Genomic DNA, 57,671 nt, shown 5'->3' with positions numbered 1-57,671 from the left:
CACCGGAAGTTTTATCGTCCTTTTTGAATCTGTTCCTCGCTTTTTTGACCCTCAGCCCGTCAAAGCGACGGGGATGTTAGGACTCGCTATTTTCGCCATTGTAGCGAATGGTTTTGGAGCTTGGTTATTAGCCAGAGGCTCCTCACGCAACGAAAGCATCCTTAATCTTCATGCGTTAGAGGATGTACTAGGTTGGTTAGGCGTTTTGATTGTCTCTATTGCCCTCCATTTTGTTGACTGGTATTGGCTTGATCCGTTGCTCTCAATTGCAATTGCACTTTTCATTTTGACGAAGGCCATCCCTAAATTTTGGGGGACGCTGCGTATTTTACTAGAATCTGTTCCTGAAGATATTGATTACAGTCGTTTGTTGATTGAACTGGAACAATTACCAGAAGTTCGCGCAGTAACACAACTTATCATTTGGTCAATCGATGGCGAACAAAATGCTGCGATGATCCATATTCTCATCCCTGATGACGTCGAATTTACTGCCGCAAAAATCGCAGTACGCCAAGTTCTGGAAAGCAATAAAGTCTGTCAGTCAGCTATTGAGCTTGACGAAACAACATCTGAACATTTGACCCACCTCAAATATGAAAAAGGCTCAGTTCTTTAAGCTACAAAGTTACTGACAGCTCTGTCAGTAAAAAAAACTCACTTTCTAGCCGAAGTGAGTTTTTATTTTAAGAAAATTAACGAACTTGTCCCGTTCCATCGATGTAAAATTTTGTTGAAGTCAGGGCCTCAAGTCCCATCGGACCTCGTGCATGCAATTTCTGAGTGGAAATTCCGATTTCTGCACCAAGTCCAAAAACAAAACCATCCGTAAAACGTGTTGAGGCATTCACATAAACTGCTGCTGCATCAATTTCATCCTGAAACTTTTGGGCATTAAAGTAATCTCGAGTGACGATTGCTTCTGAGTGTCGACTTGAATATCGATTAATATGTTCAATAGCTTCTTCTAAAGTATCGACCGTTTTGACAGATAAAATATAATCAAGAAATTCTGTACCATAATCTTCGTCAGTAGCTGGCACAATATTCTGAGGATTTTTCACTGCTGACAGGGCGGTCAGTGCCCGCTCATCAGCCCGAAACTCTGTGGGATGAACTTGCCTGATCGCTTCGTATAATTTGGGTAGAAATTCATTCAAAACTTGACGATGGATCACCAGACTTTCTGCCGCATTGCAGACGCTCGGACGTTGTGTTTTTGCATTAATAACAATATTAACAGCCATCTCCAGATCAGCAGATTCATCCACATAGATGCTACAATTTCCAACTCCAGTCTCAATTACAGGGACTGTGGCTTTCGCCTTGACCGTATTAATTAAGCGGGCTGAGCCTCGCGGGATGAGCACATCAAGAAATTGGTCCGCTTGCATCATTTTTTCAGCTTCTGCATGACTTGTATCAGCTAAAAGTTCTACTGACGAAGCTGTCAGTCCACTTTTAATAAGATTTTCCTTAATAATCTCAACCAAAACAAGATTCGTGTGTAGTGCATCAGAACCACCTCGCAAAAGAACTGCATTCCCTGTTTTAAAACAAAGCGAAAAAGCATCAATGGTGACGTTCGGACGACTCTCAAAAATCATGCCGACTGCTCCCAGAGGCACGCGCTTCTGTATGATTTTTAAACCTTCTAAATTTGTGAAACCTTGCATCACTTGCCCGATTGGATCTGGCAAATCAGCTACTTGACGTAAACCTATCGCCATAGCCTCAATTCGTTTGTGATCTAAACGTAAGCGATCTACCATAATCTCGGAGATGCCATGCTCTTTTGCGCGCGCTAAATCTTTTTGATTTTCACCTAAAATCCGTACTTCATTAGCAAGCAAAGCTTCTGCTAATTGGCGCAAAAAATTATTTTTATCAGCAGTAGGTAACTTCGCAAGGCACTTGCTTGCTTCTTTTACTTTTGCCCCAAGTTCTTCTATCATCTTCGTACCTTTTATACCTTTTGTGAAAAATAAGTCCCAATCTCTTTGCCAGCTACGATCTCACGAATTTCTCGGATACGTGCCCCATTAGTCAAAACCATTTCTTGGCCATTGTCAAATAAGATTTGCGCAGCAGCAAGCTTTGATGTCATTCCCCCTGTGCCAAAGCGACTACCAGCTCCACCTGCCATCTGACGTAATTCATCAGTAATGTCATGAATTTCCTTAAAAATTGTCGCATCATCATAGATGTTGGGATTTTTATTGAACAAACCATCAATGTCCGAAAGCATAATTAACAAATCAGCACCCACCAATTTAGAAACAATGGCGCCCAACTTATCATTATCACCAAACTTTGTCTGATGATCCATCTCATCCACTGCAATGGCATCATTTTCATTAATAATAGGAATAATATCCAGTTCTAATAAAGCATTTAAAGCATTTTGAGCATTCTCACGGCTCGTCGGGAAGTCAGTAACATCACGTGTCAGAAGTAACTGTGATACTTTTTGAGAATAACGATGAAACATCTGTGTGTATAAACTCATCAGTTCTACTTGCCCAATGCTGGCTAAAGCTTGCTGTTGTGCAATCACTGTTGGCCGCTTCTCCATCCCCAAGACATTCAAGCCAACACCGACAGCACCAGAAGTCACTAGAATCACTTCATATCCTTGATTATTCAAGTCGGCTAGGACAAATGCAAGTTCATCAATATTCGATAAATTAATTTTTCCATTCGGCAAAATGAGCGAACTCGTCCCAATTTTAACCACGATACGCCGAGCTTTCAAAATATTTCTTCTTGTCATAATGACCTAGTATACCACACTCTACCACTAATGTTCAATATGGATTTTAGAGAAACATTTTCACTCTCTTTGTCCTCCTCTAAAAAAATAGAATCAGCAACATTAGCTACTAGTGAAAAGCAACCATTCATGAGCAAACCTATTGCTATGTCCTGAGTTTATACCAATAAATCTGTTTTCTCTTATTTTTTTGAATAAAAACCCACACTAGCTTTAACATGCGTTGTAGAATTTGATTTTTGATTTCTCCCCTGTGGATTATTATGATTAAGTACGATTTTCAAATCCTGTTTTAACTCATTACTTGCCTGGGCAACATCTTTTGCTGTATACGAATTTTTATCTTTTAAAGCTGTTGCAGTTACCGCAGTTGATTTATGCTCAAGAAATGTTTCCAATTGTTGCGCGTTTGCCTTGTCTTCTAATACTTGTTCGCTGTAAGCGTGCTTGTTATAGATAGCTAAAGATATACTGATAACGAGAAATCCCACTACCGTCAAACTGATAAAATATTTTTTATTGTGTGTCCCTAAATTCATTGCATCCTCTTGTATTTCAAAGTGGTTAGCTTTTTACAGAAATAACTGCTTCTATCCAAGCTTCCCTCTACGTTATATTGTTATTCTACATCAAAAAAAAGTGTCCCGCAACACGTTATCGTTTTCACAAGCAAAATACTTGCAAGCTTTTGTTTTTTATGAAAACTGTAAAATATCATGTTAACTACAACCTTAGGCTAAAAATTAATTCTTAAACTGAATAAAAAAGAACTCTAATAGAGTTCTTTTTTATTTCCCCTTAAGATGGCACATCATTAATCGACCATTCAATGGTTGCTTCATATGCTTTATTTACAGAAAGTGAAGCACCGTTTGTTGCTAACGAAACATTAGAGAAATCGAGGTTCCAAGTCCCCTGCCCTGTTTCTTTCGGGGCATAAAAAATTGACACTGGTCCTGCTCCTTCATCCAAAGTGAAATTTTTACTTGTACTAGGTGCACTCGCGCTGTTCCCCTCCTCAGGCGTAATGCTTCCAGTGGTGAAGTTAAGAATGGCCCCTGATAAAGTTGAAGCATCTTCAGCGGTAAATTGTTGTGTCATTTGAGCTGTGACAGACCACCCCTCATTCGTGTAAGTGTCATCTGTGACCTGTAAGACATCATTTGGAATCATCTCGTAAATCCCATCAGCTTGTAATTCCTGAAAACCAAAATCAAGGATAGGAACCTGATTAACCAGAACAGAAGCGGGAGGAGCCTCTACATTAAAAATAAAATTAAGCGTTGAAACTTGATAATATTTGTTAGCTTCTTGTGCGAGCGTTGCAGTAAGACTACTGTATGACTTCCCGTCGGGACCCGTCACACTCTGTACCGTCGTCCCCTTTGGAACTTCTGGCAAACTTTTGCTCACATCATTAATAACACCACCTGTGACGCCTTCTTCGCTAAAAGCAGAAGGCAAATTTGGTACATTTGATTTTGTTTCATCTATATAGTGATAAGAAAAGGTTACTTTAGCTTTTTTAGCCTTAAAGTACAGACTAAAGTAATTCGCCCAGCTATTTTCAGTAAGATCGGTATAGTCAGGATTTGCTGCTAATGCGGAAGCCAAATCAGAGTAAGTTTTTCCCGCTGCCCCGTCTGGTCCAACAACATGATCAAGTTCGTAACCATCAGGCACTTTTATGTCAGGTACCTCATTAATAGTTGAATCATAATAACCTTGTACCGTTTGTGTTTCAGAAAGTTCAGGAGCGATACCATTCATCACGGATTGAGAAGCACTTGGTAACCCTCCAAGCAAGCCAGTCACCTCATCCTTCACTTGACCAGTTCCGGGAGTTTCACTCAAATAGTAACTTTTAAAGGTTGCCGTTTCTTGGTCCGGTGTATAATAAACATTAATAACGTTATCCACCTCAGTAGTGGAATCATCATTTAGGACCTTCAAAGACTCTCCTCTAGAAAAAGTATAGTGGCTAATTTGAGGAGCACCATAGGTGTAATCGTCAGTGCTGTTAGCATCACCATTAGTGACACCTATAGTGTCACCCGTATTTGCTATAACCGTTGACTCACTAATATTCTTGATCGGCTGATTCGTCGTTTCATCTATATATTTTATGGTAACATTTTCGGTCCCACGAGTAGCACTAAAGGATGCTGCGGATGTCGCATTCCCTTCTTGAATGACCCCTGTATTAGTTCCAGTAATTGCCAATGTTCCAAACGTCATATTGCGGGATAAGGTAGCACTCCGTGATATTCCTGCATTATTATAAGTACCATTATTATTATAGTCTGCATCAGGTATTGATTGTAAGTTTAAATCTCCCGTATAAGTTCCATCACCGTTATCGATCACATTGTTCCAGGTCAAACGAAGAGTCTCAGCCCCTTTATAAGCAGTGGAGGTCAATACCCCACCAAGAATACCATTACCTTTTAAAGCAAGTGGAGCCGAAAATTGTTCCCATGAAACACTTGAAGTCGTTGAATATTCTAATTTACCTTCCTCATCCGTCTTACGTATTTCTGCGGTATTTTGACCAACATTTGTACTCGTAGTTCCATCAAATCCCCCATTATAATAAAGATCACGCCCTAGGAAGTAGGAATCTTTTAATCCCTGTATACCAAGATATTGACCTGTAGCACTCGGCGCGTTACTTTTTATCTGTTCAGTACTCGCAGGCGTAAGAAAGAAACCGGCCGCATCACCATATAGCCACTGCAATGCGTTATCATAATAGAAAGGGGTGCTGATGCTTACCGGTTTAGAAAAATCAATGGTTGCATCTAAGACATGATAAACCCAAGAATTTTTTTTGGTATTAGCTAGCCAGAAATAGTTATTCCCCGAAGGATCCCACTTATACCAGCTTCCATCTCCAGCGAGCGCAATCCAGCTATCTACATTTTGTTGAAAACTACTATCAAGTTCATGATTACCTGTATCCAAACTTTGTCCAGGAGATAAATTTCCTGAAATAGCAGTTGCTGCCTCTACTTCACTTGACTTAAACTGGCTTGCTAGAAAACCAGATATGACTACACTCGCAGCTATCAAACTAAATTTAAATCTTTTATTCATTCTTTGCCTCTACTGCTCTCTTTAGTTGGCTTTCCTTTTTTGAAAAAGGGAGGATCCATCCCCTTTTTCAAAAAAGGAAATAATTGGTTATATCCAAATTATTTCACTTCAAAATTATTTTTTATTACACCTTATGCTTCAGGAACAACACTAAGAGAATATTCTAAAGTTGTTGTATAAGTTCCCGCCTTAGCAGATCCTGCAGGAACACTCAATGAAATAGGACCGCCTGTTTCATTACCTGTATAATCATCTGCTGTACCGTATTTTGTAGCATATGTTCCATAACTACCTTGGCTATTTGAAGTCATAACCGTTTCAGGAGTTCCGACTGCTAAATTTAAAATATTATTAGATGTAGGCATATAAGCACTTGTTCCTGATGTTTCTGCAGTATAAACTGGTGTTGCAGAATTAAAGCTTAATTGCGCACCGCTTAACTCATTTGTACCATTTGTGAATTGTCCGAGTTGTGTTACAGTAACTGCCCATGTTCCTTCACCACGAAGGTCATGCATTGCTACGAAATCAGCATTGCCTGTATTTTCATCTTTTGAGGCATAATATGTCGAACTAGAAGTTGAAATTTCATGAGAACCAAAATCTAAATTTGAAGCATAATCCAAAGCAATAGTTCCTTCAACACCAGGGATATTTGGGTCTACTTCTCCACCAGGATTTTCTGGGTCAATAACTCCTGGGTTAGAAGTTTCTGGCGCTTGAGTAAAGCTTACAGTTCCCTCAGAATCATAAGTGTTTTGATCAATACTATCTGCTGATACAGAAGCAGCTCCAAGTAATGCAAAGGCAGACAATGTCATTGTTGAATAAGTAATAAGTTTTTTCATGATATTAAGTTCCTTTCTTAAGAACAATTGTTTTTATTTTTAAGTATTTTTGGGTTCAAATCCAAATACTCTGCAATACGATGGGCGAATTACCCTGACGATTTTATAAATTTAAATTGTCGGTACTTTCTCCATTCTGTTTAAAATTTATATTCTCAATTTATTTAAAATTGTGATTATCCTTTTTAGTTTCTTCCTTATCTTCCTTTTTTCTTTTTTTGAAAAGAAGAAAAATTAAAATAATAAGTAAGATGATAATGATGATACCAATGACAATAAGCCAATTGAAGTTTTGTTTTTCAACTGTTGGATCAGTCTTATTCAATTTTTCGGCTTCTGAACTTGTCACCTCAAAGTCCTTATCAAATTCCCACTTGTACTTATATTTCACCTTATTGCCATCAACAGTTGTTTCATATTTTCCATCTGTTGATTTTTCACCATAGGCAATGAGATGTAAATGATACTTACCAGGTTTTAAGGCTGCTGATGAGCCACCATTTAAATCACCTTGTTTAGAAACAGGGATAGCTAGATCAAAGTTTGAGTTTGGTGCCATCTGCATCGCAGAGTTATTGTAAGTATAGCTTAGTTGAGAATCTGTCTTCGAAGTTACTGTTGAGCTGACGTTAAGTTGGCTTAAATACGCAGGAGCCGAATTACTAAGATTGGCTTGGATCACATTTCTGCTATTGACTTGAGAGGCTTTTACTGTATTGAGGGCCAAAGATGGCGCTACACTTTCTTCACTTTGTCGCATGACCAATGCAATAACATAACGATATTCATTCTTCACTGTAACCGAAGTCTTTTTTGACGAATTAGCTTGATCTGTTTCACTTTCCACTTGTTTGAAAGTGAATCCACCCGCCATCACACCTTTGAAGCTTTCTTCGGGCATCTTCACTTTAGCTTTAACTTCCACCGTTGAATCTGCAGGTATTTTAACTTGTTTATCTATTGTGACGTAATCTGAGATATCACGGACCAGTGATTTATCTTTAGGTTTTGTACTAGGAACATATACCGCAAGTCCTGAATCGGCAGTAGTGGCATTAGAAAACGTTGTATCAACAGTAATTGCTTTTGAAGTCGTATTGGATAATTTGATTGTCAGTTCTTGACTCTCTCCTGGCTTCATAAGGAGATCAAAGTACCCAGAATTCTTTGAAATTTGATTTTCTGGTAAATTAGGAACGACATTAAAGTTGGCCCCATCAGCAAGAGCAACTCTTGTTCCAAAAGCGACTATCAACAGTGTCATTAGAAATAAATATATTTTATATTTGTTGTATGGTTTACTCATTTTTTCCTTCTTTATCAACTAATTTGGCACGACATTGAGTGAATACTCTAACGTACTTTGATAATCCCCAACCTGTGCAGCACCTGCTGGAACACTTAATGAAATTGGACCGCCCTCTTCATTACCTAAATAATCACTTTTTGTACCATATTTTGTAGCATATGTCCCATAGCTCCCTGCTTCATTAGAGGACATAACCAGAGAAGGTGACCCAATCATAAGATTTGTAATATTAACGGCACTCGGCATATCTGCACCAACACCTGTCTCAATTCCCGTATTCACTGCAATAGCTTTTTCAAAGCTGATTTGTGCACCACTAAGCTCTACTGCTCTTTGATTAGTAAATTGGTTGCTTTGCGTTACTGTGATCGACCATTCGCCTGCTCCTCTAAGGTCATGCATCGCTACAAAATCAGCTCCTCCAGTCGTCTTATCTGTTGAGGCATAATAAGTCGAATCTGTGGTAGAAATCTTATGTGTTCCAAAATCCAAATCAGAAGCATAGTCTAAAGCGATAGAGCCAGCGACACCTGGGATTTCAGGTTCCACACCCCCACCAGGATTTTCAGGATCTACAACTCCGGGATTAGTTGTCTCATCACCAGGAATAAAGGTAATCATACCCGTTGAATCAACACGGTTCCCTCCTTCAGTTCCGGAGACAGCGACAATTTCTGAGAGTGAGGTCTTATCCTCTTTTCCTTCTTGATGTCCTATTACTTTGGCTTGCACCTCATCGCCTTTTGCCAGTTGAAGCGCTTTGGTAGTAAAAGTACCATTTTCTAGCAAGGTTGCTTGGCCTTTCGAATTACCGTTGACGAAAATTTCCACCTCATAATTTCGATCGAAATCTTTATTCTGATTACCGATATTCCCACTAATTGTAACTTTTCCAGCTGTAAGCTCATGGATAGTTGCTTGTTCTACCTTCCAGTCCTCGTAGGCTACTTTATGCACAACAACCATTTCATCAGAAGTTTCAGACTTGTCTTCTTTCCCTGTTTGATGTCCAGTTACCTTAGCGGTTACCGTATCACCTTCGGATAAGGTTAAGTTATCCGAGGTAAATGTACCATCGTCTTCCACTTTAGCTTGGCCTTTAGAACTTCCATTCACAAAAACTTCAACGGTATAATTACGGTCATAGTCCTTATTTTGGTTACCAATATTCCCCGTAATTACAGTATCCGTGGTATCCAAATCATCAACGATTGGTTTCTCAACTTTCCAACCCTTATAATTTGTAGCATCTCCGACTGTAGCTTGCGTTTCTTCACTAACCTTATCTTCGCGTTTGTCTTGATGACCAATCACTTTTGCAGTGATAACTTGTCCTTCTTGCAAGTGCACATCATCTAACTTGAATGTCCCATCTTCCGCTGGTGTCACATAAATAGGATCTTCATCATCAACAGATAAAGCCACTTCATAGGTTCGACCGGCATCTGTATTTTGCTTTCCGATATTTCCAGTAATCACTGTATCGGTATCTTTCATAGGGTCTAAGGTAGGACGTGCTACTGACCAGTCTTCATAACCAGTAGTTTCAGCAACTGTGAGGGTAGAAGTAGCTTGCTTATCAGGGTATTTGGCCGTGACGTTGCCTTTTTCATCTGTATCATCAGGTTGGTGGCCAATCACTACTGCCTTAATCTTATCCCCATAAGCCAAAGCACGCTCTTGATCAGTATCTAATTCTGACAGGGCGTAGCTAAAGTAATAAGTCTTCAAAGCTACGTCTATATTCTTTTGATCAATGATCAGTTCATCACCAAGATAAACTTCTAAGTCATAGTTACGTCCAACTGCACGGTTTTGAATAGGAACATATCCCGAAATCGCCGTTCCTCCCTCATATAAGGGACCATTAATTACAGCATCTTGAACTTGCCAGTTATCATAAGTTTCATCGGCTTGGGTAATAACCGTGGTGCTAATTGAACTGCTTTCTTTATCTTCTTCTCCGTCCTGTGAGCCTACAATCTTGGCTTTGACCACATCACCTTTTACCAAACCACTAAGATACGGAACATTGACATCCATATCATCTTTCACTGGTTTGTTATAAACTTCTTCATCATTTACGGTGACAATTAATTTATAAGTTCGACCAAGTTGTTGATTTTGTACAGGAGTATGAAGCGCTATAATCAAGTCATCCTCATAAAGGATAGGCATTGTAGGTTCTTCTACTTTCCAATCTTTCCAAGAGATGATGTTAGTTGCATCAGTCGGATAAGCAATTGTAGAGTATTTGGTTGGTTTAACTCCACTACTATTTTCTTCGCTCTCACGTCCCCGTACTCGTGCTGTTACCACATCACCTTCATTCAGATAACTCCCGAAATCAAAGTCCCAGTCGCCTTTTTTAATGGTTTCACCTCGCGCATTGGTTCCACCGTCTGCAGTTGCCATTTGAACGTATTTATAAGGAATACCATTTACAGAAAGTTCAATATCATAATCTGTAGGGTGCTCATTACTTTCATCTTGGAGACCATTCCCATAAAAGTAAGAATTTTTCTCGGTCAAGTAATAGAGTGTGGTCGGCTCAACAGGATTTTCAATCCACGAATCTTCAATCCCATCACTTGCCACCGATCCAACAACTTTACTAGTGAATCCTAGCGCTGCTGAGTTCGCATCTGTTTTAGTTTGGATACTATAGTTGTCTTTTCTTTCAATCAGTTTTCCTGTATCTTTCGACCATTGACCTAAGTCGATGTACATATCCACTTCCATATCTACACCGGAAGCAAGTTGTACTGTATATTGAGAGGTTTTAAAGTAAATACAGCCTGCCTTACTGTCGTAATTCATTGTATCACCAGTATAAATCCAACTGCCTTTACCCCAGAGTTCCGTAGCAATATCATACTCTTTCGTCCCATCAAAAGGCCAAACTGCATCTTTAGTCCGATAAGCTGTACCGTGAATATATTGTTTATAATTATCAGTACTAAAGAATTCCTTTGCAATCTCAGGATCAATCGTTATTTCTTGACGATATGCTTGTAGTACTCCGGTACCATTACCATGAGCTTTCGTATGAATATGAAGTACATCACTATCTGCTTCTAATTCACTGTAACTATCTTTAAATGTTGAGACTGCAATAGCTGGACTAATTCCTGAAAAGTCATTCTGACTAGTTGACGTTTCACTACTACTTAAACTAGAGACTTCTGAGGTAGCAATAGCATCAGACGACTTAGCCTCGAAAGTAGGAAAGCCCCCTATAGGAACAACAACAGGTTGTAAAGTTTTTTGTGTCGTTTTAGTACCTGCTTCGTCTTCACTCGCCGCTTTAACAACGGTATATCCAACCGCGCCTAATAGGCCTGGGATAAGCAACACACCAGCAAGTTGTTGTTTTATAACTTTTCTCATTTCTCTAGCCCCTCCTCATTTCAAAAAGATGTCAAATTTATTTACCTTATTTACCATTTAGCTTTATTAGTAAGCAAATTTTATTTTTTAAAAATGGTTAATTCGAATTTCCATTGGCTGAACGCCTTAACAGTAACTTATTCTAAAGGATAATTTTATGCTATTCAAAAAAGTTGTTTGGTTTTAAAATTCAGAAATATATCTTAAATAAAGTTATTAAGATACCATAAAGTAATCCCGGTAATTTTTCTGCCAATTTAAACTTCCAAAACCCTTATTTATCAAGCTTTTCTTAAAACCGTTACAGCTTCACATTAAAAAATGTAATATATTACGTATATGTTTTTTTTGCATATTCTCAATAGAGCTGGAATTTGTACTTGGGTAGGCGCATATTCAATCTTTTAACCTGAGCTAAATTAGCAAAAATGAGAATTTTTTAGAGGGCTATATGCGATGTAAAGAAGTATTTTTAGTACAAAATTGAAAGGGGAAGGTCTGATTTGTACGATTTCTAAAATTTTATGCTTCTGAATTAATCATATCTCGGAGCTTTTAAAAATCGGTACACTAAAACGCCTTATTCTTTTTGAGAGTAAGGCGTTTTATTTGATTTTATATGTAAGTTTTATTTTAGAACGAAAAGACTAAAACTTCTAAAAATCGGAGAGTAAGTCTTTATTCAAATTCTTCATACTCATTTGGGTCTTGATTGTCGATGCGCCCATCTAATTTTTCTAAAGAATTGATTTGTTCGATTTCTTCTTGGGTCAGCTCAAAGTCAAAGATATTAAGATTCTCGCGTTGATGGATAAAATCCCTTGACTTAGGAATAGGAAGAATTCCCCGGTCTATATGCCAGCGTAATACAATCTGGCCAGAGGTTTTTTTGTACTTTGTAGCGAGCTCTGTAATAATAGGTTCTTGCAAAGCATCGTTCCCCCGTCCCATGGGGCTCCAAGCTTCAGTGAGAATGCCTCGTTTTTTATTTTCCTCTAACATTCGCTTTTGTACCCAGTAAGGGTGAATTTCGATTTGATTGACAGCAGGAGTAACCCCAGTTTTATCAATAATTTTATCTAAATGTTCTGGTTCGAAATTAGAAACCCCAATGGAACGAATAAGACCCAGCTTTTGGGCTCTGATAAGGGCTTCCCACGCTTCTACATAAAGGCCACGCTTTGGCAAAGGCCAGTGAATGAGGTACAAATCAAAGTACTCTAATCCCATGCGAAACAATGATTCTTGTATCATTGACAGTGCATCTTCATAGTGATGATATTTTCCTGGTAATTTTGTTGTTACGAAAAATTCGGAACGTGGTATACCCGAACGTCTGATTGCTTCTCCCACTACTCCTTCGCTGTCATAGTTTGTGGAGGTATCTAATAGGCGATAACCGCTTTGGATGGCCGTAAGAACTTGATCCAAACCGCTGCCTCCTCGAATCTGATAAGTCCCTAAACCAATAGTTGGTATTTCATGTCCGTCATTCATTGTCAATAATGGTGCTTTCATTGATAAAACCTCCTCGTATTTGAACTTTTCGGTGAGCGCGTTTACGCTTCTATACATTTTTCATTCTAACATAAGATAATGGCTCAATAAAATTTCCTGTTCGTTAACCTATAAACCCCTACTTTTAAAACCCATAGCTTTACTGACAGCTCGGTCAGTAAAGCTACGGGTTTCACTATCCTCATAATTTGATCCTTCCATTCTAAATGAAGACAGCAAAATTCTTAAAAGACGAGCTGAATTAAAGCTAGAGAAAAAATACCAACGAGCACGATAACTAATAAGTTCTTAGTCAAAATGGCTGCCAAAAGCGTGGGAAGTGACGCCCAAAAATTATCCCAATTAATCATCGGAAGATGTCCCAAATCTTGTATAAATAGATTTGAAATCCATAGCGCAGACATAATCACGATAGGAACAAAGCTTAGATATTCCACAAGCAGTTTTGGTAATGTCATTTTCTTTAATAATAAAAAAGGAAGGACACGAGACAACCAAGTGACAAGACCACAACCAGCGATCGTCAACAAAATATATTCAAAAGAAGACACGTTTCACCCCCACACCTAAAGCACATGCCACCAAAGTAACCACCAATACAAGTAGATTTTCTGGAATAAAAATAAGTCCCAGGTAGAACAAAATAAACGTTATTCCAATCATCAATAGCTGCAAAGCTCTTCCTAAAGTTTTATCACTTATCAACTGAAGATACATCAATCCGATAAACATTGCAATAACTGCAAAGCCTAAGCCAAGTTTTCGGGGATCGGTAAGTAGACGTCCTAAAAGTGCTCCCATTACACTTGCTAAAGCCCAGATAGTATATGCAATCAAGTTGGCAGCATTAAACCAAGAGAAACTAAGTTTTCCAGCTGTATAATTTCGCTTATTCATTCCTAAAGCAAAACTTTCATCCGTTAGTAGAGTTCCCAAAACAATATTTTTTAGCAATTTCTCTTCTTTAAAAAAAGAAGCCGTAGTCATGCTCATAAGTATCATTCTTGAATTAACTAAAAAAACGCTCAACATAATAGATAATATCGGACTATGCGTTGCTAACATCGTTATCATAATAAATTGTGCTGATCCCGCGTAGACAATTGCCGACAACAAAAAAATGAGTCCAACGCTAAAACCAGCGCTGTGCCCAATCATCCCAAAAGCTATACCAATCCCAATATAGCCAAATACAGTTGGTAAAGTATCGATTAAACCTTGTTTAAATGTTAATTCTGAATTCATCCTACCCTAATTTTTCTAAAAATATAATATCTTTTTATTATCCCACATTCTATTCCTTCTTGTCAATTGACTACAAAATGAAAATCCGTAGAATTAATACGAGCCTTTTTGATATCCCTCGAATTTTTCTAATGTTATAATAAAGGTATTAGAAAAATATAAAGGAGACTCATATGGCAAAAATCACTATTTTTGGACAAGGTAACATGGGACGTGCAATTGGGGGATTATTCTCTGAAGGTGATAACACCGTAAGCTACCTCGTTTCAGACTCACCACATGATCAACTTGGTGAAATTATTGTTCTTGCTGTTCCTTACACAGCGATAGCGCATATTCTTAGCGATTATAAAGATGAATTTAAAGGAAAAATAATCGTTGACCTTACAAATCCAGTTGATTTCACGACTTTTGACGAACTTGTAGTCCCTGCTGATCGTTCTGCTGCAGCTCTTATTGCTGAACAAGTTCCTGAGGCAGATGTGATAAAAGCTTTTAATACCAACTTTGCTGCCACACTTTCTTCAAAAAAAATGGCTAATAATTTGAAAACAACTGTTCTTATGGCAGGTGACAGCGCTGAGGCTAAACATAAACTCGTTGACACATTAAAAACTAGTGGTATAGAAATGATGGATGCGGGCAATCTAAAACGAGCTCGTGAGCTAGAAGCGATTGGGTTTTTGCAAATTTCCTTAGCGAGTTCGGAAAAAATATCTTGGAATGGTGGATTTGGACTCTTCAAATAAGATATCATAAGCTTAAGTTAAGAAAGTTCTTCTAATCTATTAATAGAAGGCTTTTTGATATTGAGAAGCTTTTATTTAATTATGAGTTACTTTTAAAAACGATAAAGAACAGGAAAAATAAATTGGAAATTAGAGCATTAGAACGTACTGATTTAAAAAATATTCACATTATCAATAATAAAGCAGAAACAATGCGCCTGTGGTTTGAAGAACCTTATGAATCCTTGGATGAATTAACAAGTCTTTATGATAAACACATTCACGATAATGAAGAACGTCGCTTCGTCATTGATATAGAAAGTCAATTTGCTGGCATTGTCGAGCTTATGGCTATTGATTATATTCATCGTACTTGCGAAATTCAAATTGTCATTATGAGCCAATTCTCTGGTCAGGGATATGCTCAAAAGGCCCTCAAAAAAGGAGTTGATTACGCATTTAATACTTTGAATATGCATAAGGTTTATCTCTGGGTCGATGTTGATAACGCTCCAGCAGTTCATATTTACAAAAAATTAGGTTTTGAAATTGAAGGTACAATTAAAGAACAATTTTTTGCAGGGGGAAAATATCACGATAGCTATTTTATGGGAATATTGAAATCAGAATATTTAAAGGCAAAATAAAAAACAGGTAAATCACCTGTTTTTTTATTTATTTTTTCTTTTTGCCTTTTTTCATCTTTTTTTGAGCACGTTTCATAGCTTGCTTCATCGCAAATTCAGTCGCCTTACCTTTGAGACCTCCTCCAAACATGGAACTCATATCAGGTGTACTACCATTATTCGAACCCATCATTCCTTGCAAATCGCCAAGTGAAGACATATCAGGCATGTTTGAATTCATACCTGGCATGTTGGGCATTTTTCCGCCAGCGCCACCCATCATTTTTTGCATCATCGCATTCATATCACCATTCATGATGCCTTGCATCATTTCTTTAGATTGATTAAACTGCTTGATGAATTTGTTAACTTCGATAAAAGTATTTCCAGAACCTGCAGCAATACGACGTCTGCGCGCTGGTGAAAGTTCTACTTCCAGATGTCGTTCTTGGGGTGTCATAGACAAGACCATCGCTCTTTTTCTGGCAATATCTTTTGGATCAACTTTTACTTGATCTAAACCTGGCATCTGAGACATTCCTGGAATCATCTTCATGATATCTTCCATAGGGCCCATATTTGTCACTTGATCTAATTGTTCCACAAAATCTTCGTAGTCAAACCGATTTTCAGCCATTTTTTCAGCTAACTTAGCTGATTGTTCCTCATCATAATTGGCTTGAGCCTTCTCAATCAGAGTAAGCATATCTCCCATACCAAGAATACGTGAGCTCATACGATCTGGATAAAATATTTCTAAATCAGTTAATTTTTCACCAGTCCCGGTAAATTTAATGGGTTTTCCAGTAATTTCACGTATAGAGAGAGCTGCACCACCACGAGTATCCCCATCAAGTTTAGTGATGATAACCCCTGTAATGTCAAGCTTCTCATCAAATGTTTTCGCAACTTGCGCTGCGACTTGACCAGTCATTGCATCTACAACGAGTAATATTTCAGTCGGAGTAGCGAGTGCCTTAATTTCCTGAAGCTCATTCATTAAAGTATCATCAATTTCAAGACGACCCGCTGTATCAATAAGAACGTAATCTTTGCGTTCTTCTCTTGCTTTTGCTAAACCATTTTTTACGATATCAACTGGTTTTTGGCTAGTTCCTTCATCATAGACAGGAATATCAAGTTGCTCCCCTAGGTTTTTTAATTGATCTATCGCTGCAGGACGGTAGACGTCAGCTGCTATCATTAAAGGTCGAGCATCTTGTTCTTCTTTAAGTTTTTTTGCAAGCTTCCCTGCAAAAGTCGTTTTACCAGCCCCTTGTAACCCTACCATCATGATGATAGTGGGTATTTTTGGAGATTTAAGTAATTCAACTTCACCACCACCTAAGATAGCTGTTAATTCTTCATCAACAATCTTGATAATTTGTTGAGCTGGGTTTAAAGCTTCAGAGACTTCTACACCGACAGCACGCTCTCTGATAGCCTTAATAAATTTTTTGACGACGGGAAGAGCAACGTCGGCTTCAAGAAGAGCAACACGAATTTCTTTCGTAATTTCTGTAACATCTGCTTCAGTAATTTTTTTCTTGCCACGCAGATTTTTAAATACATTCTGCAAGCGTTCAGTTAAGTTTTCAAATGCCATTTTTATTATCCAATTCTACTTTTTTACAATTACTTCATTATAACATTTCTTTAGAAAAATTTGAATACAGCAACAGCATTTGAGGTTTATTTTAGTCTGTTTTTCTTTGTAGGGACTGGAAGAAACTTTCCAAAAAGGACGCCAAACAAAAATGTGACTGATAAAAAAACATATTCTAGTTTTTCCAGCTTGTTGTGAGTAGAGGTGCCTGAGGGAATATTTGATTTTACGAAACTCTTAATAATTTTCTCTTGTGGTACTTGAGATGGGGCTTTAAGAATACCGTTTTTAGAGGCGGGAGCTGATACTGGTGCCACAGCAGATAAAAGTAGCTTTTTCTTGTTTGGGTTAGGCTTTATTTGTCCTAAAACTGAGGTGTACGGAACAATCTTTAATTTTGATTTCGCCTTAGACTGAGGCAAAAGACTTGGAATCACCATTGAAAAAGTTGGGTAGGTGAACCGTTTTAAGTTTTTTTGAGCCTTTAATTGGTCAGGCATCCATAAATTCGATGAAACTAACCCTCTCACAGGAATAACCGTTTTTGTTAGTCCAGTTTTCTCTGATGGATTATGAGTTGTTATACTACTTGATATGGAGAGCGATGAAGCTGCTGATACTGAAGGACTTACCGTAGTAAGCTTCGGAGTTTCTATTAGGATAGGGCTAATATTTGTATTTTCTTCATTATTTTCTTTTTGAACTTCTTCTGATGAGCTTTTGGAAGGACCAGAATCTTGTACATTGGTCACAGCAAGATCAGATATCATTCTAGAATCTTCTGTTGTTGGACTATCAAAGTTTGTTGCGTCTGTAGTTGTAGTTTCTAGCGATTTGATTTCATCTTGAGTGGGAGAATTTTCCGTTCCAGATAAACTTGGTGTAGAATTGCTATCATCCTGTTTTTCCACTTCCTCTTCAAGCGGTGCTTGGAGCAGCCAACTTTTCTGACAACTTCCTTCTGGACTTATGCTGACTGATCGTATCCCTGTTTCAGGAAGATCATCTAATTGATTGAATAGAAGACTTGCTTTATTAAGTGCATCGGATGGCCAGTATACCCCTGTTCCAAGTGTTAATGAGAGAACTGGACTTCCTGAAAAGGCAGCTGAACCTACTATTGTTTGAGCCGATGGGTCAAAACTGATTGTCGTGAGCTGATTACTTTGAAACGCTTTGCTCATGATATCCGTTACATTTTTTCCAATAGATAATGTAGTAAGTTGATTATTAGAAAAAGCACGGGTAGCTATTTTTTGAAGAGCATCGGGTAAAATAAGTTGTGATAACGCATTTCCTGCAAAAGCATCTGTTTTGATATTTTGTACTTTAGTGCCTAAAGTCACTTGTATCAATGCTTTTTTATAATAATCGGGAGCGGCTGTTGTAGTTTGAAAAGCGCTTGTATTAATATCCGACACATTATTCCCAATAACAACAGAATGAATCCCACTGTTTAAGAAAGCATAGGTCCCAATGGAAGTCACAGCATAACTCTTACCATTTACACAAAGGTTATCTGGGATGATTATGTCTACTCCAGGCTTTCCGCTATAAGTTGTTACTTCAGCAGTTTTCAGAGTGTCATCTAAAGTATAAGTAATCTGTTGCTCATCGGTATAAGTCATATTAACGGTAGCGGCATGTGCTGACCAAGAGGACAGTGAGACGGGAGAGCTCATCAAATAAGGATAAATCACACCTAAACACACACTCAGTGAGATAGAAACTTTAACTAATTGATTTTTTCGCATAAAAAACCTCCTAATCTTCTATACGAAAATAAGGAGGTTTTATCACTTTTATTTATTATTTTTTCTACCGTAACGTTTGTTAAGCTCTTGAGGTTGACGTGCTTCCATGACAACTGGCAATATAACTGGTTTACGTTTAGTTTGTTCATAAAGGAATTTTCCAAGTGCATCGCGGATACTTCCTTTAATTTCTGCCCAATCAAAATCTTTACCTGACAAATATTTATCAACCGTTACATTGACAAGTTCACCCGCTTCTCGCATCAAATCACGGGAAGTTTTCACGTAGACAAAGCCGCGCGTATGAACACGAGATTTACTTACAATTTTACGTTCAGTCTTAGAAATTGTGATAACCGCAATGAAAATGCCGTCTTCAGACAAAACCTTACGGTCACGTAAGACAACTGATCCAATATCACCTACTCCTGAGCCGTCAATCATCACATTTTCGGCTTGAATCACGCCAGAAGGGACCATCTCACCTTTTTCAAAGCTGACTGATTCACCACGTTTTGCAATAAAGATATGCTCAGGTAATACCCCCATCTCCATAGCTAAATTTGCATGAGCACTGAGTTCGCGATATTCGCCTTGAATAGGAATTAAATTCTTCGGACGCAAAATGTCAATCAAAAATTGTAAGTCACGTGCATTGGCATGGCCCGAAATTTTTAAGTCCGAAGCCAACATCTTCATTACACCGCCGGCTTTGTAAATATCATTTTCAATACGAGCAATCATCGTTTCGTAAGAAACTGATGGACTTGTCACTGCAAGCACCAAGTCTCCTTCTTTGATTTTTACATACTTGTGACGACGGTGCGCCATATCTCCTAATGTTTTAAGAGGTTCACCCATTCGACCGGTTTCCAAAATCACTAATTCATTATCGGGAAATTTTTTAATTTCGCTAGGTTTAATAATGGATTTACGATCAACAATACGCAATTTTTTCAGGCGCGTAGCCGTTTCAATGATTTGATCCATGTCTTCGCCTGTAAAGGCAACACGACGACCCAATTTGATGGCAACATCAATTGTTTGCTGAATACGTCCTAAATTCCCCGCATTACATGCAATGATAACGCGCCCCTCACTATCGTTGATATGATCATAGATTTTATCATAAATTTCATGTTCGCTCGCCGATTGTTGAGTAGAAAGGGCATTGGGTGAGGAAGAAAGCAAAGCAAGAACCCCATTGTTGCCTATTTCAGCTAAACGACGCATATTCGTGCGGTAGCCTTTTTCTACTGCAGGATCAAAACGGAAATCACCCGTATAAACCACATTACCTGATGGCGTCGAAATAACAATTCCGAGACTTTCAGGAATGGTGTGCGTAGTCGAGAAGAAAGAAATAACAGCTTGACCAAAATCGATCTCTGTATCTTCTGTTACCACATGAAAATCGTTAAATTTTCGGCTATCTGCATAATTTTTTACATTAATTTTAGCCAGTTCAATTGTTAATTCTGAACCAAAAACAGGAACTTTTAATTCAGAAACGATATAAGGAAGCGCTCCGATAGAATCTGCATGACCGTGCGTCAAAAAGATTCCTGCTACCCGATCTGCGTTTTCTAACAGGTAGGTAATATCAGGAATAACAAAGTCTACTCCTAATTGATCCATCTCAGCGTATTTCAAACCTGCATCGAGAACAAAAATTTGTTCTCCGACTTCAGCCAGGTACATGTTTTTACCGAACTCGCGGACACCACCTAATGGGGTGATTTTAATATTTGACATAAAAACCTTTCTTATCAGTGTAATAATTTATTTTTTCGTTCAAAAAAGCTGACGTAAGTTACTGACAGACTGGTCAGTAAAATTTACGCTTCTTTTTAGCTGTTCCTTGCCGTATTCACTCTCGAAATCGGTCGAGTGGGACAAGCGATAAAAGATTGATTCTCTCTCGCAGAATCAAAATAAAAGAGGCTGGCTTTCCAGCCTCTACCGAGTATACACTTATAACAAGTTTAACCCAAAGTCGCCAAAAAATCAAGTTTCTTTCGCTGTAAACTTCTTTTGAAGACTTTAATTCAATTCTAAGCAAAATGAGCTATAATAATAAGAGAAGTCTTAACAAAAAGAAAGGAGAACCTATGACAATTACACTTTTAACACAAGTTGATTGGCTCATCCGTCTTATCATTGCTGGAATTTGTGGCTATGCGATCGGTTACGAACGAAACAGCCGTTCAAAAAATGCTGGAATTCGTACGCACCTGATTGTATCCCTTAGCGCGGCCTTGATGATCATTGTTTCTAAATATGGCTTTATGGACATCATTAACTTACAAGGTGTCGGTCTAGATCCCTCTCGTGTTGCTGCGCAAGTTGTGAGTGGGATTGGTTTTCTTGGAGCAGGTATGATTTTTGTCCATAATCAATCTGTCAATGGCTTAACGACCGCAGCCGGCATCTGGGCCACTTCTGGTATCGGAATGGCTATCGGTTCTGGGCTATACTTTATAGGGGTTGCTGCAACTTTATTAATCATTATTTTCCAGATTATTTTGCACCAAAATTTTCGATGGACTAAAGCAGCGGTTAGTGACCATTTGCATTTAAAACTTGCTGATATGGAAGGTTTTTATCGTGTTCAAGATAGTTTGAAAGAAAATAAGATTACCCTTCTTAACCTAAAACTGGTTCGTCATCAAGACGGTACTTTCAGCGCTGATTTAAACTTGAAATTCCCTGCGGATTATGATTCCGTCTTGCTTTTAAAACATTTGGAGGCAAATGATAAGATTCAAAAAATAGAATTTTAGTAAATGCAACAGAAAAACCAGCACATCTGCTGGTTTTTTTATATAAAAATCTTTCAATGCTGTATCCACTAAAAGAGCGGATTAATTTTTTGTAGAATACTTTTGCTTTCATCAGCTGTACAAGCAACCAACGGCAAGCGGAGTCCCCCTACTTCGTAACCTTGGTGGTTTAACACTGTTTTGATTGGTGCTGGACTTGAAACGCTAAAAAGGGCATTGATTTTCGGTAAAATCTGCCGCTGGATATGGGCTGCCTTTTGGATAGAACCATGCTCTATCTCCTCAAACATTAGCGCTATCTCATCTCCCAAGATATGGCTTGCCACAGAGATAACCCCTTGAGCACCTAAAGCTTTCGCATGGAAAGCTAACCCATCTTCTCCGGTATATACCAGAAAATCTTCAGGACATTGGTCAATTAAAAAAGCCAGATTATCAGTGCTAGTACAGTCCTTAACAGCAATAATATTTTCGATTTCGGCCAATCTTAAAAGCGTTTCTGGTGCAATTTCCGTAATCACTCTACCCGGTATATTATAGAGAATAATGGGTAAGTCACTCGCCATTGCTATCGCTTTAAAATGCTGATAAATCCCCTCTTGGGTGGGTTTATTATAATAAGGGGTGACTGCAAGTCCTGCATCAATATAGCCAAGTCTAGCCACTTCTTTGACAAATTCGATGGAATCTCTGGTATCATTTGTTCCAATACCTGCAATTAAGGGAACACGACCGTCCACAATCTGATGCACTGTTTCAAAGATTTCTAGTTCTTCATCATGAGTCAATGTAGGGGATTCTGCAGTTGTACCCGCTAAAATCAACCCTTCTGTATGATGGGCCAGTAAGGCTTCAATTAATCGGGGGAATGCTTTGAAATTAATCGTTCCATCTTCATGAAACGGAGTGACTAAAGCAGTAATAATTCTTGCTTTTTTTAGTTTTTTTATTGTTTCTTTTGCTGGCATTTTCATCTCCTTTTGAGCAATTCGCTCTATTTGAGGGGTAAAAAAAGACCCCTGTTTATTGCAAAAGAGGCCCATAAAAGTTCGTCAAAAATGATTTTGATTAGCTCCCCTTTCTGTCAGAGTTGACAGAAAGACAGTTTGCAGGATTTAACCTTACAACCCAAGAAAAAGTCTGTGGAACTTTTCCTTTCGGCAAAAAACGCCGCCCTCAGCTTCCTCGCGTCCACCGCTCCACTGATTTTTTCGTTTTTGCAACCTCTAATATTGTTTGATTCATTATAGCATATTTACAGCTGCATAGCGAATGTTTTTTAGCCGGAGAGCTTTTAATTTTCTTCGTGCAACCATTTGATGAAATCTTCTAGAGGACGCCGATTAGGCAAATGAAGCGACACAGGAAGTTCATCAACATCAAACCAGTGAAGTTGTCTAACTTCAGCATCCTGTTTAAGAAGGCTCCCTGTAAAGTCTGAACACCGATAATAAATACAAGGCATATAAACTTGATCGCCATTAGGATAAGTCATGAAGCGATCCCTACCAGAATAAACCCCAAACAATTGAAGTTCCCCCGCTTTAAGCCCAGTTTCCTCAAACAATTCTCGGCGAGCTGTTTGTTCTAAATCCTCGCCCACTTCAATACCACCCGCATGCAAAGCCCACGCCCCATTGTCTTTACGCTCTTGAAGCAATATGCGATGATCCTGATAAACAATTACCCCTGCACCAAGATAAATTAAAAGCTCATGGCCGACTTTTTTACGTAGCTCACTGATATAACTCATTGTCTTTTTCTTGTCTGATAAAGTCTTTAAGTAAACGAGCATGCATGGAAAAAAGAGGACTAGGGAGTGATTCATGGATATCAAACCATCGTAATTCAGTGACTTCTTCTTTTTGTGCTCTTAACGCTCCCGAAAAATCGCGACAAGTATACACAATGGTCGGAAAATAAACTTCATCACCATTTGGATAAGTCAAAAAACTATCTTCTCCGGAATAAGCTCCAAAGAAGTCCAACGCATTGGCTACAAGTCCACTCTCTTCATAAAGTTCTCTTTTTGCCGCCTCTTCAAAAGTTTCTCCTGGATCAATACCACCCGCATGTATCCCCCATCCTAGACCATCCGTGCGTTTCTGAAGGAGGACTTTTCCCTCTTTAACAATTATCACACCGCTTCCCACACCAATAAGTAAGTCGTGGCCAATTTTTTCGCGTATTTGACTGATGTATCCCATTTACTCAACCTTATTTCAATTCAAATTTTAGTACCTGAGTGGGTTTAACTAAGCCACGCTCATGTAACGTTTCAGCGATTTGAACAGAATTCCAAGCTGCTCCTTTGAGTAGATTGTCAGAAACTACCCAAAGATGAATCCCATTTGTTGCATCCAAATCACGGCGAATACGACCCACAAAAGTTTCACGACGACCAATTGAATTAATGGCTTGTGGATAAATTTGATGAGCAACATCATCTTCTAAAACAGCTCCTGGGAATTCAGAAATCAAACGTTTAACCTCAGCAATATCTGCTACTTTTTTCGTTTCAACATAAACTGACTCAGAATGACCGTAAAGAACTGGAATTCTGACACAAGTTGCCGAAACCGCAATTGAATCATCTTCCATGATTTTCTTGGTTTCATTGGTCATTTTCATTTCTTCATAAGTATAAGCGTTGTCAGTAAATACATCAATTTGTGCAAGCGCATTGTAAGCAATTGGATAATGTTTTTTATCTCCAGCAGATGGTAAAATTTCTGCTGACAACTCTGTCAGTGCTTTTCCATCAAGTGCTTCTTGGAGTTCACGATTTGTTTCATTAATTGCTGATTGACCCGCACCAGAGACCGCTTGATAAGTGCTGACAATTACTCGCTCAAGCCCATAAGCTTGCCGAATCGGCTCTAAAGCAACCATCATTTGAATCGTTGAGCAATTAGGACAGGCAATTATTCCATTGTGTTTTTCCAAAGCATGTGCATTAACTTCTGGAACAACCAAAGGAACATTAGGGTTTTGACGGAAAAATGAGGTATTATCTACAACAACCGCTCCAGCTTTTACAGCATAAGGGGCGTATTTTTCTGATACTGAGCCTCCAGCTGAAAAAAGAGCAATGTCAATGCCTTCAAAACTCTCCTCAGTTAATTCTTCTACAACAAGCTCTTTATCTTTATAGGTGACAATTTTACCAGCGGAACGTTTACTCGCCAAAGCGTGTACCGTCTTAATCGGAAGAGTTGATTGAGCAAGTTGTTCAAGCATTCGTGTGCCTACTGCACCTGTAGCGCCAACAACTGCGATATTATATTGTGTCATAATTGTCTATCCTTTTCAGTAAAATTATCATTATTATAACGCTTTTAAAGGATAAGAGCAAGAAAAAATCTGCCAAGGTTGGCAGATTTTCTTTTTGTTAGTTAAACATCAACTTAAAGACTGTTGCGGCAATTACAGCCCCTACAATTGTAGCGACTACAGGTACCCAAGCGTACCACCATTTTGCGTCTTTATTTTGTCCTACTACTGATTGTGGCATAAAGCTATAAACGAGTCGTGGACCAAGGTCACGAGCTGGGTTGAGTGCTGCACCAGTTGGACCACCAAAGGCAGTAACCAAACCAACGAACATCAAACCAATAGCTAAGGCTCCAACCATTTTTGCTGAAGAAGCCCCTGAAACAGAAGCCCAAATTTGACTCACTGTATCACTTGATGTCACATCAGCCCCTTGTTGTTGGGCATAACTTGTCATCCATTTGATGGATTCTGCACCAAAGAAGTTTGTGGTAAAGCTAAGGATACCAAAGACAAAGACAAACATCCCGATTACTTCATTTACAAATCCGTTGAAAATAGCTTTAGCATGCGTCCCGCCATTTTCTAAAGCATTCGTTGTAGCAAAAGCTCCAAGCGCAATTGCTCCGTCATTTGTTTTGGCAAAGTATTCTTTATAAATTGCTACAACGAGCAATTGACCAATGATTGCACCAATAAGTTGTGCCAAAACATATTGAGCAACGTGTGCCCAAGGGAAATAGCCAGCTGAAGCAAGCCCAATAGTAATCGCAGGGTTGATATGTGCACCAGAGACATTAGCAAAGGCAAGGACTGGGACTAGAATTGCAATTCCATATCCCCAGGCGATCGCAAGCCCCCCCATTCCTTCATTTTTAGAGCCTTTTAAAGTTACTCCTGCAATTGTACCGTTACCGAGCAGAACAAGGAGCATTGTCCCCAATCCTTCGGCAAGGTACTTCACCATCCATGAAACATCCATGATAATTTCCTTCCTTTTTATAAAAATAATAATGATGTCAACACTTTTATTCTATCATATTTTTCTTAACTTATACTAATAATAAGATTTTCAAACAGGTTAAAAAATAAAAAGCCTCCAAGAGAGGAGGGCTTTCTCATAAATATTTATTTAAAAATTGAGCAACAATTTGTTGATAAAGGGCTTGGTCTGTTTCGTAAGCTTTAGCATGCCCCGCTTTTGGAACGATTAAGACTTCTTTTGGAGATGAAGTCGCAGCAAAGTTACGATGGACCATTTCTGTTGGCACAAATTGGTCATCTTCTCCATGAATAAACAAAAAAGGTCGCGTATTTTTAGCTAGTTGGTTGAGGGAAGAAACTTCTTTGAAATGATAGCCCGCCAAAAGTTTAGACCAGAAGGATAAGAGGTAAACAAGTGGGAAAGCTGGTAAATAAAAATCATGTTTGGCTTTAAACACAATTTCATTCCAAAGTGTATCGTAACCACAATCAGCAATGAAACATTTCACTTGAATAGGAAGTTGTTCTCCTGACACCATCATCGCCGAAGCGGCGCCCATTGAAATTCCGAACATCGCAATTTCTGCTGTACTCTCTTTTTCAATAATTTTATTCATCCACCGCTTGTAATCATCCCGATCAAGCCAACCAAAACCAAGGTACTTTCCTTCTGCTTCTGCGCTCGCACGATAAGCAGGAATTAATACATTATAGCCTAATTCATGAAACATCCATCCATAGGCAGCAAAACGATCTCTGATAGAATGATAGCCATTCGCAACAATCACGGTCTTTGATGTCGGCTGATCAGCTGGTAAGTACCACGCATGTAATTTGAGGGCATCTTGTGTTTCAATCGTCCATTCTTGCGGCTGAGCATCAACAAAACGTTTCCCATCTACATAAAGAGGGTGACTACTTGCAACTTGCGCAATCACGCGTTTACTTTTATGAACCACCACATAAAAGATGAGCAAGGAGCTTAAAAGCAACAGGACTAAAATTCCAAAAATAATTCCAAAAACAATCATGCTCTTATTATATCATAAGTCATCTACGGACCCTCAAGTAAATCACACTCACAAAAAAAGATACCATTTTTCAATGGTATCTTTATCAGGCACTCGAAAGTGTGCCAAAAAGGTTCACACAATTTGACAAATACTCACCAATCCTTGGCGGAAAACCCAATTTCCCAGTATTCCTGTGCTTCGAAATTTTGCAAAATGCAAAATCATCGACTCATCGCATGAAGTCATTATAGCATATTTTTTACAAAATGACAGCTCTGTCAGTTCCATCCTGAAAATTTTGCTAGCAAAATTAGACTTGAGCCCAAAACCGCTAATAATATCAGCGCAAAACGGAAAGTGAAAATTCGAGTGCCATCATGCTCATAAGAACTCCTTGATTTTTTTCCACGAAAAGTAAACAAAGCCACCCATGCTAACAAGGTCAGTAGTCCTTGGAGCAAAAGCTGTCCATCTAAAAGGTAGAGATTAAGCAATGAGCCAATCCCTGAAATAAGAGCAAGTAAAACTGCCATGGGTCCTCCTTATATAGTTAATCTTTAGAAAAAACGCTGCAAAAGTTACTGACAGAGCTGTCAGTAACAAAAAAGCTCTGACACGCATGTCAGAGCCCTTTAGAAAAACTAATCTAGAGCCTTATAAGCTTTAATAACATTTTCAGCGGTGAAGCCATACTCAGGTAAGACTATGTTAGCAGGAGCAGATGCCCCCCATTTATCAACGGTCACAGTTGCACCGTCAAGTCCTACATATTTTCCCCAACCAAAACTTGTCCCAGCTTCTACTGCCAAACGACGTCGCACATTTTTAGGTAAGATTTCTTCTTGATAAGCCTTAGATTGTTCATCAAAAATATTCATTGAAGGCATTGAAACCACACGCACACCAGCACCTAAAGTTTTCTTCGCTTCCAAAGCCAAAGCCACTTCTGATCCTGTTGCAATGAGTATTCCTTCTAACTTACCTTCCTCTTTAGAAAGGATATAAGCGCCACGGTTCAGACCTTCTTCAGCCAATTCTGCAGTGCCCGGTAAAACAGGCAAGTTTTGACGGGTTAAAATCAGGGCAGTAGGACGTTTTTTACTTGTCACTGCATGACGCCAAGCTGCAACCACCTCATTCCCATCAGCGGGACGAATCACATCTAAATTAGGCATTGAACGCACTGAAGCCAGTTGTTCCACTGGTTCATGTGTTGGTCCATCTTCCCCCACAGCAATGGAGTCATGTGTCCAAACATAAGTTACAGGCAGATTTTGTAGAGCCGCCATACGGACGGCAGGGAGCATGTAGTTTGAGAAGACAAAGAAAGTTCCGCCATACACACGCGTTCCACCATGGAGTGCAATCCCGTTCATGATTGCTCCCATTGCAAACTCACGAACACCAAACCAGATATTGCGCCCCGCATAGTTGTCTGGCATAAAGTCAGATTCAGCCTTTGCCATCGTATTATTTGAAGCTGAAAGGTCAGCAGAGCCACCCCAGAAATTTGGCATTTGAGCTGACAATTCTTGAATCGCTTCTTGTGACGTTACACGACTGGCTTTGCTTGTACCAAGTTCATGTTTAGTCAATTCCACTTCTGGCGTTTCATTTTCAAAAGCTTTAACATATTGTTCAGCAAGTTCTGGATATTTTTGGGCATAGGCTTTGAACGTCTCACGCCATACCTGCTCCATCGCTTCACCACGCGCAACTGTCGTTTCTAAAAAGCGTTTTGAAACTTCTTCTGGCACAGTAAATTCAGGGTAGTCCCAACCATATGCTTTCTTGGCAAATGCAACACCTTCAGCTCCAAGAGGCGCCCCGTGAACTGCAGAAGTACCTTGTTTTTCAGCTCCAAAACCAATCACTGTTTTCACTTCAATAATTGTAGGCTTATCTGTCTCAGCCTTAGCGACTTCAATGGCAGCAGCAATTTCATCCAGATTATTGCCATCTTTTACTAAAAGGTGTTGCCAACCATATGATTCAAAACGTTTTTGGATATCATCAATGAAGGACATGGATAAATCGCCATCAAGAGAAATATTATTAGAATCATAAAAAAGGATTAATTTGCCTAATTTTAGCTTACCTGCCAATGAAGCTGCTTCTTGTGAGACCCCTTCCATCAGGTCGCCATCACCATTTAAACCATAAGTGTAGTGATCGACAATTTTAAAACCAGGTTTATTATATTGCGCAGCAAGGTGAGCTTCTGCCATTGCCATCCCTACAGCATTAGCGATACCTTGACCTAATGGGCCTGTTGTTGCTTCAACACCATCTGTATGCCCAATCTCAGGGTGACCTGGGGTCTTAGATTGCCACTGACGGAAACCTTTTAAATCATCAGTTGTTACATTATACCCCGCCAAATGCAACAAACTATATAACATTGCCGAACCATGACCTGCAGATAATACAAAACGATCACGGTTAGACCATTGACGGCTAGTTTTAGGATTAACATTCAAAAACTTGCTCCACAGCACATAAGCCATTGGTGCAGAGCCCATTGGAAGTCCTGGATGACCAGAATTTGCTTTTTGAATCGCATCCATAGATAAGGTACGAATCGTATTGACAGCTAATTGATCAGTAGTATCAAACATAAGATTTCTCCATATTTTTTATTTATAGTTCATTATAACACAAATTGAAAGCGGTTTTTACTTTTCAGGATTAAAATTATTTTCTTTTAGGATGTTTTTTTATGAAAATATTTTTAATCGATTTAATTAGCTGATCCTCAAGTTAGACCACTCCTGGCCCGTAAAACCTGAAGATAATAAAAACTGTCAAATTTGACAGTTTAGAAAAATTTTAGTATTTACTTCGTTGTTTTAGGATCCGGAATTAAAAATGAGGTAAAGAAAGCAATAATTACTAGAACCAGACCAGTAACAATGCCTGCAACATAGCCTGTTGTACTTCCACCGACCGTAGTATGCATAGCAGAAGGAACAGCATATAATATAATAAAGCTCAAACCTGCTCCAAGGTTGAACATGCCCGCGTTTAATCCAGGAAGGTAGCCGGGATTATCTTCTGGAGAAAGTACAATACCGAGCCCATTGAGCATAATATTAGTAATACCGGCATAAGTAATCCCAATGAAGATAGAAAGTAAAAGCAATAACCAAATAGAAGGCTTAAGTGCACCAGCTATAGTTAGCCCAAAACCTAATACAGTTGCCAATAATCCAGCTCGTAATACTTTAGCAAAACCAAAGCGAGCAGCCAGTACACCTGAAATAGGTCCAAAAACTAATCCTGCCACGGCATAAGGCGTCAAAGTAACAAATGAGACGAGATCAGCGCCTAACCCTAAGCCGAAGTTTTTATCTTGACCTAGAGCAGGTATGATCCCATTCATAATTGCAAAGACACCCGTCATTGCAAGGAGCGTAGTCAATAAAAGACCCCAAGTACGACGTTGTTTCAAATAATGAATAGGGACCATCGGATCACTTACACGCTTTTCAACTTGCCAAAAGCCAACGAAACAGACAATACCAATAATAAATAAAATAAGAGCGAGCATCCCATTGGATAAACCAATGTTTCCAAAACTTCCTTGCAACGCATTGGCAGCTGTTAGCAAAGCGCCCATTGCAATAACTAAAAGTACTACTCCGCCCCAATCCATACGGGGGGTTTGCTTTGCTGTCGACTCTTCCGTCCCAATGGCTACTAAGATGACAGCCAATACGGCTGTCAGTGCCATCGTTAAAAATACAGAGCGAAAGCCGCCATGACTTACCAGCCAGCCACCAGCTAAAGCGTCAACACCAGCAATCCCACCATTGACAGAAGTTAAGATAGCCATCAATTTTGCATATCTTTTCCCTTCTGTCACTCTCACATGAAGCATGATTAAGCAAAGTGGAACGATAGGACCAGCTGCCCCCTGTAGTATTCGCCCAATCATCAATACCCCCACATTGGTTGCAAGCCCAGAAATAAGGCATCCTATTCCTGTCAAAATCAACATCCCAAGTAAGACCTTTTTACGACCAATCAAGTCTGCTAAGCGAGGTAAAAATAAAGCAAAAAGTGCTGCTGCTGTAAAAAAGATGGTCTGAGTCAAAGCAATCGCTGAAGCGCTTGTGTGCAATTGTTCTTGCATTGTTACCAAAGCAGGTGAAAGCATTGAAGCGTTCAATTGAAAGGCAAAGATGGCAATCATTAAAGCTAACATGAGAACGATGATTGAACCCTGATCATCGCCAGATTTTTTTGAAGTCTGTGTTTCTGTCATTTCTTCTCCTTTTTTTAAGGTGGACTAGCTTAAATTCTTTCATTGAAAGTTTAAAAAGAGCCCCAACATACTATTATATTATAAAATTTGCTTTTTGCGAAGTTTAAAAATATTATGTGATCAATTTTAGGAGTTTACTTGCTACAGTGTCTTCTTTTTTATAAAAAAACTCTGTCTTAGCGACAGAATTTTTATTTTTATCTCACCATTGATGTTCAGCAATATTATCCTTATCCACAGGATAAAATGGCGAATTCATCATAGGGAACTTGCAAAGCCTTTTTAGGGGCTACAGCATCAGCTTAGTCAAAGACACGGTCAAAAATTTCATCGATTCTTGTTAAATGATAATTGTAATCAAAAGCTTTATCAATAGCTTCATCATTCAAATACTGACGAATTTGTTCATTTTCTTCAAGCAAGGGTCTAAACATCACTTGTTCATCCCAAGATTTTGCAGTCAAAGGTTGAACTAAATCGTAAGCTGCTTCACGCGTCATTCCCTTTTCAATCAACATTAACATGACATGTTGACTGTAAATCAAGCCAAAAGTCGCATCCATATTTCGTTTCATATTTTCTGGGAAAACAGTCAAGTTTTTAACGATATTCCCAAAACGATTCAACATGTAATCCAATAATTCTGTTGTATCTGGTGCAATGATGCGTTCAGCAGAACTGTGTGAAATGTCACGTTCATGCCAAAGACTAACATCTTCAAGAGCTGTAATGGCATGTCCACGAATAACGCGGGCTAAACCGGTCATATTTTCAGAACCAATTGGGTTACGTTTGTGTGGCATTGCGGATGAGCCTTTTTGACCTTTAGCAAAGAATTCTTCAACTTCACGTTGTTCAGATTTTTGCAAGCCACGGATTTCTGTGGCCATGCGTTCAATAGAAGTCGCAATGAGCGCCAACGTTTGGAAGTATTCTGCATGTAAATCACGTGGTAAGACTTGTGTTGAAATTTCTTGTGGACGCGTCCCTAATTTTTCACAAACATAGGCTTCAACAAAGGGAGGAATATTAGCAAATGTTCCAACAGCACCAGAAATTTTCCCAGCTTCAACAGCTTTCGCAGCATGTTCAAAACGTTCAATGTTTCGTTTCATTTCGCTGTACCAAGTGGCTAATTTCAAGCCAAAAGTTGTTGGTTCAGCGTGAACGCCGTGAGTTCGACCCATCATGACGGTGTATTTATGCTCTAAAGCTTTATTTTTAACAATTTCTGCGAAGTTTTTTAGGTCCTCGCGCAAAATATCATTGGCTTGTTTATAAAGATAACCATAAGCTGTATCAACGACGTCTGTTGAGGTCAGACCATAATGCACCCATTTGCGTTCTTCACCTAAAGTTTCTGACACGGCACGTGTGAAGGCCACCACGTCGTGGCGTGTTTCTTTTTCAATTTCCAAGATGCGCGCTACATCAAAGCTAGCATTTTGGCGAATCTTTTGAACATCTTCTGTTGGGATTTCCCCAAGCTCTGCCCAAGCTTCATCCGCAAGGATTTCGACTTCAAGCCATGCCTTATATTTATTTTCTTCTGACCAAATATTTGCCATTTCTGGGCGTGAATAACGACTGATAACCACTTTTTACTCCTTTTTTTACTGACAGCTCTGTCAGTAATCTTTTTACTCTTTATTATAGCATTTTCACCCTAAAAGCATTCGGTATTTTCCAAATATCATGTAATAAGCGAAAAAAATATCCGCTATTATCGAACAATTAGGGGGGTGACACTGCTCACTCAGTTAAATCAGACTCTAGTAAATCTAGGATTTGGCGAGTGTGCTGGAGAGAAAGCTGTCCGGGCGCACTTTCCGCTGTCAAACTCGCAAAGGTCCAACATGATCCCGTCAAATAGCCCGAAATACGGGTAAGCCGCCCTAGCTCACCCATGGCCATAGTAATGAACTTTTCACCGTATTCCAATGTCAAATCTCGGGTGATCTGCATTAAATCAAGCACATCGCATTCGTGACCCGGCATCACTGCAACTTTCACATAAGCTGTCTTTTCTTGATGCATTTTTAACAGGCGCTTGGTTAAATCTGTCGGTACTTCCTCAAAATTATGGTAAGACAAGACGATTTTATCAGCGAAAGCCCCCAGCTGATGGAGGGCGCGCCCATGTGTAAAATACTCTATGTCAATGTAGGCAGGATTATAAGTTAGAATTTTTTGAAGTAAAGCTAAATATTTCTTCTCTGAAAGTTGAATATTACCCCCCTCTCGCACTGTTCGTAAAGTAAATAAAACTTTAAAATCCTTAAATTTTTCAAAGAATTGCGGAGCAAGAATTAAAATATCTTCTTCTGATAAAAAATCAGCACGCCACTCAATCAAATCTACATCTTCATAATCATTGATATTAACCCGTTCAAGATCTGACGGCTCTGTCAGCATTACTGGAACAACAATTTTAGTTCTTCTCATAAATTTCTCCTTACTTTCCCATAACTTCTTTCTTTATTCTAGCATATTTTAGAAAAAGAAAAAAAGGGAAAACTGTTCCCTTTTCTCTTTTTATTTTCTCAATTTTCGAAGACTAACTGGGGTAGCTGGATTCGAACCAACGCATGAGGGAGTCAAAGTCCCTTGCCTTACCGCTTGGCTATACCCCACTGTTATTTTGTGACAACGAGAATATTTTATCAAACTTTAACATAAATTTCAAGTTTGAGCTCATAAAAAGTATTTATAATTTTTTTGAAACTTTCTCCTCACAAAATAAGAGATTAAACAGATAAATTATAAGCCTTAATGCCTTCTTCAAGTGCTTCCTCAAAAGTTCGTACGACCGCTACTTCTTTACCTGATACCTTCACGACAAACGTTCCAAATTCTTCTTTAATTTCAGCAATGGTTTTTTTACCGCTTTTAATGACCGCACCGTCAGTAGTGTCAATAATCTCAAGTTCTGTATCTTTCTTCTTTGACATCGTCAACTCCTTTGTTTCGTTGTATTTTTGCTTTAACAATCATATCATTTTCCGCTCTTTTTGTCACGCCCACTTTAGAAGTCATAAACACCTTGAACAAAAAAATACTGACAGGGCTGTCAGCATTTTTTATTATGATAATTCAGCAATAGCAGCTTTAAGTTGTGCTTTTGTTTGAACACCAACAATGCGTTTTACTTCTTCACCATCTTTTTTGAACATCAATGTTGGGATAGACATAATGCCAAATCCTTGAGCTGTTGCTGGGTTTTCATCAACATCCATTTTGCAAATTTTAAGTTCTGATTCGTCAAGTTCTTCGGAAAGTTGTTCCAAAATTGGCGCTTGCATGCGACATGGGCCACACCAAGTTGCCCAAAAATCAATTAAAACAAGCCCTTCTTTTGTTTCTTCATCAAACGTTGCATCAGTAATATTATATTCCATGACTTTCTCCTTCGAAGTGGTTTTTTTACTTAGTAAGACTATTTTAGAGTAAATTCCAAGGAAATTCAAGGAAAGAGATTTTCAGCGCAAAAGCCCACCTACCAAAAGGTAGATGGACTGGATGACATCAACTCAGAGCGGTTGCTCAATACGACTTTGCAACGGAAGAACTTTAAATCCACCTCCCCGTCTTAAACAACCTGTCAATGATTAGCCATCATGAGGTTATTACGGCTACGTTTGCCCACGACGACTCGGAACAAGCGAAAGCGTATTGAGTTTCTCTGAGATGCAACCTCGTTTAACTATCTTTATTGTAGCAAATTATATAGAATTATACAAACAATTTGCTTTTTGGTTATTGCTCCTTCTTATTTAAGGATCGCAATAGTTGCCCCAGAACCCCCAGCATTGATAGGTGCATAGTCGTAAGACTTGATATGACGATGCTTTTGTAGTTTTTTCTGCACCATCTCGCGAATTACTCCGGTACCAATCCCATGAACAATCGTAATCTGGATAAGATTAGCTAAGAGGGCTTGATCGATATAGTTTTCTAACTCTAGCTCGGCTTCTTCATAACGCATCCCTCTTAGATCAAGTTGGGCCTTAACTTTACTCGTTACTTTTTTATTGACATTTTTTGTTTTTGTTTGTTTTTGCGCTTCAGTTTCTATTAGTTCAAACTGATCTTCTGACAGTCGCGTCGTAATAGCGCCCATCTGTACAGTCCAACGCCCATCTTTTTCAAGGCGAATTAATTTACCAGGTTGACCATAAGAGATGACATTGACCTGTGCCCCCTGCTTGAGTCCACGCTGTGCTTTTGCTTTTTTGAGGACTTTATTTTTACTGAAGTCAATGGTTGGTGCTAAGGCCTCAAGCTCAGCTCGAGCAGCAATGATTTCATGGGGCTTCAGTGCAGCCTTCTCATTAAGATTTTTCAAAATCTCTTGCGCTTCAAGACTTGCTTTTTTCACAACTTCTTGTGCTTCTTTATGCGCTTTTTCAAGTTCAGATTCTCTTTGACGATTGACTTGCTGATAAACTTTTGTTAAATCCTTGTGTAGGGTAAGATTCTCGCGCTCAATCTGTTTAATATGGCGCGTACGCTCGATTACCTCATGCGTTTTTTCCTCAAGTTTTTGGATCATCTCATTGACATCATGCTCGCTATCTGAGAGTTGATCACTTGCTTGATGAATAATATCCTCAGAGAGTCCCAAACGCCGAGATATTTCTAAGGCGTTAGAACGTCCAGGTACGCCCAACTGTAAATGGTAAGTAGGTTGCATTTGATCAATATCAAATTCCATGCTGGCATTAATAACCTGATCAGTCTCTACCCCATAGGCCTTCAACTCAGGGTAATGGGTGCTCGCCATCGTTTTCACTTGACCAGCACGCAGTTTTTCAAGGATAGCTATTGCTAACGCTGCTCCCTCTTTAGGATCTGTCCCAGCACCCAACTCATCAAAGAGGACTAAACTCTTTTCATTCGCTTCACTCAAGATTCGGACGATATTGGTCATATGGCTTGAAAAAGTGGAAAGACTTTGCTCAATTGACTGTTCATCCCCAATATCAGCAAAGATTTCATCAAAAAGATGGATGCGACTCCCTTCACTTGCTAAGATAGGAAGTCCTGACTGAGCCAAGGCGGTCAATAATCCAACTGTTTTCAAGGTGATGGTTTTCCCACCCGTGTTAGGCCCCGTAATGACAATGGTATTTAATTGCGCATCAAATTTGATATCGTTAGCGACAACTACCTTTGGATCAATCAACGGATGGCGTGCCTCAAAAAGGATAATATCTTTTTGTGTCACCATTTCAGGCAAAGTAGCCTTATGGGCTACAAGATAAAGATACTTGGCCCGAATAAAATCAATATGCCCAATCAACCAAGCATTCTGACGAAGTTCTGGGGTAAACGGTTTAAGTTGAACCGAAAGTTCGCGATAAATTCGCGTCATTTCATTTTTTTCTTCCATCCGTTTCTGATTGAGTTTGTTATTTAAACTCACTACTGCATTGGGCTCAATATAGAGCGTTTGTCCTGAGGCAGACATATCATGCACCACGCCCGGAATCTTATTTTTATTCTCCGCCTTAACAGGTAAAACCTGTCGCTCATTACGGATGGTGATGACATTTTCCGATAAAGCAGAAAGATTCTTATTTAGCAGCTCTTGCATAATCTTGCGAATCTCTGCCTGGTGCGTTTTGATTGCACCGCGAATATGCATCAACTCTGGGCTAGCATTATCATATAAGCTCCCCGCGTTGTCAAAAATCTCGAGCATTTTCATCAGTGCTGACAGGTCTGTCAGTTTGTCAAGGGTCACATCCAAAGCGGGAGTTTCAACGTTTTCAGCTTCCGCAAAAAAACGGGTGATATTCAAACCCACTTGAATTACTTTTTTAATCTCAACAAATTCTTTTCCATTAAGACTTGCTTCAAGTTCTAAGCGACGTAGAATCTCACTTAAATCAGTAGTTTTTGAGAGATTAAGCAGACCATTTTCTTGCGTTAAGCTTTGAAAATCAGCGACTTCATCAAAAAGAAGTTGAATTTTAGAGGCATCGGTAAGAGGGACTAATTCTGCCAATTCTTTTTTCCCTTGGGCAGTGGTCAAGTTTTCCAAAAATTGGTCTTTGACCTTATCATATTCTAATATTTGGAGTATTTTTTTATTCATAATATTTTTTCAGCTTAAATAATTAAAGCTAACATTTCTATGCTAGCGGATTGATATGGACAATATTTTCGATAAATAAATTTTGTAAAAGATCCGAAGTTATCGGGGTATGTAAAACCATCAAGCGGGCAAGCCCACTCGCGTCGATATGACTTTGTACAGTTGCCAGTGGAACAAGACTCAGGGTAACAAGCAACATCTGTAAACCAAAATAAGTGGTAGTTATGCTTAAGACACCAGCAATAATTTTTCCTTGCTTTCCTAGTGGGCTTAGTGTAATTCTTATAAAAAGGCCTATCAAACGAACGACTACATAAGCTAGTGTAAAGATAATCAAGAAAGAGGCACCAGCATAGAAAGCTTCATCCAATTGGAATAAGAGGTTATCACTAAACAAAAGAAGGTGAGAGCCTTCAGTTGCACTTGAAAAAGGCACCCAAATACTAATCTGCTGTGCTAATTCTTGATAGTAACTTCCTGCGATGAGCGCTGCAATCACAGTCCCAACACAATAAATCAACTGGAGGAGCAAACCTCGAGAATAGCCCACCATAAAGGCCCAGACTAATGCAATAACAATAATTAAATTTAAAATCATCTGAATTTCCTAATATTTATATCTGTGCAATCTCACCTGAGATTAAAGATGAAGCGCGCGGTTATTCGCTTACTTCATTTATCGTCTTCTATTATAACATTATAACATAACTTATAAAAAGCCTCTGGGCTTGTTCGTTTTACTGATCCGTCCATCAGCAGACTTTTAAGGATAAAAAAACGTCTTCTTTAAGTCGACGTTTTATTTTTCTTAAAAAATCGAGGAAGAATGCCCTTTTCTTATGGCATGATCTAAAGTTAAAACTTGGGTCATCGCATTGATAGCTAACACCGCTTCCCCAAAACCAACTGACATCAGAGGGACTTTACCTTCATAATCACTCGCATCACCCGCCACATAGAGCCCTTCGATATTAGAGCGCATTTGGCGATTCGCCGTCACCCGACCATTACGGGTCACTTCTAGCCCCTCAATCAAATCCAGCTGGTTCGTCAAAAAGCCATAATTGACAAGAATTTTATCTACTGACAGCTCTGTCAGTAAATCAGACTTAACTTTTTGAAGCTGGACACCTTTTTCTGTAAATTCTGAAAGGGTATAGGGAGTGTGGAGCTGAATAGAGGAATCTTCTAGACGCCTTACTGTATGCTCGTGCGCCCGAAAAGAGGTCCGACGGTGAATTAAATGAACTTCTGAAGCTACTTTTTCAAGCATCAATGCCCAATCTAAGGCTGAATCTCCCCCGCCAAAAACAGCAACTTTTTCGCCTTTGAAAGCTTGTAAAGAAGTGATAAAGTAAGAAAGTTTACCAGAAACTTCCAGTGCTTCCTCACCCGTCACTCCCAACTTACGCGGTGTTAATAAGCCCGCACCAGTGGTTAGAAGGACCGCTTTTGCTTTTCTGACCGCCTGGTCAGTAGTAATCGTAAACCCAGTGCTCGTTTTTTCTAATTTTTGAACAGCTTCACCTAGAAAAAGACGGTGGGGAATTTGCGCCAGCTGCTCCAAAAGATTACGTGTCAAATCAGCTCCAGTAACTGCTGGTAAGCCCGCAATATCATAAATTAATTTTTCAGGATAAAGATTTTGCGGCTGGCCGCCCGCTACCTCTGCTGATTCGATGATTGCCACAGACAAGCCCCGCATTCCCGCGTAAAAAGCTGCATAAAGGCCAACAGGACCTGCACCAACAATGATTAAATCAATCTCTTGCATTTCAAACTCCTTGAGTAAATTCGGAGAGCACCCCAAACTAATTTTTATCGTCTTTCTATTATCACGACTTTTCCTCAAAATGTCAAATACTTTTGACTTTGGTTCATTATTAAAAAAAAACAACCCATTGCTGGGCTGTAATTTTATTTTGTAGAGTGGCGAGAAATAATCTCGTGATCCAAGACTAATTGATTCTCATCCACTTCTTCTTTAAGCATTAATTTGGTCAGCAAACGCATCGCAACAGCACCTAAGTCATAAAGAGGTTGATTGACTGAAGTCATGCGTGGGTAGGTATATTGTGTGATTGGAGAATTTGCCCCAGCGATAATTTCAAAGTCTTCTGGAACATTGATTCCTTTTTCCATCAAAGCTGACAACAGACCAACTGCTGTAGTATCTTGAGCGACAACTGCTGCCGTTACCCCTTTTTCAAGCAGACGTTCCGCCAAAGCTCTTCCTTGCTCATAGCTATAGTTGCCTTCAAAAACAAGCCCTTCATCAAACTCAATCCCTGCTTCAATCAAAGCTTCTTGATAACCAACCATACGTTCAGTATTTTCAGCATCTTTCAGTGATCCCATGATATAAGCAATTTTTTTATTGCCGCTATTGACCAATTTTGTTGTGGCTTGATAAGCTGATAAATGATAATCAATATTGACAGAAGCCAACTCTTTATCACCATCAATCGTTCCAACTAGGACAACAGGAGTACGTGCATTTTTAAGAGCCAAGCGCACTTTTTCATCCAAGGTTGAACCCATATACACAATCCCATCAACCTGTTTTGATAAGAATGTTTCTAACACTTTTTCTTCTTTTTCAACATCATTATCACTGTTAGCTAATATCATGTTGTATTTGTACATGGAAGCGATATCATCTACTCCGCGTGCAATAGCTGCGAAGTAAGTTGAAGTAATGGTTGGCAAGATAACACCCACTGTTGTTGTGCGTTTGCTTGCCAGTCCGCGAGCGACTGCGTTGGGACGATAATCTAGTTCGGCGATTGCATCCAAAACCTTCTGCCGTGTCTTTTCTTTAACGTTTGCATTACCATTTACTACACGGCTGACTGTTGCCATTGAGACTCCGGCGACACGTGCCACGTCGTAAATTGTTGTTGTTGATTCTACCATATTTTTGGCTAACCTCTTTCTTATTTTTTGATTACAGTATTTATGAAAACCATTTTCATTTTTAAATTATATCATGAACTGTAAACCTTTTCAACCATAAAAGGTAGGATTTAACGTGATTTTTTGAGAAAAATAGCGTAAAATGGAAGTAAGATGCTTTTTAATTATGAAAATGATTGAAAAACTCATTTTTTACACTTTCAGGAGGACACTTTATGACTAAAATTGAACGCATAGCGACTTATCTCAACGAGAAACAAGTTGACATGACCTTCATCACTAACCCTACTACCTTAAACTACTTAACGGGGCTAGAGATTGATCCACACGAACGTATCGCAGGACTCATGATTTTCCCAAATCATGCCCCTATGCTTTTTACACCAGCTTTAGAAGTTGAAAAAGCTAAAACTCATACAACTGGCTTTGACATTTTCGGATACGAAGATGCTCAAAACCCTTGGGAAGTTGTTAAAAATCATGTGAAATCCGAAGTTAAATCAATTGCGGTTGAATTTTCAGATATTCCTTTAGCTAAAACTGAAGGCTTGAAAGCACAATTTGGTGATATTAATTTTGTGAATTTGACTCCTTTGATTGAACAAATGCGTTTGATTAAGTCAGCAGATGAAATTGAAAAAATGAAAGTTGCTGGTGATTTTGCTGACAAGTGTTTTGAAATTGGTTTTGCCACTGCTGCTGAACGTCATGGTGTGACCGAATCTGATATCGTTGCAAAAATTGAATACGAAATGAAACGGATGGGTGTGCCACAGATGTCATTTGACACGCTTGTTTTATCAGGAGCTCGCGCTGCTAATCCACACGGTGCACCTGAAAATGTTGAAATTCAAGAAAATAAACTTTTGCTCTTTGACTTGGGTGTCATGAGTGGCGGATATGCTTCTGATGCGACACGTACCATCGCAATTGGTCAACCTAATGACTTTGATGCTGAAATTCATAAAATCGTTAAGGAAGCTCAACAAGCAGCCATGGACTTCATTAAACCTGGTGTAACTGCACATGAAGTTGATGCTGTTGCCCGTGACTTAATTACTAAAGCAGGTTATGGTGAATATTTCAATCACCGCCTTGGACATGGTATCGGAATGGACGTTCACGAATATCCATCTATTGTTGCCGGTAACGACCTCGTCATTCAAGAAGGAATGTGTTTCTCTAACGAACCTGGGATTTATATTCCTGGTAAAGTAGGTGTACGTATTGAAGACTGTCTTTACGTAACAGAAAATGGTTGTGAAAGTTTCACGCATACCAATCATGACCTCATGATTTTTTAAGCTTTAGCTTTTTCCTCTCCAAAGCTTACTTACGCTTAAAAGAAATACTGACCATCTGGTCAGTAAACAAAAAAGCCTTATCCTGTATGGATAAGCTTTTTTTATCTTCAATAATCTAAATTATCAGAATGACCAGAGCCATTTCCAACAAAATAACCCGTTTTTGCATTAATCGAAACGAGATAAGTTCCATTTGGTGCGTAGAGGTTGTAGTAACCACTGACGATTCCAGCAGGAAAACCTTGTGTGCCATTTGTGGTATGAATAGCACTTGGTACTAGGATATAGTCATTCCCTGTGATATAGCCGCGATCACGCGCAATATTTAGTACTTTTTCTTTAATGCCTGCTCCCCAAGTGAAAGCAGGATCAGATGTATTCACGCCCGCTTGGGGTTGCACACGTGCCTTGGCCGTTTCAAGAGTTACCCCTGCCGAACTTACACCTTCTGAATTTGTTGTTGATGACTGACCACTGTTTTGACTGGCAGAACTTGTATCAGCTGCAGATGAGGACGGAGTAGTCGTACTTCCTGTATCTGTGGCACTTTGAGCGGTTGATGAAGCGACAGCTTTATCTTGTGATGTGGAAGCTGCTGCGCTTGAAGCTTTTGCCGCGGCTTGAGAACTACTTGCTTTAGTTTTTTGTGCTTGAGCCAAATCAATCGCTTGTGCTAACAGTTTGTTGAGGGTAGCGTTAGCTGTCTTAGGAGTTTCAGGGATCTTAACATCCTTTACAATTTGGACTTGCTTATCCAATTTACCATCGGTGATGGCCGGTTTAGTGAATAGAGCATTTACTTTCTCAATAGCTGCGATTTGTGTTTTCAAGTCCTCAGTCTCGGAAACTGCGCTGGCCCAAGCCGTTGCTGTCTTGTGAGTATTTACTAATTTTTCAAGTTTTGGCAATGCGCTAAACTGGCTATTTTTCAAAGCTTCGTGAGATTTATCTGTGAAAAAGGCCTCATATTGGCTTTTAAAATTATCCAAGTCCGAACGACTACTAGAACTTGTCTGCACTGTTTTCGGTTTTTGATGGGCATTATATTGCGCAAAACCAACAGCGCCTGCTGCAATCAAGACAAGGGCGCATAGTCCAATAATAATAGGAACTTTCCGCTTATTACTTACGGGCGCGACTTTTTCTTGGGACGTTTCAACTTCTGGTTCACTTTTTGCTTCATCAGAAGGTGTGACAGTTTGATAAGGCACTCCAGCTGGTTGGGATTCAGCTTGTGGGGGAACCAATGGGGTAACTGTTTCCCTAGTTTCTTGCTCACTGTCGTTAGCTGACATAATAACTGGCGAAACTGGGGAAGACTGATCCTCTACTGCTTTTTTGTCTTCCCTCGCTTCAGTTTCATCTGCAACAGCTGGCTTAGTCTCTTGAGGGGCTTTATCATCAAGGCTTGAATCGCTGATGGCGCCATCAGCCATAATGACGGGATCTAAGATCACTTCTTGCTTTTCATCAGAGGAATCTAACTGATCTTCTGCAGAACTTTTTGAGTCTCCCCTATTTTCTTGTCTCTCTGGCTCAACTTTTGTTTCTTTAAGAGCTTCCTCTGCTTGTTCAGAAGTCGTCTCTGATAGCTCGACAGATTGCTTTTCTTCTTCTGGCGACGAGGACAGCGTACCCTTTAGCTCAGTGGTATTATCAGTTCCTTCTGTGGAATGAACGTCTGGAGTTGCAATTTGCTCCCGCTCATTTTGAATAAAATCATCCAAATTCTTACTTTTGGCTTCTTCTATTTCTCCGCGATGCTGGCGAATGTATTTATCCAAAACAGATTCATTATCTTGATTTTCTTGATCCACACGCTTTGATTGCTCGACAATCTCACCAACTGTAAAATCTTGCAAATCTTGCAGTTTCAGTGTTTTTTCACCAATTTGCTTTGTTCTATTTTTATTTTTGTTCTTGTTTTTATTTTTTTTGTTTGACATTTCTCCTCCGATCAGACCAACTTTTATTCTATAAGAGCTAAAGCATGGTCCAAATCCTTTGAAGTCTTCTTAAAATGAGCTTCTTGGCCACTGACAGACCTGTCAGTAAAATTTTATTTAATCCGCTTGCCAAAGTACATATACAAGTCAGTACGCAAAGTCCCATTATAAAGCTTACGCTTCTTGGTTGCTTTTGCACCAAAATGTTTTTCAAAATCAACATCACTCGTCAAAATATACTTGCTCCAAGTTTCAAGAGGGGCAAAGGTTTTGCCCATCTCACCATAAAGCGTAGCGACCGCTTCTTCATCCTCGAGGCGCACGCCATACGGTGGGTTCGACACAAGCACACCGTCAAGTTTTTCAGTCTGAAAATCTTGCAGTCGCATTTGTTTATATTTTATCACATCTGAAAGGCCCGCCGCAAGCGCATTGCGTTTTGCAATTTCTACCATACGGCCGTCAATATCAAAACCTTGTATATCCAAGTCCAAATCTGTGCGCACTTGTTTTTGGGCCAACTCTTTTTCGTGCTTGAGAATTTCTGCATCAAACCAAGGCCAAGCCTCAAAAGCAAAGTCACGTTTCAGTCCTGGTGCCATATTTAATGCCAACATTGCTGCCTCAATCGTAAAGGTCCCAGAACCACACGTTGGATCGACAAAAGCACGGCGGGGATTAGCCAACCAATTGGTCAACATCACGATACTCGCTGCCATATTTTCTTTCAGTGGCGCTTCCCCTTTTTCCGAACGATAGCCACGTTTAAACAAAGAATCACCTGTTGTATCAATCATCACCGTTGCCACGTCTTTGTGCAGAGCAATTTCAATTGAAAATTTAGGGCCGTTTTCTGGAATAGGTACACCTTCAGGTCGATGGAAAGTCGTTTGCAACTTTTTAACAATCGCTTTTTTCGTGATCCCTTGCACTGAAGGTTCATTATGCAGCGTTGATTTGACCGATTTTGCCTTGCTGACTGGAAATTGGCAGCCAAAAGGAATCAATTCTTCCCACGGCAACGCATAAACCTGCTCAAACAATTCTTCAAAAGTACGTGCTTTAAACTCACCAACTACGATTTTCACCCGATCAGCAGTACGCAGCCAGAGGTTTGCTTTAGCAATAGTAGCTAAATCTCCCTCAAAAAATACCCGTGAGCGATCATCAATCGCCACATCAGTGATATCCAGATTGCGTAACTCACGTGCAACCAAGCTCTCAAGTCCAGCTGAAGCCGTAGCTAATAATTTAAATTTTTTTATCATTTCTTAGTATCCAAATTCTATTTAAAAAAAGCTGAGGCTAAAAGCCCCAGCCTGTGTCATACAGTTTTCTATAAGCCATGTTTTGTTCCGGTCTCTACGACCTTCGATAACCATCTGTCTGCTAAAATACAAGATTTTAGCCTCGACCACGCCTTCATTTCGGCTAGTCAAGTGCCCCGACCATAAGTTTGGGTTGCTCGCTTGAGGGGTTTACCACGTTCCATTCTTAGAGTTTCCTCTAAGTCTCGTCTCTATGGCACTTTTACAGGCTTACTTACGCATATCAAAAGACTTAGCGCTTTGGCCAGCCGTTAGGCATGACGCTCCTACCCAGGTTTATTGTTTCACCTAGCACAAACACTACGGACATCTCAGTCCGTGCGAGCATGGACTTTCCTCACGACTCAAAAAAATCGCGCGATTATCCGAAAACTATTTTTATTACTCTTATTGAGGTCCTGACCTTATGCAGGACACTCAACTTATCCATTTGCAATAGGATAAGTTACAAACTAATCATGCTCACTAGCAATGCCATTTGGCCCAAAGACAGCTTGTTCCAAACGATTAATCCGCTTCAACAAATCAAAGTTACTTGGATTACGTACTTCAACTTTTGGTTTATTAGAACGTGTTTGTTGTAATAACTGACTCGGATCAAAGCGTTGCGTATCATCAAGATTAGCTTGGTTGGGTTTAGAAACTTGCATTTCTAACTCAGCAATTTTTTTCTTTAAAAATTCATTTTCTTCTTGTAAACGTAAAACCTCTGTCTGATAAGCTTCATAGTCAGCAATCACGTCATCAAGGAGTTCGTCGACTTCTTCTTTATCGTAACCACGCATCTTTGTGGAGAAGTCTGCTTCATAAATATCTTTAGGCGTAAATTTAAATGTTGGCATTTTTACCTCTTCATCATCATTATAAAATGTCCGTTATTAATCATACCAAATTTTCAGATTTTTTTCAAGGTCAACCTGATTAAAGTAATATCAAAAAGATAAGCCTTATCTGCCAAACTGGTTTTAATCGCATAGTCCAATTCAATTAATTCAAGCAGGCCTTTTTTCAATTGAGACAGTGGCAACTTCCGGACTAACTGGTTGGCTAATTTTACTGGATAAGGGTGCATTTTCAAGTAGGAAACCTGCTGATTTTCTTGCCAGCTTTTTTCTTGAAAGAGTTTGACCTGCAGATATAAACGGTAAGAATTTGTCAAAATCGCCAAAATTTTGATTAAATCCTCACCCTGTAAAGTCAAGTCATGCACGAGTGCACGTGCCTCAGTAATTTTCCCTTTGAAAATTAAGTCAGTTAAGGCAAAGATATTATCTTGTAGTGATTTGGGAACAACTTTTTCGACATCCTCCACCGTGACCTCGCGTCCAAGTGCATAAGTTTCGACCAAATCAATATTTTGCTTCATGACCGAAAAATTATCGTTTGACTTAGTTGCAATCAAACTTAATACCGCTTTTGATAAGCTACTTCCTTGACTGAAATAGTGAATTAATTCTTGACTCTTTAATTCACGCGCTTCAAGGAGAGTTGCCTTAGCTTTTAATTTTTTTACAACTTTCAGACGACTATCTAACTTCCCATACAGAATTATCACAAGTTGGGTTGTCTCTGCCGGATTGTCCAAAAAACTTTCAAAGCGCTTCATCTGCTTTTCATCAAGAACGCTCTTTTTAACCGTTGTTAAATTGACCAAATTGTCCAAGATTACCAACCGAGAATCTGAGAAAAAGGGTAACGATTCCAAATCTTCAAGTGCTAAATCACTGTTGTTAGGGGTTAAGTCATAATAAGCCTGACTCAAATCCGTTGGTTCAAAGTTCACCTCAGACAAGAGTTGCTTTTTCAATTCGCCCACTATTTCGGCTGACTCGCCAAAGATAACTAAAATCTGCGGCAGGCCTTTTCTTTTGATTTCATTAAATTCATCAAATACTGTCATTTATACCCCCCTCCTAATATTTTTAAAGTAATCACAAATAAAACCATTACAAGAATGAATAGAGCAAGGATTAATGCCCACACTTTCGCCATCTTTACAAAACCCGGCTCCGCATTTTTGATTATTTCATCATTGGGCAGAGCAATTCGTTCTTCCATTGATTTATATTTTTCATCCGAGTCAAAAGTGACATAGCCCCCACCGATAAAGCCATCATCTTCCGTCATTTTATTTCCATACAAAGCATCATTCCATGTAATCGGTCGATAAGCTTCAACTCCTGGAATAAATTTTTGTGAAGAAGTGATATTTTTATCTGCCTTTAATTCTTCATAAAGTGTTCTGACTGGGGCTTTCATGCCACCTTTTAAAATCTCATCATCAGCAGGACGATTCCAAAATTCTAAGCGCATATAAAGCTGGCCTAAGATTTTTAAAACTGGTTCTTTGCGTTCATTTAAAATCAGGGCATCGGCTAGAACGGCTTTCTCCTGCTTGGACAATTTTTTATTTTGCTCATCTTCGCGTAAAATCTCATAAATTTGCAGAAAAAAGTGATGGTAATCTAGTTCTCCACTCATTCCTCTCCTCCAATGAACTCACCATCTGGACTAACAAGGACTTTACGAGGCGTCGTTCCTTTAGCAGGGCCAACAATTCCTTGCGCTTCCAATTCATTCATCAAATCAGAGGCGCGATTGAATCCAACTTTTAAAGCACGTTGCAATTGAGCCGTTGAAGCTTTTTGAGCCATAATAACCATATTTCGTGCTTCTTCAAATAAGGGGTCACCAGAGCCTGTATTTGAAGCGCCCGCACCAACTTGACTCTCATCTACCTCACCGGGGTCAAAGCTTTCGTCATACTGAGCTTCTGATTGGTCTTTAATAAAGGTCACAACAGATTCGACATCATCGTCAGATAAGAAAGCCCCTTGCAAACGAATCGGATGATTTTCATCAATTGGTTTAAAGAGCATATCACCACGACCTAGTAATTTTTCAGCCCCATTAGTATCTAAAATTGTTCGTGAATCTGTTCCAGATGAAACAGCAAAGGCAATTCTTGAAGGAACATTTGCTTTAATTAGTCCAGAAATGACATCAACAGATGGACGTTGCGTCGCAAGAATCATATGAATCCCTGCTGCTCGTGCCTTTTGTCCCAAACGAATAATGGCATCTTCCACTTCTTTACTGGCAACCATCATTAAATCGGCTAATTCATCAACAATGACTACAATCAAAGGAAGTTCAAGCATTTTTTCATCTGATTCTGCATTATATCTTTGGACTTTTTCATTATATCCCGCAATGTTACGAACGCCATAACGACTAAAGAGTTCATAGCGTTCTTCCATTTGGTCAACAACTTTTTGAAGGGCACGTGAAGCTTTACGTGGATTTGTTACGACAGGAATCAATAGATGAGGAATATCATTGTAAACAGAAAGTTCGACCATTTTAGGGTCAACCATCAGAAACTTCACTTGACTCGGCAAAGCCTTCATCAAAATTGAAGTAATAATCCCATTTACCGCTACAGATTTACCTGAACCAGTGGAACCTGCGATGAGTAGATGAGGCATTCTTGTTAAATCAAAAGTTCGAATACCACCGTCAAGCGATTTTCCAAGTGGAATTTCCAAAAGTTTAGCGGGATTCGTTTTTCCACCGTCCCACATTTCCCGAAAACCTACAGTCGCTACTTCAGCGTTCGGAATTTCCACCCCAATCAAAGATTTTCCAGGAATAGGGGCTTCGATTCGGATATCTTTGGCAGCCAATGCTAATGCCAAATCATCTGAGAGATTGACAACGCGTGACACTTTCGTTCCAGTGGCTAATTTGATTTCATATTTTGTAATTGATGGGCCGACAACGGCAGATTCCACATTGGCAGTGATTCCAAAAGAGCGGAAAGTTTCTTCTAAAATTCCAATGTTTTTACGAACATTTTCGCGTTCCCCAGCCTGATTTTTGACAGGTATCTCTGCAAGTAAATCAATTGTTGGGAGCTGATAGTTTCCTTCATAAGTCTGACTACTGTTAGTTTCAAAATGAACTTCATCATTTTCATCTTCTTTAGGATAATTTTGTTCAAAATCCATCATATTTTCTGTAACGGCAGTTGTTGAATCAGGAATGTTAATAGGAACCTCAGCGGGTGCGCTAGCAAATAAAGCATCTCCTTGTTCTTCTCGAGGAGCTAGGAGTGCCTCCTCCTGCGCATTTTTTTCAGCCTCTAAGGCAGCGAGCGCTTTAGCCGCCTTTTTAGCTTCACGTTTTTCTTGGTGTTTTACTTTCCAATGAACCAAACGCTCGTGAAGGCTTTGACGTATCTTCGGAAATAGTCCTGGTAAAAGGAGGTAAAGGGCAGCAAGCCAAAAAACAACCGCTAAAATGTAAACACCTACTACAGAAAACAGAGCCTTCGCTGGTCCAAAAATGGCCGCTCCAATCACTCCTGAACCTACAAAATAAGTCACGCGACCAGCCGTTAAATCTGCTAAGATAAGGTGCAACGTTCGCCCAAAACTAAGCCCTAATTGAATTTGAAAGACGAGCATCAGCCCGATAAAAGCAATGCTAATAGCTGGGATAATACGTTTATTATCTTTTAAAACATTCTTCTTGAAAACCATGAGAAACATCATAAGGACCACTAACAATAAAAACAAAATCGCTAATGAGCCCACAAAGAGTCGGACAAGGTTATAGATTAGAACCCCTACAATCCCGAGACGAGCGAGGGCAAATAATATTAAGATAAGCGCAACAAAAAAAGCAATCATTTTTCGGGTAGCAGCTTTTTTTTGTAATTCTTTTTTTGTATTTCTTCGTGTATTTTTTTTCTTCGTAGCCATTTTTATATTTTACTTTCAGGTTCTTCTAATTTTAAAAAGGTCATCAGGTGCTGGTTCAAAATAGAATACTCTTTGCTTTGCTGACCAGCCTGTCAGAGAAGACTAGCTCTGGCATCTGTGGATAAATCTACTTACAATTATATCATAAATTTGATACAATAAAATTATGGAAAATATCAATGATTATAAGGCTTTAGCCTTCTTTGACCTCGATGGAACTTTGCTCAATGCCCAAAGTCAATTAGATCAAGAAGTAATTGACGGAGTACATCGGATTCGAGAAAACGGGATTTTACCTTTCATCGCAACTGGGCGAGGACATTTTGAGCTTGAGGCAATCATGGAGCAAACTGGCATTACCGGTGCGGTTGCCATGAATGGTCAGTATATTGTTTTAGATGGTAAAACCATTTACAAAGAAGAGATACCGACATCCAGTGTGCAAAAATTACTCCAAGCTTCAGAAGCACAACGTGAGGCCCTCTCTTTTTATGACAGCCACGGTTACTGGGTCAACGCTCTGACTGATTTTGCAAAAAAAGCCTATGCTTACACGCATATGCCAATGCCTGAAGTCGATGCCACGCGCTATCTTTCTCAAGAAGTCAACATGCTCCTTGTCCTCACAAATCAACTCAGCCAGGTTGATTACTACAAAGAAGCCGTGCCCGAACTGAACTTTTTTATGAACTCACCAAGTTCAATTGATGTCACCAATCGTACAACAAATAAAGGAACTGGGCTACTTCATGTTAAAGATGTCCTTGGTTTTGAAGGGGACACCTTTGCTTTTGGAGATGGACGTAATGATTTGGACCTTTTTAAAGCTGCGGATTATCGTACTGCAATGGGAAATTCTGTTTCAGAATTGAAAGAACTTGCTGATTTCATTTCTACAGAAAATACTAATCATGGCATTATCAATGCCTTTAAGCACTGGGATTTAATGTAAAATACTTTATTTTCATTTATAAAAAGCACCTGTTGAACGCGGTGCTTTTTATTTTTCTACTTTTATTTCTTGTTGCTTAAACACATAACTTAAAACCAGGCAAATCGCAATGGGCAAGGTAATCAAAAGACCAGCTCCATTAAATAGCGACGCCAAGCCATAAAATATGCCAACTATCAGTAAATAAAGACGCCATCCCCTAGAATGATGGAAGCGAATAAAGGCTATCCAATTTAATATCACTAGTAAGATGAGAACACCCGCAGCGATGATCAGAGCTGAAACTAACATATTCATCTCTAAACCAGCATCTTGCACATCTTGAATTACCGCAGAAGAATTTCTCATGAGAAAAATAAACCAAAATCCTGCTAAGGCAATCAACACAAAAGCGGTGAAGATAAGATTAGCAATTAAGGCAAAAATTTTAGATTTTTTCATAGCTGCTCATTTCATATTTTGATTTTACCATTATAACATTTTTAAAAGAATTAAAAAATCCTCCAAGAATGAAGGATTTTATTAAAAACGGCGTTCATCATTTACTGACAGCACCGTCAGTAAGTCAGAATTAATCTTTTAAGGCTTGTGCCGCTGTAATGATGGCTAATTTATAGACATCTTCTTCATTACAGCCACGTGAAAGGTCGGATACCGGGGCGTTTAAGCCTTGTAAGATAGGACCGATAGCTTCAAAATTACCGAGACGCTGTGCGATCTTATAACCAATATTTCCAGATTGAATATCAGGGAAGATAAAGACATTGGCTTTCCCAGCTACAGAAGATTCAGGTGCTTTTTGACGAGCTACCGCAGGAACAAAAGCTGCGTCGAATTGGAGTTCGCCATCCAGTTCGATTTCAGGATGATTTTCTTTGACAAGCTTAGTTGCTTCTACCACTTTTTCAACATCTTCAGATTTACCAGAGCCCTTTGTTGAGAAAGAAAGCATCGCTACTTTAGGATCGATGTCAAAGAGGGCTGCTGTTTCAGCTGAAGCCACAGCAATATCTGCAAGCGTTGGCGCATCAGGTTTGATATTAATCGCACAATCACCAAAAATATATTTTTCATTATCGTCACGCCCACGTACCATAATGAAAGCTCCAGAAACAGATTTAACACCTGGCTTTGTTTTAATAATTTGGAGTGCTGGGCGGACTGTATCCGCAGTGGAGTGAATTGCTCCAGACACCATACCATCTGCAATACCCATATAAACCAACATGGTACCAAAGTAATTAGGGTCTTTCAAAATTTCGCGCGCTTGCGCTTCGGTCGCTTTTCCTTTACGACGTTCAATGAAAAGTTCTACCATTTGCTCAAAGCGATCACAATTCATTGGATCATAAATTTGAAAACCTTCAGGATTAATCCCCCGCGAAGTCAAAGTTGCTGTTACTTCCTTGATGTTTCCAATAAATACTGGTGTGACCAATTTGTCCGCATAAAGTCTGTTGGCCGCCCCCAAAATACGAGCATCTGTACCTTCTGGAAAGACGATTCTAAGTCCTTTTCCGCCGATTTTTTGTTTTAACGATTCAAAAAGTTCCATTTTGAAATTATCCCTCACTATGACCCTGTCATAGCACGCCGCTTTTTAAAGCGACTATCCTTTCTGCAAATGTTACGAAACAAGTATAACACACTTTCACAAAAAAAGTAAGCATTACCATTGTTGATTTATCAGGAAATAACTTCACTTCTCTTGAAGATTATTTCACAAAATTGTTCTTAGCAAAGTTAAAAGAAAAAACCTGTCTCAAACAGGCTTAATCATTCAAAATACTGGCAATCTTTGTTGTAATAATATCGACCCCTACCGTATTTGAAACTCCCTCAGGAATAATCACATCCGCATAACGCTTGGTAGGTTCAATAAACTGATGATACATCGGTTTGACAGCATCCAGATATTGAGTAATGACCGAATCCAAAGTCCGTCCACGTTCTTCAATGTCCCGACGAATACGACGAATAATTCGCACATCATCATCTGTGTCCACAAAAATCTTGATATCCATCAAATCACGTAAACGTTCATCTTCAAGGACTAAAATTCCTTCTACAATCAACACATCCACAGGTTCCTGACGATAAGTGTCCTCAGAACGCGTATGGCGAGCATAATCATAAATGGGAATATCAACAGCACGCCCTTCTTGTAGTTCCTTGAGTTGAGCAATCAGGTAATCTGTATCGAAAGCCAACGGATGGTCGTAATTTGTTTTCGTGCGTTCTTCAAAAGTGAGATGGGATTGGTCTTTATAGTAGCTATCATGTTCAATCATAGCGATTCTCTCATTAGAGAATGTCTCTAAAATCGCATGCGAAACACTTGTCTTACCACTAGCCGAACCACCAGTTACACCGATAATTAATGTTTTTTTCAAAATATGTGCCTTCCTGCAGAATAAATTCCACCGATTAATTGCACACTTGGGTCACAATTAATTCAAAAATTTTTCCTATATATTTTACCACATTTTATCAAATTTTGTCATTCACTTACCAAATCGTCAGTACACTGATAGTTCAGCAGAGGTACTTTAGTATAATTTTTGATATAATAGAGGTAGATTTTGACAGAAAATAGAAGTCCTTCTGATGAATTACTTCTGCCCCATAAAAGGAGATTAGGATGTTAAAACTTGGTGTTATCGGAACGAGTTGGATTGCTCGCTCTTTTATTGATGCAGCCCATCTGACTGAAAAATTTAAATTTTCAGCGGTCTATTCTCGCCGACTTGAATCCGCTGCGCGTTTTAGCGCTGATTTTGAAGAGATTGAGCAGTTTGATCAGTTAGAGCAATTTTTTGAGGCCCATTTAGATGTAATTTATATTGCAAGTCCCAATGCCTTGCACTTTGAACAAGCAAAAAGTGCACTTCTTGCAGGGCATCATGTAATTGTTGAAAAACCAGCTTTTTCAAATCCTTCGGAACTTTTGGAAATCACGAAATTGGCTGAAGAAAAGGACTTACTTTTCTTTGAAGGCGCTCGTAACATTCACGAAACAGCTTTTACTACAATCAAAGACTTTCTTGCTGACAAGACTGTCAAGGGTGCGGACTTTACCTACTCCAAGTATTCTTCAAAAATGCCAGCACTTTTGCAAGGAGAGCTCCCCAACAAGTTTAATGCGAAATTCTCAGGAGGGCTTCTTGCCGATCTCGGCGTTTATCTTTTATATGCAGCAATTTTTTGGTTTGGTAAACCTCAGAAAGCGACATATGACGCCGTTATTCTACCTTCCGGCGTTGACTTATCAGGTGTCGGTATACTTGATTATAGTGAGTTCAAAGTCGCTATAAAATGTGCCGGAAATGTCAATAGCTACTTACCAAGCGAAATCTACACAGAAGATGGAACATTGATTTTAGATGGAGTGAATGCAATCACATCAGCAACCTTCGTCAACTTAGCGGGCGAAAAAACAAGGCTAGATATTACAGCTCCTAAACATTCTCTTTATGATGAAGCAAACGAGTTTGCAAAACTCCTTGAATCTCATGATACGACAACCGCTAAACACCTTCAAAGCTATGCCAAAGCTGTTGCAGAAACTTCTTATGAAATGCGGCAGAGTGCTGGTATCGTCTTTACAGCAGATCATCAATAAACATTTTGTTTCACCCGTTACTGATTTAGAGGGCTTACCTTTAGTCCTTTCTCTGACAGCTCTGTCAGTAACTTTTTACGGTCCCTTAGTTAAATTGGATATAACTACCGCCTCCTAAGCAGTGGTTGCCAGTTCGATCCTGGCAGGGGCCATATCAAAAAAGACACACTTGTTGTCTTTTTTTATTTACTCAAATTTAATCCATTAAGGGAGTATGTTTAACTGCATCAATCGTTTTTGTACCTGCAAGTTGCATCGTAATGCTTAGCTCCTTATTAAGGTGTTCAAAAACCGCCTCAACTCCTTGTGCTCCACCAAGATTTAAACCATACAGAACTGGACGTCCAATAGCGACCACATCTGCTCCAAGTGCTAATGCCTTGAATACATGTGAACCACGTCTGATACCACTGTCAAAAATAATCGGAACCCGATGGTTTACTTGCTCGGCAATAAGAGGTAACACCTCTATTGATGCTGGTCCTCCGTCAAGCTGTCTTCCACCATGATTAGAAACCCAAATTCCATCAGCCCCTGCTTCAATGGCTTCAGCAGCATCGATAGGAGATTGGATACCTTTTACAATAACAGGGAGATGAGTGAACGCTTTAATTTTTTGGATATCTTCCATCACTAACCCTTGTTTAGCAGCTGCATAAATCTCACTTATCCCTCTCCCTTTCCCGTCACTTTCAGAAAAAGCTGCAAGATTAGGCATCGGAAGCGGAAATTGAAAATGGTTCACAACATCTTCTTCACGGTACCCTCCCAACGTAGAATCAGCTGTTAAAATGATTGCCTTAACTCCTGCAGCCACCGCCTTCGCTAAGAGAAATTCATTAAAATGATCATCCTTACTCATATACAATTGGAAAAATTGTGGTGCTCCAGGGGCAGCCTGAGCAGCTTCTTCAACCGCAGTACTGCCATAGGTACTAATAGAGAATATTGACCCTATCTTTGCTAAAGCCTTCGCCGTAGCAACTTCTCCCTCTTCATGAGCAAGTCCTTGAGCAGCCACAGGAGCTTGTATGATAGGTGTAGTCAACGGTATTCCAAAAAGAGAAGTTGATAAATCTGCATGATCAATCCCTCTTAAGACACGTGGCATTATTTTCTTTTTATTGAATGCTAGGGTATTTTCTCGCATGGTCCACTCATCCTCAGCACCACCTCGAATATAACCAAAAGCTCCCCCATTTCCTGCAGCTTCCATACTTTTTTTCACTCTAGCTTCAAGTGATTGCAAGTTGATAATTTCAATTTTTTTATTTTCTTGACTTGTTTGATATTTCATTTTTTTCTCCCTGATCCTTAAATTCAAAATCCACCTTGTTCAATTGAATCATGATTATTAAGCCCCTCTTCTTGTAAATACTTAGAGAAAGGTTCCAATAGCTGAGCGTGATAGCGTGCTTTAAACGCTTCAATTTCCTCATTAGAAAATTGTTCAGGTTCAAGTTTGAGTGCTTCTACAGGCAAAGGACTTTCATTAGTTATCTTGGCATCAATCAAGACCGTTTCCCCTGAGTCAGCAAGCTCTACCGCTTGTGCAAAAACTTGATGAAGTTCTTCTAAGTTGGTGACGGTAAAACCATGTGCTCCCATCGCTTGAGCTACCTTAGCAAAATCAATCCCTGTAAAAGCTACACCTAAATATCCTCTATTCGTTGATTCTTGCTCATCCTTAATAAATCCATATTGCTGATTAGAAAAGACCACATTAATAATCCCTAATTTTTCTTGAACTTGTGTAGCCAGGTCTTGCATAACCATCGAAAAAGCACCATCTCCTGAAAGAGACCAAACTTGTCGTTCGGGAAAATCAAGTTTAGCAGCGATAGCTCCCGGTAACCCGATCCCCATAGTAGCAAACAGCCCTGAAGTTCGCCATTGTTGCCCTTCCTTGAGATGCAGATGACGTACCGAAGTCATCGTGACATCCCCTACATCTACTGAAAAGAGGGCTTGCGGTTTTGTCACTTCGTTAAGAGCATGGTAAACCTGATAAAGTGTCAGTGCACTATTATTGAGATCATTTTCTAAATGATCCGTATACGCTTTCCAATTGTTAATATTCTTCAGATTAGCACGATACCAGGCACTTTCTTGTTTTTGTGGCACTTCATCCAACAAGCTAGCCACTACCTTTTGAGCATCTGCCAAAATAGTTAACTCAGTTTGTTGGCGTTTGCCCAAATGAGCGGGATTGATGTCCACTTGGATGACGTGTTTTACATTTTTGAACATATTGGTAACGTCAATAAAGGGTTGATTAGTTCCAAGCATTAAGATCGTATCAGCATTTGCCACTGCGTCATTAGCAGGTTTCCTTGCCACACGAACAGCAGAACCTAAAAAGCCTTCATATTCATGATCAATAACATCAATTGCCAAAGCAGAAACCATGATCGGTGCTTGAACCTTACGAGATAATTCAACAAGAGCTTTTCCTGTCCCACGTGCTCCAATCCCCGCAAAAATTAGCGGACGTTCCGCCTTGCTTAAAATTTCAGCAGCTTTATTAATTTCCGCTGGTTCGGGTGCCGCAAACTTTAGGGGTCTATAAACTTGACTAGCGTCAAACCACCCATCTGCTGGTATTTTTTCCCAACCAAGATTAACGGGGAGCTGAACCACTGCAACACCATGCTTACTATAAGCTTGTCTAATGGCCTCATCAATAATATGAGGAAGAGAAGCTGCTGTCATCACCACGCGGTGATATACCGCCACATCAGCATAAATTGGATCCTCATTCATCTCTTGAAAAGTATCCATATTCATACCCGTTGTCCCAAATTGACCGACAAGGGCTAACACTGGAGCTCCATCCTCACGTGCATCATAGAGCCCATTTAACAAATGAGTCCCTCCAGGTCCTGCAGAACCAAAAGCTACACCAATCTCTCCAGTAAACTTGGCATGCATACTTGCTGCCATAGCACCAACTTCTTCATGCCGTACTTGAACATAACGAATTTTTTCCCTTTCCTTATCTAATGCGTCCATTAGAGAATTAATGGATCCACCAGGAATTCCATAAATATGGCTCACACCCCAATTTTCAAGAACTTTTACAGCTGCAACACCTGCTTCAATTTTATTTTCCATTGATAGCTCCTTTCTTTCGTTTACATTTGTAAACTATAAATATAGTATACTCCTTCTTAAAGAAAAGTGCACATATTTTGTCATCTTCTTTTAGATTTCTTTAATCACACAAAAATAAGGAAGAATTTCTTTGTGTCAAAAAGTCTCCCACTTTTTGACACAGTATTTATTTTCAAGGTTGAATTTTTTTTAATAAAAAATTTATAACTAAAAAACCTCCCTTTTAAGGGAGGTTTTTTAATATCATTGTTAGTTGACCCGGCCTTTTTCAGGTGTCATATCATCAACTTTGTCTTTCACTTTATCTACTTGTTTAGAAGTGAATTTACCAGTGCTTTGTGCAGCACCTACCACACGGTCTTGCACTGTGACTTCATCCTCTTCTTGTTCAGCTTTAGTTTTGATATCCG

The 57,671-nt window shown here is 39.3% G+C and carries 48 protein-coding genes, 2 tRNA genes, 1 other RNA gene and 1 pseudogene (1 of these 52 running past the window's edge); 8 read left to right on the top strand and 44 right to left on the bottom strand.

Going from position 1 to position 57,671, the window contains the following annotated elements; translation table 11 throughout:
• Positions 1 to 619, top strand: the 3' portion of a protein-coding gene (locus JKP71_RS04335; RefSeq protein WP_200407160.1) for a cation diffusion facilitator family transporter. Its footprint begins 311 nt before the window's first position; the window shows 619 of its 930 coding nt (coding positions 312-930); the start codon falls outside the window, past its left edge; it ends in the stop codon at positions 617 to 619.
• A gap of 76 nt (positions 620 to 695) precedes the next feature.
• Here the strand turns inward: JKP71_RS04335 and JKP71_RS04330 are convergent, their stop codons facing one another.
• The 10 genes from JKP71_RS04330 to JKP71_RS04285 form a co-directional block, all read right to left on the bottom strand.
• The gene (locus JKP71_RS04330; RefSeq protein WP_200407159.1) at positions 696 to 1,955 is read right to left on the bottom strand and encodes a glutamate-5-semialdehyde dehydrogenase; all 1,260 of its coding nucleotides are present in this window, start codon (positions 1,953 to 1,955) and stop codon (positions 696 to 698) included.
• A gap of 11 nt (positions 1,956 to 1,966) precedes the next feature.
• Positions 1,967 to 2,773: a glutamate 5-kinase gene (gene proB / locus JKP71_RS04325; protein ID WP_075525414.1), complete on the bottom strand. Its 807-nt coding sequence runs from the start codon at positions 2,771 to 2,773 to the stop codon at positions 1,967 to 1,969.
• Between the two features lie 182 nt (positions 2,774 to 2,955).
• Positions 2,956 to 3,312 (bottom strand): hypothetical protein, encoded by a 357-nt coding sequence (locus JKP71_RS04320; RefSeq protein ID WP_200407158.1) that lies wholly within the window; start codon positions 3,310 to 3,312, stop codon positions 2,956 to 2,958.
• Positions 3,313 to 3,571: 259 nt separating this feature from the next.
• The gene (locus tag JKP71_RS04315; protein WP_200407157.1) at positions 3,572 to 5,869 is read right to left on the bottom strand and encodes a WxL domain-containing protein; all 2,298 of its coding nucleotides are present in this window, start codon (positions 5,867 to 5,869) and stop codon (positions 3,572 to 3,574) included.
• A gap of 131 nt (positions 5,870 to 6,000) precedes the next feature.
• Complete coding sequence (locus JKP71_RS04310) at positions 6,001 to 6,717, bottom strand: WxL domain-containing protein (protein WP_082272308.1); 717 nt, start codon at positions 6,715 to 6,717, stop codon at positions 6,001 to 6,003.
• A gap of 160 nt (positions 6,718 to 6,877) precedes the next feature.
• Complete coding sequence (locus JKP71_RS04305) at positions 6,878 to 7,981, bottom strand: WxLIP family cell surface protein (RefSeq protein WP_200407156.1); 1,104 nt, start codon at positions 7,979 to 7,981, stop codon at positions 6,878 to 6,880.
• Between the two features lie 60 nt (positions 7,982 to 8,041).
• On the bottom strand, positions 8,042 to 11,416 hold the full coding sequence (locus tag JKP71_RS04300) for a WxL domain-containing protein (protein ID WP_200407155.1): 3,375 nt from the start codon (positions 11,414 to 11,416) through the stop codon (positions 8,042 to 8,044).
• A 678-nt stretch (positions 11,417 to 12,094) separates the two neighbouring features.
• Positions 12,095 to 12,934: an aldo/keto reductase gene (locus tag JKP71_RS04295; RefSeq protein WP_200407154.1), complete on the bottom strand. Its 840-nt coding sequence runs from the start codon at positions 12,932 to 12,934 to the stop codon at positions 12,095 to 12,097.
• A 224-nt stretch (positions 12,935 to 13,158) separates the two neighbouring features.
• Positions 13,159 to 13,485 carry an AzlD domain-containing protein gene (locus JKP71_RS04290; protein WP_075525408.1) on the bottom strand — a complete coding sequence of 109 codons (327 nt, stop codon included), beginning with the start codon at positions 13,483 to 13,485 and terminating at the stop codon, positions 13,159 to 13,161.
• Positions 13,472 to 14,179 (bottom strand): AzlC family ABC transporter permease, encoded by a 708-nt coding sequence (locus JKP71_RS04285; RefSeq protein ID WP_200407153.1) that lies wholly within the window; start codon positions 14,177 to 14,179, stop codon positions 13,472 to 13,474. The genes JKP71_RS04290 and JKP71_RS04285 overlap by 14 nt, the downstream gene beginning before the upstream one ends.
• Before the next feature lie 173 nt (positions 14,180 to 14,352).
• On the opposite strand from JKP71_RS04285, the gene JKP71_RS04280 reads away from it, so the two are divergent.
• Together JKP71_RS04280 and JKP71_RS04275 are read left to right on the top strand one after the other, a co-directional pair.
• Positions 14,353 to 14,928: an NADPH-dependent F420 reductase gene (locus JKP71_RS04280; RefSeq protein ID WP_200407152.1), complete on the top strand. Its 576-nt coding sequence runs from the start codon at positions 14,353 to 14,355 to the stop codon at positions 14,926 to 14,928.
• Positions 14,929 to 15,050: 122 nt separating this feature from the next.
• Positions 15,051 to 15,554, top strand: a complete 504-nt coding sequence (locus JKP71_RS04275) for a GNAT family N-acetyltransferase (protein ID WP_200407151.1) — start codon at positions 15,051 to 15,053, stop codon at positions 15,552 to 15,554.
• A 28-nt stretch (positions 15,555 to 15,582) separates the two neighbouring features.
• On the opposite strand, the gene ffh is transcribed toward JKP71_RS04275, so the two are convergent.
• The 3 genes from ffh to JKP71_RS04260 all read right to left on the bottom strand — a co-directional run bounded on the left by ffh (position 15,583) and on the right by JKP71_RS04260 (position 20,648).
• Positions 15,583 to 17,139 (bottom strand): signal recognition particle protein, encoded by a 1,557-nt coding sequence (gene ffh / locus JKP71_RS04270; protein WP_200407150.1) that lies wholly within the window; start codon positions 17,137 to 17,139, stop codon positions 15,583 to 15,585.
• Positions 17,140 to 17,225: 86 nt separating this feature from the next.
• The gene (locus JKP71_RS04265; protein WP_200407149.1) at positions 17,226 to 18,893 is read right to left on the bottom strand and encodes a leucine-rich repeat domain-containing protein; all 1,668 of its coding nucleotides are present in this window, start codon (positions 18,891 to 18,893) and stop codon (positions 17,226 to 17,228) included.
• A 48-nt stretch (positions 18,894 to 18,941) separates the two neighbouring features.
• Positions 18,942 to 20,648, bottom strand: coding sequence for a ribonuclease J (locus tag JKP71_RS04260; protein WP_200407148.1), 1,707 nt, complete (start codon positions 20,646 to 20,648; stop codon positions 18,942 to 18,944).
• A 356-nt stretch (positions 20,649 to 21,004) separates the two neighbouring features.
• Between JKP71_RS04260 and JKP71_RS04255 the strand changes: the two genes are divergently transcribed.
• Positions 21,005 to 21,676, top strand: coding sequence for an MgtC/SapB family protein (locus tag JKP71_RS04255; protein ID WP_200407147.1), 672 nt, complete (start codon positions 21,005 to 21,007; stop codon positions 21,674 to 21,676).
• A gap of 68 nt (positions 21,677 to 21,744) precedes the next feature.
• Here the strand turns inward: JKP71_RS04255 and dapA are convergent, their stop codons facing one another.
• The 18 genes from dapA to ccpA all read right to left on the bottom strand — a co-directional run bounded on the left by dapA (position 21,745) and on the right by ccpA (position 40,229).
• The gene (dapA, locus tag JKP71_RS04250) at positions 21,745 to 22,644 is read right to left on the bottom strand and encodes a 4-hydroxy-tetrahydrodipicolinate synthase (protein WP_200407146.1); all 900 of its coding nucleotides are present in this window, start codon (positions 22,642 to 22,644) and stop codon (positions 21,745 to 21,747) included.
• 326 nt (positions 22,645 to 22,970) lie between these two features.
• On the bottom strand, positions 22,971 to 23,429 hold the full coding sequence (locus JKP71_RS04245) for an NUDIX hydrolase (protein WP_200407145.1): 459 nt from the start codon (positions 23,427 to 23,429) through the stop codon (positions 22,971 to 22,973).
• Complete coding sequence (locus JKP71_RS04240) at positions 23,413 to 23,883, bottom strand: NUDIX hydrolase (RefSeq protein WP_200407144.1); 471 nt, start codon at positions 23,881 to 23,883, stop codon at positions 23,413 to 23,415. The genes JKP71_RS04245 and JKP71_RS04240 overlap by 17 nt, the downstream gene beginning before the upstream one ends.
• 10 nt (positions 23,884 to 23,893) lie before the next feature.
• The gene (locus tag JKP71_RS04235) at positions 23,894 to 24,970 is read right to left on the bottom strand and encodes an aspartate-semialdehyde dehydrogenase (protein WP_200407143.1); all 1,077 of its coding nucleotides are present in this window, start codon (positions 24,968 to 24,970) and stop codon (positions 23,894 to 23,896) included.
• Positions 24,971 to 25,067: 97 nt separating this feature from the next.
• Positions 25,068 to 25,931 carry an MIP/aquaporin family protein gene (locus tag JKP71_RS04230; protein WP_075525396.1) on the bottom strand — a complete coding sequence of 288 codons (864 nt, stop codon included), beginning with the start codon at positions 25,929 to 25,931 and terminating at the stop codon, positions 25,068 to 25,070.
• Positions 25,932 to 26,067: 136 nt separating this feature from the next.
• Positions 26,068 to 26,964: an alpha/beta hydrolase gene (locus JKP71_RS04225; protein ID WP_200407142.1), complete on the bottom strand. Its 897-nt coding sequence runs from the start codon at positions 26,962 to 26,964 to the stop codon at positions 26,068 to 26,070.
• 260 nt (positions 26,965 to 27,224) lie between these two features.
• A complete protein-coding gene (locus JKP71_RS04220) occupies positions 27,225 to 27,479 on the bottom strand; it encodes a hypothetical protein (RefSeq protein WP_075525395.1) in 255 nt (84 codons plus the stop codon).
• Between the two features lie 108 nt (positions 27,480 to 27,587).
• Positions 27,588 to 29,564 (bottom strand): transketolase, encoded by a 1,977-nt coding sequence (gene tkt, locus JKP71_RS04215; protein ID WP_200407141.1) that lies wholly within the window; start codon positions 29,562 to 29,564, stop codon positions 27,588 to 27,590.
• A 218-nt stretch (positions 29,565 to 29,782) separates the two neighbouring features.
• Positions 29,783 to 31,213, bottom strand: coding sequence for a uridine transporter UriT (gene uriT / locus JKP71_RS04210; RefSeq protein WP_200407140.1), 1,431 nt, complete (start codon positions 31,211 to 31,213; stop codon positions 29,783 to 29,785).
• Between the two features lie 302 nt (positions 31,214 to 31,515).
• Complete coding sequence (gene purB, locus JKP71_RS04205) at positions 31,516 to 32,811, bottom strand: adenylosuccinate lyase (RefSeq protein ID WP_200407139.1); 1,296 nt, start codon at positions 32,809 to 32,811, stop codon at positions 31,516 to 31,518.
• 154 nt (positions 32,812 to 32,965) lie between these two features.
• Positions 32,966 to 33,658: a type I 3-dehydroquinate dehydratase gene (gene aroD, locus JKP71_RS04200; protein WP_200407138.1), complete on the bottom strand. Its 693-nt coding sequence runs from the start codon at positions 33,656 to 33,658 to the stop codon at positions 32,966 to 32,968.
• 116 nt (positions 33,659 to 33,774) lie between these two features.
• Positions 33,775 to 33,846, bottom strand: a tRNA-Gln gene (locus JKP71_RS04195).
• A gap of 114 nt (positions 33,847 to 33,960) precedes the next feature.
• The gene (locus JKP71_RS04190; RefSeq protein WP_075525390.1) at positions 33,961 to 34,164 is read right to left on the bottom strand and encodes a DUF2969 family protein; all 204 of its coding nucleotides are present in this window, start codon (positions 34,162 to 34,164) and stop codon (positions 33,961 to 33,963) included.
• Between the two features lie 132 nt (positions 34,165 to 34,296).
• Complete coding sequence (gene trxA / locus JKP71_RS04185) at positions 34,297 to 34,611, bottom strand: thioredoxin (RefSeq protein WP_075525389.1); 315 nt, start codon at positions 34,609 to 34,611, stop codon at positions 34,297 to 34,299.
• Between the two features lie 371 nt (positions 34,612 to 34,982).
• Positions 34,983 to 37,313 (bottom strand): endonuclease MutS2, encoded by a 2,331-nt coding sequence (locus JKP71_RS04180; RefSeq protein ID WP_200407137.1) that lies wholly within the window; start codon positions 37,311 to 37,313, stop codon positions 34,983 to 34,985.
• Positions 37,314 to 37,350: 37 nt separating this feature from the next.
• The gene (locus JKP71_RS04175) at positions 37,351 to 37,911 is read right to left on the bottom strand and encodes a CvpA family protein (RefSeq protein WP_200407136.1); all 561 of its coding nucleotides are present in this window, start codon (positions 37,909 to 37,911) and stop codon (positions 37,351 to 37,353) included.
• Between the two features lie 210 nt (positions 37,912 to 38,121).
• Complete coding sequence (locus JKP71_RS04170; RefSeq protein ID WP_075525386.1) at positions 38,122 to 39,087, bottom strand: NAD(P)/FAD-dependent oxidoreductase; 966 nt, start codon at positions 39,085 to 39,087, stop codon at positions 38,122 to 38,124.
• 143 nt (positions 39,088 to 39,230) lie between these two features.
• The gene (gene ccpA / locus JKP71_RS04165; RefSeq protein WP_075525385.1) at positions 39,231 to 40,229 is read right to left on the bottom strand and encodes a catabolite control protein A; all 999 of its coding nucleotides are present in this window, start codon (positions 40,227 to 40,229) and stop codon (positions 39,231 to 39,233) included.
• 215 nt (positions 40,230 to 40,444) lie between these two features.
• Here ccpA and JKP71_RS04160 point away from each other — a divergent pair, with 215 nt between their 5' ends.
• Entirely contained in the window at positions 40,445 to 41,533 is a 1,089-nt protein-coding gene (locus JKP71_RS04160; RefSeq protein WP_200407135.1) for a M24 family metallopeptidase, read from the top strand.
• 107 nt (positions 41,534 to 41,640) lie between these two features.
• Here JKP71_RS04160 and JKP71_RS04155 read toward each other — a convergent pair whose 3' ends face one another.
• The 7 genes from JKP71_RS04155 to JKP71_RS04125 all read right to left on the bottom strand — a co-directional run bounded on the left by JKP71_RS04155 (position 41,641) and on the right by JKP71_RS04125 (position 49,573).
• A complete protein-coding gene (locus JKP71_RS04155; RefSeq protein ID WP_200407134.1) occupies positions 41,641 to 43,479 on the bottom strand; it encodes a cell division site-positioning protein MapZ family protein in 1,839 nt (612 codons plus the stop codon).
• Positions 43,480 to 43,592: 113 nt separating this feature from the next.
• Positions 43,593 to 44,747 carry a THUMP domain-containing class I SAM-dependent RNA methyltransferase gene (locus tag JKP71_RS04150; RefSeq protein WP_200407133.1) on the bottom strand — a complete coding sequence of 385 codons (1,155 nt, stop codon included), beginning with the start codon at positions 44,745 to 44,747 and terminating at the stop codon, positions 43,593 to 43,595.
• A gap of 66 nt (positions 44,748 to 44,813) precedes the next feature.
• Positions 44,814 to 45,180: RNase P RNA component class B (gene rnpB, locus JKP71_RS04145), an RNA gene on the bottom strand.
• Between the two features lie 79 nt (positions 45,181 to 45,259).
• Complete coding sequence (gpsB, locus tag JKP71_RS04140) at positions 45,260 to 45,649, bottom strand: cell division regulator GpsB (protein ID WP_075525381.1); 390 nt, start codon at positions 45,647 to 45,649, stop codon at positions 45,260 to 45,262.
• Positions 45,650 to 45,702: 53 nt separating this feature from the next.
• Positions 45,703 to 46,707: a DNA polymerase III subunit delta gene (holA, locus tag JKP71_RS04135; RefSeq protein ID WP_200407132.1), complete on the bottom strand. Its 1,005-nt coding sequence runs from the start codon at positions 46,705 to 46,707 to the stop codon at positions 45,703 to 45,705.
• Positions 46,704 to 47,288: a hypothetical protein gene (locus JKP71_RS04130; RefSeq protein ID WP_200407131.1), complete on the bottom strand. Its 585-nt coding sequence runs from the start codon at positions 47,286 to 47,288 to the stop codon at positions 46,704 to 46,706. Before JKP71_RS04130 ends, holA begins: the two co-directional genes overlap by 4 nt.
• On the bottom strand, positions 47,285 to 49,573 hold the full coding sequence (locus tag JKP71_RS04125; RefSeq protein ID WP_200407130.1) for a DNA translocase FtsK: 2,289 nt from the start codon (positions 49,571 to 49,573) through the stop codon (positions 47,285 to 47,287). Before JKP71_RS04125 ends, JKP71_RS04130 begins: the two co-directional genes overlap by 4 nt.
• Positions 49,574 to 49,739: 166 nt before the next feature.
• Here JKP71_RS04125 and JKP71_RS04120 point away from each other — a divergent pair, with 166 nt between their 5' ends.
• Entirely contained in the window at positions 49,740 to 50,525 is a 786-nt protein-coding gene (locus tag JKP71_RS04120) for a Cof-type HAD-IIB family hydrolase (RefSeq protein ID WP_200407129.1), read from the top strand.
• Positions 50,526 to 50,573: 48 nt separating this feature from the next.
• Here the strand turns inward: JKP71_RS04120 and JKP71_RS04115 are convergent, their stop codons facing one another.
• From JKP71_RS04115 to udk, 3 genes are all read right to left on the bottom strand, one after another.
• The gene (locus tag JKP71_RS04115) at positions 50,574 to 50,966 is read right to left on the bottom strand and encodes a hypothetical protein (RefSeq protein ID WP_075525376.1); all 393 of its coding nucleotides are present in this window, start codon (positions 50,964 to 50,966) and stop codon (positions 50,574 to 50,576) included.
• A gap of 130 nt (positions 50,967 to 51,096) precedes the next feature.
• The gene (gene pta, locus JKP71_RS04110; protein ID WP_075525375.1) at positions 51,097 to 52,080 is read right to left on the bottom strand and encodes a phosphate acetyltransferase; all 984 of its coding nucleotides are present in this window, start codon (positions 52,078 to 52,080) and stop codon (positions 51,097 to 51,099) included.
• A 217-nt stretch (positions 52,081 to 52,297) separates the two neighbouring features.
• A complete protein-coding gene (gene udk, locus JKP71_RS04105) occupies positions 52,298 to 52,918 on the bottom strand; it encodes a uridine kinase (RefSeq protein ID WP_075525374.1) in 621 nt (206 codons plus the stop codon).
• Between the two features lie 248 nt (positions 52,919 to 53,166).
• On the opposite strand from udk, the gene JKP71_RS04100 reads away from it, so the two are divergent.
• Positions 53,167 to 54,147, top strand: coding sequence for a Gfo/Idh/MocA family protein (locus JKP71_RS04100; protein ID WP_200407128.1), 981 nt, complete (start codon positions 53,167 to 53,169; stop codon positions 54,145 to 54,147).
• Positions 54,148 to 54,226: 79 nt separating this feature from the next.
• Positions 54,227 to 54,299 (top strand) — tRNA-Arg (locus JKP71_RS04095).
• A gap of 44 nt (positions 54,300 to 54,343) precedes the next feature.
• Here JKP71_RS04095 and JKP71_RS04090 read toward each other — a convergent pair.
• The 3 genes and pseudogenes from JKP71_RS04090 to JKP71_RS04080 form a co-directional block, all read right to left on the bottom strand.
• Complete coding sequence (locus JKP71_RS04090) at positions 54,344 to 55,444, bottom strand: lactate oxidase (RefSeq protein WP_200407127.1); 1,101 nt, start codon at positions 55,442 to 55,444, stop codon at positions 54,344 to 54,346.
• Positions 55,445 to 55,467: 23 nt separating this feature from the next.
• Positions 55,468 to 57,261 (bottom strand): pyruvate oxidase, encoded by a 1,794-nt coding sequence (gene spxB / locus JKP71_RS04085; RefSeq protein ID WP_200407126.1) that lies wholly within the window; start codon positions 57,259 to 57,261, stop codon positions 55,468 to 55,470.
• Between the two features lie 249 nt (positions 57,262 to 57,510).
• A pseudogene (locus JKP71_RS04080) lies at positions 57,511 to 57,671 on the bottom strand (Asp23/Gls24 family envelope stress response protein); the annotation flags it as partial.

Source organism: Lactococcus taiwanensis (assembly GCF_014905395.1).
Taxonomy (GTDB): domain Bacteria; phylum Bacillota; class Bacilli; order Lactobacillales; family Streptococcaceae; genus Lactococcus; species Lactococcus taiwanensis.
This window is presented reverse-complemented; position numbering and strand designations above follow the sequence as displayed.

Excerpts from the sequence above, each read along its gene's own strand:
- tkt (WP_200407141.1), bottom strand. The coding sequence starts at position 29,564 with ATGTTTGATACTACTGATCAATTAGCTGTCAATACGATTCGTACCTTA.
- JKP71_RS04100 (WP_200407128.1), top strand. The coding sequence starts at position 53,167 with ATGTTAAAACTTGGTGTTATCGGAACGAGTTGGATTGCTCGCTCTTTT.
- trxA (WP_075525389.1), bottom strand. The coding sequence starts at position 34,611 with ATGGAATATAATATTACTGATGCAACGTTTGATGAAGAAACAAAAGAA.
- JKP71_RS04225 (WP_200407142.1), bottom strand. The coding sequence starts at position 26,964 with ATGATTGTTTTTGGAATTATTTTTGGAATTTTAGTCCTGTTGCTTTTA.
- pta (WP_075525375.1), bottom strand. The coding sequence starts at position 52,080 with ATGGAACTTTTTGAATCGTTAAAACAAAAAATCGGCGGAAAAGGACTT.
- JKP71_RS04280 (WP_200407152.1), top strand. The coding sequence starts at position 14,353 with ATGGCAAAAATCACTATTTTTGGACAAGGTAACATGGGACGTGCAATT.
- JKP71_RS04305 (WP_200407156.1), bottom strand. The coding sequence starts at position 7,981 with ATGACACTGTTGATAGTCGCTTTTGGAACAAGAGTTGCTCTTGCTGAT.
- ccpA (WP_075525385.1), bottom strand. The coding sequence starts at position 40,229 with ATGGTAGAATCAACAACAACAATTTACGACGTGGCACGTGTCGCCGGA.
- JKP71_RS04320 (WP_200407158.1), bottom strand. The coding sequence starts at position 3,312 with ATGAATTTAGGGACACACAATAAAAAATATTTTATCAGTTTGACGGTA.
- gpsB (WP_075525381.1), bottom strand. The coding sequence starts at position 45,649 with ATGCCAACATTTAAATTTACGCCTAAAGATATTTATGAAGCAGACTTC.
- JKP71_RS04175 (WP_200407136.1), bottom strand. The coding sequence starts at position 37,911 with ATGATTTTAAATTTAATTATTGTTATTGCATTAGTCTGGGCCTTTATG.
- uriT (WP_200407140.1), bottom strand. The coding sequence starts at position 31,213 with ATGACAGAAACACAGACTTCAAAAAAATCTGGCGATGATCAGGGTTCA.
- holA (WP_200407132.1), bottom strand. The coding sequence starts at position 46,707 with ATGACAGTATTTGATGAATTTAATGAAATCAAAAGAAAAGGCCTGCCG.
- JKP71_RS04220 (WP_075525395.1), bottom strand. The coding sequence starts at position 27,479 with ATGGCAGTTTTACTTGCTCTTATTTCAGGGATTGGCTCATTGCTTAAT.
- JKP71_RS04295 (WP_200407154.1), bottom strand. The coding sequence starts at position 12,934 with ATGAAAGCACCATTATTGACAATGAATGACGGACATGAAATACCAACT.
- JKP71_RS04230 (WP_075525396.1), bottom strand. The coding sequence starts at position 25,931 with ATGGATGTTTCATGGATGGTGAAGTACCTTGCCGAAGGATTGGGGACA.
- JKP71_RS04240 (WP_200407144.1), bottom strand. The coding sequence starts at position 23,883 with ATGGGATACATCAGTCAAATACGCGAAAAAATTGGCCACGACTTACTT.
- JKP71_RS04190 (WP_075525390.1), bottom strand. The coding sequence starts at position 34,164 with ATGTCAAAGAAGAAAGATACAGAACTTGAGATTATTGACACTACTGAC.
- proB (WP_075525414.1), bottom strand. The coding sequence starts at position 2,773 with ATGACAAGAAGAAATATTTTGAAAGCTCGGCGTATCGTGGTTAAAATT.
- JKP71_RS04265 (WP_200407149.1), bottom strand. The coding sequence starts at position 18,893 with ATGCGAAAAAATCAATTAGTTAAAGTTTCTATCTCACTGAGTGTGTGT.
- aroD (WP_200407138.1), bottom strand. The coding sequence starts at position 33,658 with ATGAGAAGAACTAAAATTGTTGTTCCAGTAATGCTGACAGAGCCGTCA.
- JKP71_RS04120 (WP_200407129.1), top strand. The coding sequence starts at position 49,740 with ATGGAAAATATCAATGATTATAAGGCTTTAGCCTTCTTTGACCTCGAT.
- JKP71_RS04235 (WP_200407143.1), bottom strand. The coding sequence starts at position 24,970 with ATGACACAATATAATATCGCAGTTGTTGGCGCTACAGGTGCAGTAGGC.
- JKP71_RS04255 (WP_200407147.1), top strand. The coding sequence starts at position 21,005 with ATGACAATTACACTTTTAACACAAGTTGATTGGCTCATCCGTCTTATC.
- JKP71_RS04330 (WP_200407159.1), bottom strand. The coding sequence starts at position 1,955 with ATGATAGAAGAACTTGGGGCAAAAGTAAAAGAAGCAAGCAAGTGCCTT.
- dapA (WP_200407146.1), bottom strand. The coding sequence starts at position 22,644 with ATGCCAGCAAAAGAAACAATAAAAAAACTAAAAAAAGCAAGAATTATT.
- JKP71_RS04180 (WP_200407137.1), bottom strand. The coding sequence starts at position 37,313 with ATGAATAAAAAAATACTCCAAATATTAGAATATGATAAGGTCAAAGAC.
- JKP71_RS04130 (WP_200407131.1), bottom strand. The coding sequence starts at position 47,288 with ATGAGTGGAGAACTAGATTACCATCACTTTTTTCTGCAAATTTATGAG.
- JKP71_RS04170 (WP_075525386.1), bottom strand. The coding sequence starts at position 39,087 with ATGCAAGAGATTGATTTAATCATTGTTGGTGCAGGTCCTGTTGGCCTT.
- JKP71_RS04245 (WP_200407145.1), bottom strand. The coding sequence starts at position 23,429 with ATGAGTTATATCAGTGAGCTACGTAAAAAAGTCGGCCATGAGCTTTTA.
- JKP71_RS04260 (WP_200407148.1), bottom strand. The coding sequence starts at position 20,648 with ATGTCAAATATTAAAATCACCCCATTAGGTGGTGTCCGCGAGTTCGGT.
- JKP71_RS04315 (WP_200407157.1), bottom strand. The coding sequence starts at position 5,869 with ATGAATAAAAGATTTAAATTTAGTTTGATAGCTGCGAGTGTAGTCATA.
- JKP71_RS04160 (WP_200407135.1), top strand. The coding sequence starts at position 40,445 with ATGACTAAAATTGAACGCATAGCGACTTATCTCAACGAGAAACAAGTT.
- JKP71_RS04150 (WP_200407133.1), bottom strand. The coding sequence starts at position 44,747 with ATGATAAAAAAATTTAAATTATTAGCTACGGCTTCAGCTGGACTTGAG.
- JKP71_RS04285 (WP_200407153.1), bottom strand. The coding sequence starts at position 14,179 with ATGAATTCAGAATTAACATTTAAACAAGGTTTAATCGATACTTTACCA.
- JKP71_RS04310 (WP_082272308.1), bottom strand. The coding sequence starts at position 6,717 with ATGAAAAAACTTATTACTTATTCAACAATGACATTGTCTGCCTTTGCA.
- JKP71_RS04115 (WP_075525376.1), bottom strand. The coding sequence starts at position 50,966 with ATGAAAAAATCTAAAATTTTTGCCTTAATTGCTAATCTTATCTTCACC.
- JKP71_RS04300 (WP_200407155.1), bottom strand. The coding sequence starts at position 11,416 with ATGAGAAAAGTTATAAAACAACAACTTGCTGGTGTGTTGCTTATCCCA.
- spxB (WP_200407126.1), bottom strand. The coding sequence starts at position 57,261 with ATGGAAAATAAAATTGAAGCAGGTGTTGCAGCTGTAAAAGTTCTTGAA.
- JKP71_RS04125 (WP_200407130.1), bottom strand. The coding sequence starts at position 49,573 with ATGGCTACGAAGAAAAAAAATACACGAAGAAATACAAAAAAAGAATTA.
- ffh (WP_200407150.1), bottom strand. The coding sequence starts at position 17,139 with ATGGCATTTGAAAACTTAACTGAACGCTTGCAGAATGTATTTAAAAAT.
- JKP71_RS04090 (WP_200407127.1), bottom strand. The coding sequence starts at position 55,444 with ATGAAATATCAAACAAGTCAAGAAAATAAAAAAATTGAAATTATCAAC.
- JKP71_RS04155 (WP_200407134.1), bottom strand. The coding sequence starts at position 43,479 with ATGTCAAACAAAAAAAATAAAAACAAGAACAAAAATAAAAATAGAACA.